At 58.7% G+C, this 57,671-nt stretch carries 57 protein-coding genes (2 of these 57 only partly in view); 29 read left to right on the top strand and 28 right to left on the bottom strand.

What is annotated here, in order from left to right:
• The 7 genes from IDL90_RS01525 to lnt all read left to right on the top strand — a co-directional run.
• Positions 1–551: the final stretch of an ABC transporter substrate-binding protein gene (locus IDL90_RS01525; protein ID WP_182140812.1), read on the top strand. The gene continues 553 nt to the left of window position 1, outside the view; only the last 551 of its 1,104 coding nucleotides appear in the window; the start codon falls outside the window, past its left edge; the stop codon is at positions 549–551.
• 68 nt (positions 552–619) lie between these two features.
• Entirely contained in the window at positions 620–883 is a 264-nt protein-coding gene (locus tag IDL90_RS01520) for a phosphoribosyl-ATP diphosphatase (protein WP_182140814.1), read from the top strand.
• A gap of 5 nt (positions 884–888) precedes the next feature.
• Positions 889–1,737: an ATP phosphoribosyltransferase gene (hisG, locus tag IDL90_RS01515; protein WP_182142686.1), complete on the top strand. Its 849-nt coding sequence runs from the start codon at positions 889–891 to the stop codon at positions 1,735–1,737.
• Between the two features lie 29 nt (positions 1,738–1,766).
• Entirely contained in the window at positions 1,767–2,753 is a 987-nt protein-coding gene (locus tag IDL90_RS01510; protein ID WP_187994102.1) for a YafY family protein, read from the top strand.
• Positions 2,746–3,741 carry a YafY family protein gene (locus IDL90_RS01505; protein WP_187994101.1) on the top strand — a complete coding sequence of 332 codons (996 nt, stop codon included), beginning with the start codon at positions 2,746–2,748 and terminating at the stop codon, positions 3,739–3,741. Before IDL90_RS01510 ends, IDL90_RS01505 begins: the two co-directional genes overlap by 8 nt.
• Positions 3,734–6,481, top strand: coding sequence for an RNA helicase (locus IDL90_RS01500; protein ID WP_187994100.1), 2,748 nt, complete (start codon positions 3,734–3,736; stop codon positions 6,479–6,481). The genes IDL90_RS01505 and IDL90_RS01500 overlap by 8 nt, the downstream gene beginning before the upstream one ends.
• Positions 6,478–8,073 (top strand): apolipoprotein N-acyltransferase, encoded by a 1,596-nt coding sequence (gene lnt, locus IDL90_RS01495; RefSeq protein WP_187994099.1) that lies wholly within the window; start codon positions 6,478–6,480, stop codon positions 8,071–8,073. Before IDL90_RS01500 ends, lnt begins: the two co-directional genes overlap by 4 nt.
• Here the strand turns inward: lnt and IDL90_RS01490 are convergent.
• From IDL90_RS01490 to IDL90_RS11650, 8 genes are all read right to left on the bottom strand, one after another.
• Positions 8,070–8,435 (bottom strand): RNA polymerase-binding protein RbpA, encoded by a 366-nt coding sequence (locus IDL90_RS01490; RefSeq protein ID WP_187994098.1) that lies wholly within the window; start codon positions 8,433–8,435, stop codon positions 8,070–8,072. The genes lnt and IDL90_RS01490 overlap by 4 nt on opposite strands.
• A 152-nt stretch (positions 8,436–8,587) precedes the next feature.
• Positions 8,588–8,875 carry an acylphosphatase gene (locus tag IDL90_RS01485; RefSeq protein ID WP_187994097.1) on the bottom strand — a complete coding sequence of 96 codons (288 nt, stop codon included), beginning with the start codon at positions 8,873–8,875 and terminating at the stop codon, positions 8,588–8,590.
• On the bottom strand, positions 8,875–9,390 hold the full coding sequence (locus tag IDL90_RS01480) for a MerR family transcriptional regulator (RefSeq protein ID WP_182142687.1): 516 nt from the start codon (positions 9,388–9,390) through the stop codon (positions 8,875–8,877). The genes IDL90_RS01485 and IDL90_RS01480 overlap by 1 nt, the downstream gene beginning before the upstream one ends.
• 199 nt (positions 9,391–9,589) lie before the next feature.
• The gene (locus IDL90_RS01475) at positions 9,590–10,261 is read right to left on the bottom strand and encodes a MerR family transcriptional regulator (RefSeq protein WP_182140826.1); all 672 of its coding nucleotides are present in this window, start codon (positions 10,259–10,261) and stop codon (positions 9,590–9,592) included.
• A gap of 101 nt (positions 10,262–10,362) precedes the next feature.
• Positions 10,363–10,794, bottom strand: coding sequence for an FHA domain-containing protein (locus IDL90_RS01470; protein WP_187994096.1), 432 nt, complete (start codon positions 10,792–10,794; stop codon positions 10,363–10,365).
• A gap of 105 nt (positions 10,795–10,899) precedes the next feature.
• On the bottom strand, positions 10,900–11,544 hold the full coding sequence (locus IDL90_RS01465) for a DUF881 domain-containing protein (protein ID WP_187994095.1): 645 nt from the start codon (positions 11,542–11,544) through the stop codon (positions 10,900–10,902).
• Between the two features lie 118 nt (positions 11,545–11,662).
• Positions 11,663–11,995, bottom strand: a complete 333-nt coding sequence (locus IDL90_RS01460; RefSeq protein ID WP_182140831.1) for a small basic family protein — start codon at positions 11,993–11,995, stop codon at positions 11,663–11,665.
• 10 nt (positions 11,996–12,005) lie between these two features.
• Entirely contained in the window at positions 12,006–12,833 is an 828-nt protein-coding gene (locus tag IDL90_RS11650) for a DUF881 domain-containing protein (RefSeq protein WP_187994094.1), read from the bottom strand.
• A 51-nt stretch (positions 12,834–12,884) separates the two neighbouring features.
• Between IDL90_RS11650 and IDL90_RS01450 the strand changes: the two genes are divergently transcribed.
• The 5 genes from IDL90_RS01450 to thrB all read left to right on the top strand — a co-directional run bounded on the left by IDL90_RS01450 (position 12,885) and on the right by thrB (position 19,068).
• Positions 12,885–14,474, top strand: a complete 1,590-nt coding sequence (locus IDL90_RS01450; RefSeq protein WP_187994093.1) for a Mur ligase family protein — start codon at positions 12,885–12,887, stop codon at positions 14,472–14,474.
• Positions 14,475–14,570: 96 nt separating this feature from the next.
• Positions 14,571–16,121 carry a ribosome biogenesis GTPase Der gene (gene der, locus IDL90_RS01445; RefSeq protein WP_187994092.1) on the top strand — a complete coding sequence of 517 codons (1,551 nt, stop codon included), beginning with the start codon at positions 14,571–14,573 and terminating at the stop codon, positions 16,119–16,121.
• 47 nt (positions 16,122–16,168) lie between these two features.
• Positions 16,169–16,957: an SGNH/GDSL hydrolase family protein gene (locus tag IDL90_RS01440; RefSeq protein WP_223175102.1), complete on the top strand. Its 789-nt coding sequence runs from the start codon at positions 16,169–16,171 to the stop codon at positions 16,955–16,957.
• A 123-nt stretch (positions 16,958–17,080) separates the two neighbouring features.
• Positions 17,081–18,136 carry a threonine synthase gene (gene thrC, locus IDL90_RS01435; protein WP_187994090.1) on the top strand — a complete coding sequence of 352 codons (1,056 nt, stop codon included), beginning with the start codon at positions 17,081–17,083 and terminating at the stop codon, positions 18,134–18,136.
• 11 nt (positions 18,137–18,147) lie between these two features.
• Complete coding sequence (thrB, locus tag IDL90_RS01430; RefSeq protein WP_182140838.1) at positions 18,148–19,068, top strand: homoserine kinase; 921 nt, start codon at positions 18,148–18,150, stop codon at positions 19,066–19,068.
• A 65-nt stretch (positions 19,069–19,133) separates the two neighbouring features.
• On the opposite strand, the gene IDL90_RS01425 is transcribed toward thrB, so the two are convergent.
• On the bottom strand, positions 19,134–20,207 hold the full coding sequence (locus IDL90_RS01425; RefSeq protein WP_182140839.1) for an aspartate-semialdehyde dehydrogenase: 1,074 nt from the start codon (positions 20,205–20,207) through the stop codon (positions 19,134–19,136).
• A gap of 169 nt (positions 20,208–20,376) precedes the next feature.
• On the opposite strand from IDL90_RS01425, the gene IDL90_RS01420 reads away from it, so the two are divergent.
• The 3 genes from IDL90_RS01420 (at position 20,377) to IDL90_RS01410 (ending at position 21,942) form a co-directional block, all read left to right on the top strand.
• Positions 20,377–20,790 carry a hypothetical protein gene (locus tag IDL90_RS01420; RefSeq protein ID WP_182140840.1) on the top strand — a complete coding sequence of 138 codons (414 nt, stop codon included), beginning with the start codon at positions 20,377–20,379 and terminating at the stop codon, positions 20,788–20,790.
• A 154-nt stretch (positions 20,791–20,944) separates the two neighbouring features.
• Positions 20,945–21,574, top strand: coding sequence for a hypothetical protein (locus IDL90_RS01415; RefSeq protein WP_187994089.1), 630 nt, complete (start codon positions 20,945–20,947; stop codon positions 21,572–21,574).
• The gene (locus IDL90_RS01410; protein WP_182140842.1) at positions 21,571–21,942 is read left to right on the top strand and encodes a GntR family transcriptional regulator; all 372 of its coding nucleotides are present in this window, start codon (positions 21,571–21,573) and stop codon (positions 21,940–21,942) included. Before IDL90_RS01415 ends, IDL90_RS01410 begins: the two co-directional genes overlap by 4 nt.
• Positions 21,943–22,014: 72 nt before the next feature.
• Here IDL90_RS01410 and tpx read toward each other — a convergent pair whose 3' ends face one another.
• Positions 22,015–22,521 (bottom strand): thiol peroxidase, encoded by a 507-nt coding sequence (tpx, locus tag IDL90_RS01405; protein ID WP_182140843.1) that lies wholly within the window; start codon positions 22,519–22,521, stop codon positions 22,015–22,017.
• A gap of 4 nt (positions 22,522–22,525) precedes the next feature.
• A complete protein-coding gene (locus IDL90_RS01400; RefSeq protein WP_187994088.1) occupies positions 22,526–24,457 on the bottom strand; it encodes a heavy metal translocating P-type ATPase in 1,932 nt (643 codons plus the stop codon).
• A gap of 185 nt (positions 24,458–24,642) precedes the next feature.
• Here IDL90_RS01400 and IDL90_RS01395 point away from each other — a divergent pair, with 185 nt between their 5' ends.
• Positions 24,643–25,239 (top strand): HdeD family acid-resistance protein, encoded by a 597-nt coding sequence (locus tag IDL90_RS01395; protein ID WP_187994087.1) that lies wholly within the window; start codon positions 24,643–24,645, stop codon positions 25,237–25,239.
• Between the two features lie 283 nt (positions 25,240–25,522).
• On the opposite strand, the gene IDL90_RS01390 is transcribed toward IDL90_RS01395, so the two are convergent.
• The 4 genes from IDL90_RS01390 to IDL90_RS01375 form a co-directional block, all read right to left on the bottom strand.
• Positions 25,523–27,220: an FAD-dependent oxidoreductase gene (locus tag IDL90_RS01390; RefSeq protein WP_187994086.1), complete on the bottom strand. Its 1,698-nt coding sequence runs from the start codon at positions 27,218–27,220 to the stop codon at positions 25,523–25,525.
• 118 nt (positions 27,221–27,338) lie between these two features.
• Positions 27,339–27,545, bottom strand: a complete 207-nt coding sequence (locus IDL90_RS01385) for a hypothetical protein (protein WP_223175101.1) — start codon at positions 27,543–27,545, stop codon at positions 27,339–27,341.
• A 5-nt stretch (positions 27,546–27,550) separates the two neighbouring features.
• Positions 27,551–29,005, bottom strand: a complete 1,455-nt coding sequence (locus IDL90_RS01380) for an NAD(P)/FAD-dependent oxidoreductase (protein WP_187994085.1) — start codon at positions 29,003–29,005, stop codon at positions 27,551–27,553.
• Positions 29,006–29,113: 108 nt separating this feature from the next.
• Positions 29,114–30,046, bottom strand: coding sequence for an aldo/keto reductase family oxidoreductase (locus IDL90_RS01375; protein ID WP_187994084.1), 933 nt, complete (start codon positions 30,044–30,046; stop codon positions 29,114–29,116).
• Between the two features lie 53 nt (positions 30,047–30,099).
• Between IDL90_RS01375 and IDL90_RS01370 the strand changes: the two genes are divergently transcribed.
• Positions 30,100–30,504, top strand: coding sequence for a hypothetical protein (locus IDL90_RS01370; protein WP_182140852.1), 405 nt, complete (start codon positions 30,100–30,102; stop codon positions 30,502–30,504).
• A 10-nt stretch (positions 30,505–30,514) separates the two neighbouring features.
• Here the strand turns inward: IDL90_RS01370 and IDL90_RS01365 are convergent, their stop codons facing one another.
• The 9 genes from IDL90_RS01365 to IDL90_RS01325 all read right to left on the bottom strand — a co-directional run bounded on the left by IDL90_RS01365 (position 30,515) and on the right by IDL90_RS01325 (position 40,308).
• Positions 30,515–31,825, bottom strand: a complete 1,311-nt coding sequence (locus tag IDL90_RS01365; protein ID WP_187994083.1) for a glutamate-5-semialdehyde dehydrogenase — start codon at positions 31,823–31,825, stop codon at positions 30,515–30,517.
• Between the two features lie 78 nt (positions 31,826–31,903).
• Entirely contained in the window at positions 31,904–33,076 is a 1,173-nt protein-coding gene (gene proB, locus IDL90_RS01360; RefSeq protein ID WP_187994082.1) for a glutamate 5-kinase, read from the bottom strand.
• 24 nt (positions 33,077–33,100) lie between these two features.
• On the bottom strand, positions 33,101–34,372 hold the full coding sequence (locus IDL90_RS01355; RefSeq protein WP_316930257.1) for an alpha-amylase family protein: 1,272 nt from the start codon (positions 34,370–34,372) through the stop codon (positions 33,101–33,103).
• Positions 34,373–34,410: 38 nt separating this feature from the next.
• Positions 34,411–35,541 carry a calcium:proton antiporter gene (locus IDL90_RS01350; RefSeq protein ID WP_182140858.1) on the bottom strand — a complete coding sequence of 377 codons (1,131 nt, stop codon included), beginning with the start codon at positions 35,539–35,541 and terminating at the stop codon, positions 34,411–34,413.
• The gene (locus IDL90_RS01345) at positions 35,531–36,046 is read right to left on the bottom strand and encodes a carbonic anhydrase (RefSeq protein ID WP_182140860.1); all 516 of its coding nucleotides are present in this window, start codon (positions 36,044–36,046) and stop codon (positions 35,531–35,533) included. Before IDL90_RS01345 ends, IDL90_RS01350 begins: the two co-directional genes overlap by 11 nt.
• Before the next feature lie 19 nt (positions 36,047–36,065).
• Positions 36,066–36,827, bottom strand: a complete 762-nt coding sequence (locus IDL90_RS01340; protein WP_182140862.1) for a succinate dehydrogenase/fumarate reductase iron-sulfur subunit — start codon at positions 36,825–36,827, stop codon at positions 36,066–36,068.
• Positions 36,824–38,836, bottom strand: coding sequence for a fumarate reductase/succinate dehydrogenase flavoprotein subunit (locus IDL90_RS01335; RefSeq protein ID WP_187994081.1), 2,013 nt, complete (start codon positions 38,834–38,836; stop codon positions 36,824–36,826). Before IDL90_RS01335 ends, IDL90_RS01340 begins: the two co-directional genes overlap by 4 nt.
• Entirely contained in the window at positions 38,833–39,597 is a 765-nt protein-coding gene (locus tag IDL90_RS01330) for a succinate dehydrogenase cytochrome b subunit (protein ID WP_220458712.1), read from the bottom strand. The genes IDL90_RS01335 and IDL90_RS01330 overlap by 4 nt, the downstream gene beginning before the upstream one ends.
• A gap of 18 nt (positions 39,598–39,615) precedes the next feature.
• Positions 39,616–40,308: a CoA pyrophosphatase gene (locus tag IDL90_RS01325; protein WP_182140865.1), complete on the bottom strand. Its 693-nt coding sequence runs from the start codon at positions 40,306–40,308 to the stop codon at positions 39,616–39,618.
• 57 nt (positions 40,309–40,365) lie between these two features.
• Between IDL90_RS01325 and IDL90_RS01320 the strand changes: the two genes are divergently transcribed.
• The gene (locus IDL90_RS01320) at positions 40,366–41,508 is read left to right on the top strand and encodes a glycerate kinase (RefSeq protein ID WP_187994080.1); all 1,143 of its coding nucleotides are present in this window, start codon (positions 40,366–40,368) and stop codon (positions 41,506–41,508) included.
• A gap of 1 nt (position 41,509) precedes the next feature.
• On the opposite strand, the gene IDL90_RS01315 is transcribed toward IDL90_RS01320, so the two are convergent.
• Genes IDL90_RS01315 through IDL90_RS01305 form a run of 3 tightly spaced genes read right to left on the bottom strand, consistent with a single transcriptional unit; the run spans position 41,510 to position 45,201 of the window.
• Positions 41,510–42,271, bottom strand: coding sequence for a GTP pyrophosphokinase family protein (locus IDL90_RS01315; protein WP_220458714.1), 762 nt, complete (start codon positions 42,269–42,271; stop codon positions 41,510–41,512).
• Between the two features lie 50 nt (positions 42,272–42,321).
• Positions 42,322–43,866: a UDP-glucose--hexose-1-phosphate uridylyltransferase gene (galT, locus tag IDL90_RS01310; protein WP_223175100.1), complete on the bottom strand. Its 1,545-nt coding sequence runs from the start codon at positions 43,864–43,866 to the stop codon at positions 42,322–42,324.
• A gap of 51 nt (positions 43,867–43,917) precedes the next feature.
• On the bottom strand, positions 43,918–45,201 hold the full coding sequence (locus IDL90_RS01305; protein ID WP_187994079.1) for a galactokinase family protein: 1,284 nt from the start codon (positions 45,199–45,201) through the stop codon (positions 43,918–43,920).
• A gap of 88 nt (positions 45,202–45,289) precedes the next feature.
• On the opposite strand from IDL90_RS01305, the gene pdxY reads away from it, so the two are divergent.
• The 9 genes from pdxY (at position 45,290) to IDL90_RS01260 (ending at position 53,708) form a co-directional block, all read left to right on the top strand.
• On the top strand, positions 45,290–46,141 hold the full coding sequence (gene pdxY / locus IDL90_RS01300) for a pyridoxal kinase PdxY (RefSeq protein WP_182140868.1): 852 nt from the start codon (positions 45,290–45,292) through the stop codon (positions 46,139–46,141).
• Between the two features lie 37 nt (positions 46,142–46,178).
• Positions 46,179–47,063, top strand: a complete 885-nt coding sequence (locus tag IDL90_RS01295) for an aldo/keto reductase (protein WP_262508940.1) — start codon at positions 46,179–46,181, stop codon at positions 47,061–47,063.
• A gap of 81 nt (positions 47,064–47,144) precedes the next feature.
• On the top strand, positions 47,145–48,458 hold the full coding sequence (locus IDL90_RS01290) for an aminopeptidase C (RefSeq protein ID WP_187994078.1): 1,314 nt from the start codon (positions 47,145–47,147) through the stop codon (positions 48,456–48,458).
• Between the two features lie 42 nt (positions 48,459–48,500).
• Positions 48,501–49,178, top strand: a complete 678-nt coding sequence (locus tag IDL90_RS01285) for a DUF5701 family protein (RefSeq protein WP_187994077.1) — start codon at positions 48,501–48,503, stop codon at positions 49,176–49,178.
• 75 nt (positions 49,179–49,253) lie between these two features.
• The gene (locus IDL90_RS01280) at positions 49,254–49,547 is read left to right on the top strand and encodes a DUF2218 domain-containing protein (RefSeq protein WP_187994076.1); all 294 of its coding nucleotides are present in this window, start codon (positions 49,254–49,256) and stop codon (positions 49,545–49,547) included.
• Positions 49,548–49,713: 166 nt separating this feature from the next.
• On the top strand, positions 49,714–50,745 hold the full coding sequence (locus tag IDL90_RS01275; protein WP_187994075.1) for an ABC transporter substrate-binding protein: 1,032 nt from the start codon (positions 49,714–49,716) through the stop codon (positions 50,743–50,745).
• A 32-nt stretch (positions 50,746–50,777) separates the two neighbouring features.
• On the top strand, positions 50,778–51,818 hold the full coding sequence (locus tag IDL90_RS01270) for an ABC transporter permease (RefSeq protein WP_187994074.1): 1,041 nt from the start codon (positions 50,778–50,780) through the stop codon (positions 51,816–51,818).
• Positions 51,808–52,950, top strand: a complete 1,143-nt coding sequence (locus IDL90_RS01265; RefSeq protein ID WP_262508939.1) for an iron chelate uptake ABC transporter family permease subunit — start codon at positions 51,808–51,810, stop codon at positions 52,948–52,950. The genes IDL90_RS01270 and IDL90_RS01265 overlap by 11 nt, the downstream gene beginning before the upstream one ends.
• Positions 52,947–53,708 (top strand): ATP-binding cassette domain-containing protein, encoded by a 762-nt coding sequence (locus IDL90_RS01260; protein WP_187994073.1) that lies wholly within the window; start codon positions 52,947–52,949, stop codon positions 53,706–53,708. Before IDL90_RS01265 ends, IDL90_RS01260 begins: the two co-directional genes overlap by 4 nt.
• Here IDL90_RS01260 and IDL90_RS01255 read toward each other — a convergent pair.
• Positions 53,696–54,376 carry a TetR/AcrR family transcriptional regulator gene (locus IDL90_RS01255; protein ID WP_187994072.1) on the bottom strand — a complete coding sequence of 227 codons (681 nt, stop codon included), beginning with the start codon at positions 54,374–54,376 and terminating at the stop codon, positions 53,696–53,698. The genes IDL90_RS01260 and IDL90_RS01255 overlap by 13 nt on opposite strands.
• Before the next feature lie 223 nt (positions 54,377–54,599).
• Here IDL90_RS01255 and IDL90_RS01250 point away from each other — a divergent pair, with 223 nt between their 5' ends.
• On the top strand, positions 54,600–55,457 hold the full coding sequence (locus IDL90_RS01250; RefSeq protein ID WP_187994071.1) for a phosphatase PAP2 family protein: 858 nt from the start codon (positions 54,600–54,602) through the stop codon (positions 55,455–55,457).
• Positions 55,454–57,671: the 5' portion of a glycoside hydrolase family 3 C-terminal domain-containing protein gene (locus IDL90_RS01245; protein ID WP_223175099.1), read on the top strand. 200 nt of this gene lie beyond the right edge of the window; 2,218 of the gene's 2,418 nt are visible here — the first part of the coding sequence; its start codon is at positions 55,454–55,456; the stop codon falls past the right edge of the window. The genes IDL90_RS01250 and IDL90_RS01245 overlap by 4 nt, the downstream gene beginning before the upstream one ends.

Below are 57,671 nucleotides of genomic sequence, written 5' to 3'. Positions count from 1 at the left end.
TAGCGGCTCTCCAGGATGCAAACATGACCACGGGGGACATAACAGTGGTCCCCATTGGCTATACGCAAGCAGCATCTTTGGCATCGGACCAAGTGGACGCGATAGTTGGATTCGTGAATTCAGATGTGGTCCAGTTGCAGGATTTGGGAGTCCCAATCACGGTTGTCCCTCTCACCGAAGACCCCACACCGCTGGTTGGGGCATCAATCGTCACGACCCGTAAGTGGCTTGACGCCAATCCGAAGTTGGCCGAGGGCGTAGTCGGAGCTATCACCGCGGGTGCAGACCGAGTTGTGGCAAATCCTCAGCACGCACTTGAGGTGACAGCCCTGTGGGATCCGGCTTTGGAAGACCCACAAACACGACGGGGAGCCAGCGCTGTCCTGGACGCAACCATTCCGCTCTGGCTTGATTCCGAGGGCGTCACATCCGGCTTACAGAACCTTGAGACATGGGCAGAAATGGGCACCTTCCTGTCAGGTGTCCTGGACGAAGAGATTCCCAAAGCCGAGGTCGAGGCAGCCGTGACTAACGACTTCGCGAAGAAGTGAGAGGCGAATTACTCTTCCCGGCGCGGACACATTCCACTGCTTCCGGACTGCCCGGTTAGGGTTTTCCCATGACCACTTTCGAAGATCTTTTTGCTGAACTAGAAGTCAAAGCCAAGGACCGCCCTGAGGGTTCCGGCACCGTCAAGGAGCTTGACGCGGGCGTGCATGCAATCGGTAAGAAGATAGTTGAGGAAGCTGCGGAAGTCTGGATGGCTGCTGAGTACGAATCAAAAGCAGACCTTGCCCTGGAAATCTCTCAGCTGCTTTACCATCTGCAGGTCATGATGGTTGCAAAAGAGGTTTCCCTCGACGATATCTACAAGTACCTGTGAGCAAAATGTTGCGAATTGCAGTTCCCAATAAGGGATCCCTCTCTGAGTCAGCTGTCAACCTCTTGGCCGAGGCCGGGTACAGGACCAGGCGCAGGGGCAGGGAACTCGTCCTTGCCGACGCCGCGAACGACGTGGAGATCTTCTTCCTCCGGCCTCGCGATATTGCGGTGTATGTGGGTCAGGGGCGAATCCAAGCGGGGATTACGGGTCGTGACCTTCTGCTAGATTCCGGCACTAAGGCAACTGAGATGCTGGGACTTGGCTTCGGTCGCTCACGCTTCCGATTTGCTGCTCCCATTGGCACCAAGAGTGAACTCGCTGATCTTCAAGGGGCACGAATCGCTGCTTCTTACGACCTTCTGGTGAGCGGTTACCTCGCATCCCATGGGATAAACGCCGATGTGATTCACCTTGACGGAGCAGTCGAATCATCAGTGCAGTTAGGCGTTGCCGACGCCATAGCTGACGTTGTGGAGACAGGCTCGACACTCAAAGCTGCCGGACTAGAAACATTCGGCCCAACAATTCTTCAGTCGGAAGCAATCCTCATTACCGCGCCCCAGCATCTTTCCGATCCAGCACTTCAAGTGTTGGAGCAGAGGCTGCGCGGTGTCATCGTCGCTCGCGATCACGTACTCATTGACTACAACATTCGCGGCGACCACCTAGAGGCGGCCACAGCGTTGGCACCGGGTCTGGAATCGCCAACCGTTTCTACTCTGGCTGAGGCGGATTGGAAGGCAGTTCGGGTCGTTGTGCGCCGGGCTGACATGAACCAGGTCATGGACTCTCTGCTGAATGTCGGCGCTGAGGGCATCATCGTCACCTCCCTGGTTGCCTCTCGACTACGCTAGGACAAGGCAAATAGAAACTTGGGGGCGCAGTGGTTCAAGCAAAAGTTCAGGCGCCCCTACGTATCCTGAATCTTGCGCTCAATCTTCTGAACACTCGTGAGGGCCTAGGCCGTGTCCAACTCATGACCGTGGTGAGGGGATACGGCGCAACGGACTCAGCCAGTGCCCAGCGCGTGTTTGAGAGGGATATTGAACACTTGCGACGGATGGGTTTGGCCGTCGATGTTCAAGACCGCTTTGACGCTGCTACCTACCGTATTTCAGCTTCATCGCTACCGGCACAAGGAACGATCTTGACGGACCGCGAGGTCGCGTTGCTCCTGCGGGCAGTGGATGCGTGGAGTGATGGAAGCGGCGAAATGGAAGCCCTGCGCAACAAGCTGCGCGGATTCTCAGAAACCGTACTCGCGCCCCAGCAGAGCAGCACACGCTTCAGCCTGGAATCGGCCAACGGCCTCGAAATTGTTCAAGGCGCAATTGAGCAGGCACGACCCGTTGCCTTTGACTATCTGTCCCAAAAGGGGGCATCCCAGCGCTGTGTTGCGCCCTGGAAAGTGATAGTTCGTGGTCGTGCGCTCTACTTATGGGGATTTGATCTGGACGCTTGGGGGCCAAGGCTCTTCAGATTCTCCCGACTACTCACGGTCCCTGCCTTTGCAGCTCCCCCTGACTCAACACCGTCACAAGGCCCACTTCAAGAAGTCGCTTTCGACCCGGATTTCTTCCTGATTCAGCCTGTGATGTTGGTGAGACAGGGAAGCTCGCTCAACGCGCATTCGGCCCCAGTCACCGAACCCAGTTCTACGGACAGTGGCACCACGGTGGCAACATCGCGACTGGGTGATAGCACCGTCTGGCAACGGCGTGTGGGGGAGAGGGAGGATGCGCACATATGGGAGGAGCGCCTGCTCCGAGAAGCACGTGATGTCCGCGTCCTTGAACCCTCTTGGCTTGCTGAGCTTATCGAGACTCGGCTGAGATCAGCGGCCGCCTGGAGGGACGAAGACCGTGCCTGAACCCAGTACGACCATCCTTGCCCGCCTGGTTTCGATGGTGCGCATCATCGATGCCCAGCCAGGCATTTCCGTCACCGAACTTGCGCAGTTCTTCGGCCGACCAGAGAAGCGCATACGGGCCGACATAGATCTTCTTGATAATGCCGGCATTGGGGATCTGCTCCCGGGAAGAACGTTTGAAATTGACTACGACCTCTACACCGAGCAGGGCCTCCTCACGCTGCGTTCACCACTGAATCTCTCCGCTCCTCTGCCGATTACGGAAAAAGAGTTTGCGCGCCTAGTTACCGCTCTCCAAGCAATGGCTCCAACCCTTACTGAATCTGAGCAACAGATACTGCCACAGACTCTGTCTACGCTCTTAGCAGCTCGTAGTCGCATGCAGGCGACCACCGCCGATGGGGATGCTCTCGCCAATCTCACACCCGCTATCTCGGAAGTAACAAGGGAGAAGGTTGCAGAGGTGCAAAGGGCTCTCACAGATTGCACCGCAATTGTTTTCGATTACGTCAATGGTGCGGGGAGGCACTCCCACCGAACTGTCTCCCCATCCGCCCTCGTCCTCGAAAGAGACGGCTGGGTGATGACAGGATACTGTCACACAGCAGAGTCAGAACGAACGTTTAGGCTCGACCGAACGACCAATCTCGCGGTTGTCCAAACGGCCTTTACACCGCCGGTTGACGCAACGTCTTCGGGCCAGGGAATGGAATCCGGGGAACCGGGCGAAGCTGTCATAGTCACCCTTGACCCAGGAGCCGCGTGGGCTCTTCGAGAGTCGCCGGCCACGATTGTAGAAGAAGGCCGCGCCGGAGCATTGACTGCTACATACCGGGTGTGGGATCCAACCTGGATGCGCACGGAGCTCCTGGCGCTAGCACCCTATGTGGAGGACGTCTCCCCACACCACTACCTAGAAGAGGCCGCCGTTTACGCGCGACAAGCACTCGAAGAGCCATTGCAAGGAGAGGACACCGGTAATGCCTGAACAAGAAGAGGTACTCAGCGCTGCGGACCGCATGGCGCAGTTCCGACGCCACATGGTTGTTCAGGAATCCGGCCTCGAGCAGTACCTGTCATCCCTGCATTTCTCCCCAGACCCATTCCAGGTTGAGGCATTAGAACACTTAGCCTTGGGTTCTTCCGTCCTCGTTTGTGCCCCTACCGGAGCAGGCAAGACCGTCGTCGGTGAGGGGGCAACATACCTTGCTAGGGCCCGCGGCAAGCAGGTCTACTACACGACGCCCATCAAGGCGCTCTCCAATCAGAAGCTGCGCGACTTTCGTGACCGCTTCGGCGACGACGAGGTCGGTCTACTCACCGGCGACACCGCCATCAACCCGGACGCGCCAATCATCGTCATGACAACCGAAGTGCTTCGCAACATGATCTACGCGGGCAAGGATCTTCGTGACCTGGGCGTGGTAGTCATGGATGAGGTTCACTACCTTTCAGACCGCTTCCGTGGCCCGGTGTGGGAAGAAATCCTCATTCAGCTACCCGAGCACGTCCTCATCGTGGCGCTGTCCGCCACACTGTCGAACGCGCGGGAATTTGGCCGTTGGGTCGAGGACGTGCGGGGCTCCTGCGAAGTTGTGATCTCTGATGACCGCCCCGTTCCCCTCTACCAGCACATGATGGTGGGGCCGCGCATATATGACCTCTACGCACGACCAAAACAGGCGGCCGCGGGGAAGGGGACACGCGCAATCAACCCCGACCTGCAAGCCGCAATAAGTCAGATCCAAGAACGAAGCCCCGGTCCCTACGGCGGACGAGGACGACCGTCGCGGCGCAGACGCGTTCCCGTTTCCCGGTACCGCATGCTCGAATCACTACAGCAAAAGAGGTTGCTACCGGCGATCGTCTTCGTTTTCTCTCGTGCGGGATGCGAGGACGCCGCAAATGACGCAGCAACCTTTGGACTGCAGCTAACCACCTCCAGTGAGCGCTTGGCGATCAGGGAAGAAGTTGAACAGACGCTCTCAAGCATCCCCATTGAAGACCATGGTGCCCTTAACCTGCACCAGTGGGGTCATACCCTGGAGGAGGGAGTTGCTGCCCACCACGCCGGGCTCTTACCACAGCAGAAGGAAGCGGTTGAGAGACTCTTCGGGCGAGGTCTCATCAAGGCCGTGTTTGCAACCGAAACACTGGCCCTCGGCATTAACATGCCCGCACGCACCGTAGTAATTGAGTCTTTGGAAAAGTGGGATGGAAGCGAGCACGTGCGCCTCACCCCGCGTGAGTACACCCAGCTAACAGGACGAGCGGGACGGCGAGGAATCGACATCGAGGGGCACGCCCTCGTCGTCGAGAGGGGTATTGTCACACCCGAGGAAGTTGTTGAGCTTTCTTCCGGGCGGTCCTACCCCCTGCACAGCGCCTTTCACCCCAACTACAACATGGCCGTCAATCTTCTGTCTCGACTTGATCTTGAAGACGCAATCGAAATCCTTGAGTCATCGTTTGCCCAGTTCCAAACGGACGCCTCAGTCGTCAAAGACGCCCAGAGACTACGGCGAGCTAACAATCGCCTTGATGAGGCAGCCGCAAAGCTTCACTGCGATCGCGGTGATGCGGCGGAGTATTTTGGGCTTCGTGAACAGGTGACGACGCTGCAGAAACGTGCGGCAAAGGCATCAAGGGACGGTCGTGCTCAGCAGCAGGGACGGATCCTCGCAGAGCTCAAGGTTGGCGATGTAGTGCGGTTCAAAAAGGGACGCAGACTTCGTAGCGCAGTCGTTGTACAGGCTCCAACATCAGGGTTTGCGACTCCGCTTGCACGAGTGGTTGGCGAGGACGGAAAACCTGGGTCTGTGGGCCCACGCGAGGCCGAGGGTGGCTTGGAAGTCCTGGGGCGCATGCCGGTTCCGGATAGGGGAGCGAAGCGTCCCAAAGACCGTGCGGAGCTTGCTGCAACATTGCGCAACGCAGACTTTACACGTGCCCACACACGCAGCCGAGGCCGCGATGATGCCAAGGTGTCAAAGATGCTCGATGAGGCTGCCGTCCTCGAAGAGCGAATCCGCAAGCATCCAGTTCACAGTTGCCCAGATCGGGAAAGTCATGCGGGCATCGGACATGAGTACGCGAGGCTTCTGCGGGAGCGAAATGCACTCGCAAAGAAGATCAACGACCGCAGCTCAGAGATTGTCGACGAATTCAAAGCGGTTTGCTCCGTGCTTCGTAGTCTCGGTTTCTTAGACGGTAACCATGTGACGCAACGCGGACAAAGATTGCGACGCATCTTTGGGGAGCGTGACCTGCTGGTAGCGCAGGTCATCGCCGAGAATGCCTGGGCTGGCTTGAAACCGGAGGAGCTGGCGGCAATCGTCAGTGCGCTCGTCTATGAGCCGCGCGGGGAGGACGGAGTATCAGCCGTTCCTTCAAGCTTCCCAACCGCAGGACTAGAGGCAGCTTGGTCTACCACCATGGACGTTTTCAATCAGGTTCACGGCGCGGAAGTTCGCGCAAATCATGAAGTCACAAAGCCACCTGCCGGACAGCTGCTCGATGCCATGTACCGCTGGTCAAAGGGTTCATCACTAGCAACAATCCTGGAAAAAACTGAGCTCTCTGGCGGAGACTTTGTCCGCTGGGTACGCCAAGTCTTAGACATGCTTGATCAGCTGCGCCGCCTCGAGGATCCTGAAATCAGAACCGCTGCCACCAAGGCACGCTCCAAACTTCTGCACGGAGTTGTGGCATGGACCGAGTTTTCGTGAGAGTACCGGCACAGTGGCGAAGCAGGTCTGCAACTGGGCGTACCTGGCTCGACCTGGTTCTTATCCTGGTTTCGGCCGCAGCAATGTGGGCCGCCTTTCCTTTCGCTAATCTGTGGTTTCTTGCGATCCCTTCAATCGCATTACTCGTGGCGTTGGTGGACCGTATTCATTTGGGACGCGCAGCCGGATACGCAGCAGTATGGGCAATGGCTTTCTTCATGCCGCATATTTCCTGGATGCAGATTGCAACTGACAATACGGTCATCGCCTGGGTCGCACTGGCCGGAGCGCAGGCATTCTTCATCTCCCTGTGGGGTCTGGCGCTGTCTGCAATGCGAACTTGGGCTTGGGCACAGAGCATTTGGGGGGAAGCGCTTGGCGGAGCCCTGCTCTGGGTCACTTTCGAAGAACTACGTTCCCGAGTTCCCTTCGGGGGTTTCCCCTGGGGCAAACTTGCATACACGCAGGTGGATAGTCCTTTGCTTGCATTTGCTCCGCTAGGTGGCGAGGTCCTAACTTCATTTGTTGCGGTTGTCATCGCGATCCTTCTGAGACGCGCTCTGGCTCTGCGGACAGCACCCAACAGAGAAGAGAGCTTCTTCGCCCGTCTTGCGGCGCTTGGTATCGCAGGTGTCCTCTTCATCGCACCGGCGCTATATTCCCTACCCAAAAGTCAGGAAAACGGGGAGATTGAACTAGCGCTAATCCAGGGCAACGTCGAAATTCCGATGGCAGAAACCTTCGCAACGCCGCGGAAGGTAACGGGCAACCACGCCCGCCAAACCCTGGCTATGTTGGATGAAGGTCATGAGGTCGACCTCATCCTCTGGGGGGAAAATGCGACTGATATCGACCCGCGTATTGACCCGGCGACGGCCGCCCTCGTCGAAGAGGTAGTGGACCGGGCCGGCACACCGGTCATGCTGGGTGTGATGGAGTACGCGGGGGAGCAGCGCTATAACTGGATGGCTGTCTGGGATCCAGACCGGGGGTTGCTAGAGGAAATGTACGGGAAGCAGCACCCCGTCCCGTGGGGAGAGTACGTTCCTCTCAGAGAGATCTCAGAGTTCCTTGCCACCGCGTCTGCACAGATCAGCGTAGATATGGTGTCCGTGGACAACCCCGCGTTCATGGAAGTGGAACTTGCCGACGGGAGGGTCATACCCCTTGCTGTGGGGATCTGCTTTGAAGTTGCCTATGAGCCGCTGATCGCCGAGGGCGTGGCAATGGGCGGCGAACTGATCGTTATCCCCACCAATAATGCTCACTTTCAGAATTCCGCAGAGTCAGACCAGCAGTTGCAGATGGCACGCTTCAGAGCAGCTGAGTTCTCACGGTCCACTGTCCAAGTATCGACAAATGGCGTCTCTGGAATGATCCGCCCCGACGGTTCGCTAGTTGCAGTCACCGGGACACAGGAGGCAGCACACCTGGTTGGGGAACTACCTCTCCGCACATCCATAACGCCGTTTACTTATGTGGCGTCTTTCATGCCGGTTCTCGTGATGGTCGGCGGATTGCTCTTGGCATCAACGAGCCTCGGCGCGTATTGCTACGCCCGAGGCCGTGATAAGAGGACGAAAGAGGATTAGGGTCTGCGATAGTCCGTATCGAAGATCAAGTCGCCGTTGCGGTACGCCTCGAGCTGTTCCTGGAGCAGTACGTCCAGTTCCTCAAGGCTGCGTCGTTCCAGCAACATATCCCAGTGAGTACGCTGCGGCTTGATGTTCTTTGATTCATCTTCTTCGGCTGCTTCGCCCACAAGTTCCGCAACTTCGCCGCAACGGCATTCCCAAGTTGCAGGGGGTTCTGCATCAAAGGCCATTGCAATCTTGAACTCGTGGCCATTGGAGCAGACGTATTTTGCCTCAAAGCGATCAGCGAAAACTACGCCATCTTCAGACTCCAATGATTTGGACCCTATTTGCATGCCTCGTAATGCGCGGTCAGCCACTGCGTCTCCTTGGGTGTACAGACAGAGCACGGCCAAAGGAGCACGTGCAGCAAACTATTTTACCCCTGAAGACTAGAGATTCCCACCTTGGACGCCGAGGGCGAACGAAACAGCAGGTAGCTACGATCCGATAATGTACATTATGTCAGATTCTAGTAGACGACTTTGAAGTCCCTCAGACCCTCTGGTGTCGAGCGTGAGGTTTCCAGTCTTGAAACGCGAGCTCCTGGGAATCCCCTACGAAGGGTTTGGAGGAACATGTCGACTCGGTGTTCCACACCTTCAACGTGAATCTTCACGCTACCGTCATACTCATTACGCACCCAGCCAGCCACACCTTGTTCGTCAGCGGCCCACATTGTGCGGTAACGAAATCCGACACCCTGCACATGACCGCGGACCACGACGTCCACTGCTTTCAGGTACTGGTCGCCAGACATTAGGACGCTGCTTGCTTCTCACGGCGACGGCGCGCCAGCTCATCCATCCCCACTACCGTGGAGTCGGCTTCGACCGGGAACTGCGCCAAGCTGCCTTCGACCTCACGCCACACGCGCCCAACGGCGATTCCAAACACGCCCTGGCCACCCTGGAGCAGGTCGACAATTTCATCCGGCGACGAGCACTCATACACGGAAGCACCGTCACTCATTAGCGTGATAGAAGCGAGGTCATCGATACCGCGTTCGGAAAGCTGTTGGACTGCGACACGGACCTGCTGCAATGAGATCCCCGTATCAAGTAGCTTCTTGACGACTTTGAGGACCAGGATGTCCTTGAAGGAGTACAGACGCTGGCTACCGGATCCCGCAGCGGCTCGAAGGCTTGGCTCCACGAGGCCGGTGCGCGCCCAGTAGTCAAGCTGGCGGTATGTAATTCCAGTGGCTTCGCAGGCCACGGGTCCACGATAACCAGCGGCTACATCCACCTGTGCAAGCGGGTCGCCAAATAGCATGGGCTGACGTGTCCGATCTGTCTTAGCAGAAACCTCTGGACTCACGGCATCTCCTTGCTGAGTTCTTACGAACAGGTCTATCTTCGGGTCATTGTTCTACAACCAACTGCCACCTACAACACCTAACGATAGCGCGGTTGTTCCAGTCTCACGCTTAACCTGAGGGTTAGGCTTGGGCGTGTCGCAGTAATTTTCGTGCCTACTCCCCCAGTGAGTCGACGGCAATTTGCAAGTAAGCAGTGTGGAGAGCACCGGCCAGCTCGCCCATTTCCTCAGCCTGAGCCCTGGCCCTCTCGATGTCGCCGGGGCGGTCGCGCCGGGAAGACGAAGAGATTGCAAAGTCGATAATGTCTGCACTTCGATCTGCGCTGCTGCGAATAGTTCGTAGGTTCCGTGCAGGAAGGCCAGCGGCTACCAAAGCAGTGATCAAGCGAACCACCTGTACTGTTCCACCGGCGAAATGGCCACCCAAGTCCGGGGCTATCAAGCCGAGTTTCACGTAGGACTCCAGAACCGCACGTGAACAACCAGTTAACTCCCCCAGTTCGCGCACTGTGATGGTGCGACCCCTCTCAGGGACCACGGCGACACCATCTGAAGATACCAGCCGCGCCCGTGGGGGTGCTTCGACGTCATGACCGTTGTCGAGGGCTTCAAGCTCCTCAAGGATCACCCTCAGTGGCGCGTAGGAATCTCTTTGCTTCGTGAGAATCAGTCTGATGCGTTCGACGTCCGCGGACGAGTACTTGCGGTATCCCGACGCAGTGCGATGAGGTGTGACTAGGCCCTTCTCTTCCAAGAACCGCACCTTGGAAACGGTTGTAGCTGGAAACTCCCGGTCCAGAATCTTCACGACCTGTCCGATCGTCATCACCGCGTCACGTGAGACGCCCCGCGGCCAAGGTTCTAGCGTCTGTGGCCGCTGGGAAGAAATCGTGTCCCTAGTCGACCCGGCGCTACGCGCAGCGCCCACTATCGTTGAGACGAAGGGTGGTATGTGAGCCGGTACTTGCCGACCTGGACTTCATCCCCCGCCGACAGCAATGCCTGATCAACCCTCTCACGGTTTACGTACGTGCCATTCAAGGCGCCAGAGTCCCGAACGTAGTGACGTCCGTCCTTGAAGAGAAACTGGCAGTGCTTACGCGAAACAGTTACGTCGTCGAGAAAGATATCCGACGAGGCCGAGCGCCCTGCGTTAGTCACCTCCTGATCCAAGAGGAACCTCGCCCCCGAGTTGGGTCCACGCTGAACGATTAGAAGCGCATTCCCCGGTGGGAGAGCATCTACAGCAGCCTGGTCCCGCGCTGAGAGTGGAACCTTCGGGACCTCAGACGTTTCCGACTCTTCAGGAGTACCAAAGAACGCAGTACTTGTTGGGTCAAAAGTTGCTTCGTCAGCCACTTTGTCCTCCTTGTTTCCACCTAAACCTTGTGGATCGTGAGACTATGGACCGATCCAAACTGAGACTATCCTAGTCTCTTTCACGCACTCTTTGTTGGTTGACCGTCAGTCAATTGCTGGTTTAGCCCAGACAGGTTCGAACGGTTCTGTAACCGCCTCAATCTGAAGCAACTCAGAAACCTCAGTGGTAACCATGGCCCCGTAGGCTTTAAACTGGGAGACAGCCCCTCCCCTGATCTCCAACGCGACAGACAGTGTCGAGCCATCTCCGATCGCTCGCCATTCGTAAGGTGGAGACACCGGTGTCCCACTGGCGACGATCGCACCCTGGGAGTCCGCTCCAAACCACGCGCGGACATTCAGTCTGACATCGTTAATGGAAATTGATTCGGCCCCGGCGTTCCTAAGTTCTGCCAGAGTCGTCACGAACACCGATACTGGGATCGTATCTGGCTGAGCCGACACCTTCATTACGATGCCCGGTCCTTCCACCGGAACCGTTCCGGCAGCGACCTCGGCCTGTGACGTAGCCAAGGCAGCTGCATCACGGGCAGCCTGGCTGGCATCAGCAGCCTCCTTAAGCTCAGTGAGCTGCCCCTGCAGAGCGCTTCTTTCATTGCGTAGCGCATCCTCGCGTTGCTCTAGGTCCCCTAGCAGAGCAACCAGCTGATCCTCGTTGAGACCGGCTAGAGGATCCGCTGCCTGCGTTCGCACTGTCGTTGTGATCGCTAAGCCGATCAGTAAGAACATTGCCAGCAGCAGAATGTGCAGCGGACGGGGCCTGGAGACAAAAGAGTTGATGAACCGCTGAGGGCTGAAACCTCGACGTTCATGAGAGTGGTGCCGACTTGGAGTGCTTGGTCCCATGTTAGGCCTTGAAAATCAAGCGACGGATGGATGCCGAGTTGCTGAAGATACGGATACCCAAGACGACGATCACTGCCGTAGTCATCGCGCCACCGACACCAAGCTGGACACCGAGGAACACTAGGAAACAGGCAATCAGGACGTTCCAGAAGAACGAGGCGATAAAGACTCGATCGGAAAAAACACCTTCCAACCAGGCACGAAAGGCTCCAAAAAGGGCGTCGAGTGCCGCCACCACCGCTACGGGCAGGAATGGCTGTAAGCCCAAAGGGATGACGGGCTCAAAGATCAGGCCGGCTACAACACCCAGTATCAATCCGATTGCTGCTATCACTTGGTTCCCCCTACTGCGATTCCATGGGAGTCGCCTGACTCGATCGTAGTGGTATTGCGCCAAGGGTAAGGCTCTCGGCTCGAGTCTCAGTCACCTGAGCGGAAGTGGCTTTCTCTATCTCAGCGACGCGCTCCGCTCCGCTGCCGCTCTGTAGTGCAGCCAACAGTTCGGTGGGATCTCCGATCGCCTCAATAACATAGGGCGATACAACCGGGTCGAGGTTCACAAGTATTGAAGACCCTGCCATCCGAACCGATGTGCTTGCGACAACCCTGTGCCCATTGATCGCCATTGCCTCCGCTCCCCCTGACCACAAAATGTTGACAACTGCCCTAAGGTCAGCGTCTCTGAAACGGCTTGCGCGTCCCGACAGTGAGGTTGCCTGCTCAGCGATAGAAACCACTACACCCGGACCTGCACTTCGAACACTTCCTGCGCTCACAGCAAGTCCAGAACCCAGCTCCATTGATTCACCCTCAAGCACCTCCGAAGCTCGCGCTTGAGCCTGTAGTCCCTGATTCTCTTCATCTAGAATCCGTACGCGTACTTGCGCATCGCGTACCTGTTGCGCAAGAAGCGCCCGTGGACTCGTCACATCATCATTGATGTTGCGCAGGTTGAGAGCCGGTACCGTCATCCCAAAGCCAAGTGCTGCAGTCAAGACTAGAGCCACGACTCTTCTTGCCAAGGAGCTCTTCGGAGCGTCGATTTCTGCAGCATCGTAGTATCCGGGGTCCAGCGAGAATCTCTCAATGTTCTTGAGAAGTAGCATCGAAGCCGCAGGGTCCCTGTGTGCCGCGTCAACGGCGGGCACGCCTGCGGGGTCATCGTGACTCACGGGGCACCTCCCAACGTCGGAACCGAGTCCTGCCTGACCTAGAATGGGGGCATGTCTTCACTATCTGAGATACGTCCCCAGACTACTGCTCTCCCGCTAGATATTGCACTAGAGGGCTGCGGTACGTGGCAAATGTGGACCGATGAGAATGGATTGGTCGACCCCTCTGACACCCTAAAGGCACTCCCGGTTACAGGAGTCTCAGTCAGTACGGATGACTTGGACGCCGACTGGGTGTTTGTAGGTGTCCCAGGAGCGCATCGCCACGGAGCATCTCTTTGGGAAGCGGCGCGACTTGGCGGTGCAAGCGTGATTGTCACTGATCAGGATGGAGCCGAACTGGCCCAAGATGCGGATCTACCAATCGTCGTCGTTTCTAACCCTCGTCACACGGCTGCCATGATGGCCGCAAACCTTCACGCACCCGCGCAGAAGGACCTGGTTATTGCAGGTGTGACCGGAACCAATGGCAAGACCACCACCACGTATTTTCTGCGTTCCGCCCTCGCCTCCGGCCTTGGACAAATGGGACTGTTCGGAACACTCGAAGTTAACACGGGTTCCCTGTCTGTCACGGCACACAGAACCACTCATGAGGCTCCTGTCGTTCATCGCGCCCTGGCCGCCACAGCGCAGGCAGGCTTGAGGGGAGCTGTCGTCGAGGTCTCGTCGCATGCTCTCTCCCTAGGAAGGGTCGATGGGGTCGACTTCGACCTTGCGATATTTACCAACCTGCAGCACGATCACCTGGACTTCTATGAGAACAGCATGGACCTCTACTTTGAGGCTAAGGCATCACTCTTTGAACCATCACGTGCCAGGGTCGGAGTCAGCGCGGTTGACGACGAATATGGGCGTCGCCTAGTTCGCCAGGCCCAGGTTCCCATGCACGCGGTCCAGGTCCTCACAGACGATGACCTTAGCGACTTGGCCGTCCCTCTTTGGAGAGTCACAGGTGTGACTCCGAACCGAGCGATCGGTGGGAACACGTTCACACTCACAGACCCAAGTGGAACCGAGTACCAAGCCGTCTGCCCAATTCCTGGTCTGGTCAATGTTCAGGACGCCGCTCTTGCCATCGTCGGCGCAGCGGTCCTTGGTGTTCCAATTCAAGTTGCAATCGATGGTGTCGCCAATGCACCAGCCGTTCCCGGAAGAATGCAGTGGGTGCCGAGTCTTCCAAATCAACCCCTGGTACTTGTGGACTTCGCGCATACCCCCGAAGCCCTTGAGCGGCTGCTACTAGACATGCGCCCGCTCTGCCACGGCGAGGTAATCCTCGTGTTTGGCACAGACGGTGACCGCGACCCGAGCAAAAGAGTCCCACTCGGTGAGGTAGCGGCTCAGAGTGGAGACCGACTGTGGGTTACCGATGAGAATCCACGCTGGGAAGATGCCCAGGCTATCCGCACTCAAATCCTCGAGGGGGTTCGCAAAACTCGTCCAAGCATGAAGGATGTGATCGAGGTGACGACATGTCGTCGAGACGCGATACGGGAGGCAATCTACAGCGCCAGAGAGGGGGATGTTGTCATCATCTCTGGCAAGGGACCGGAAACTTATCAGGACATTCGCGGGGTCAAGCATGCGTTTGAGGATGCAGCTGTGGCTTCCGAGGTGCTTGCCGCCTACGCCAAGTAGTGTGTTGATCAGAGACTTGCCAACATACAATCAGTAGAGATCAACAGAGCACGGGTTCATACCCCGCTCCCAACCGTCACTTTGCGAGGACGACCAATGGAACCGACACCCACCGACGACGGGTTTGACGACAGTGACCTTTTCGATGAGGAGTCTGCGGGGTCCCAGGGCACGGACTCTCCGACTGAGACAGAAGACGAGAACGCGGATCTTGAGCTTCAGCGCATGCAGGCCATGCGCGCCGACCTCGCCCAATACGACCTCGAGGCTGAGGACCTGGAGCTGCTCAGCCAGGGTGATGACTGGTCCCAGCCCGACCTCGAATACTCCTCACGTCCCGTTGTTGCCGTAATCGGGCGACCGAATGTCGGCAAGTCAACTCTTGTCAACCGTGTGCTGGGGCGCCGTGAAGCAGTTGTCCAAGACACGCCCGGTGTGACCCGCGACCGAGTTCTCTACGACGCGGAGTGGGCCGGGGTTGATTTCGTCCTCGTCGACACTGGCGGATGGGAGGTTGACGTCAAAGGCTTGGATCGCCAAATCGCGGAACAGGCCGAGGTCGCCATAGATTTGGCCGATGTCATCATCTTTGTTGTTGATGCTAACGTCGGCGCAACGTCGACTGATGAGCAGGTTGTTCCTCTGCTCCGTAAGTCTGGAAAGCCGGTTATCCTTGCTGCAAACAAGGCCGACTCCTCAACACAGGAGTCTGACGTTACGGCGCTGTGGTCCCTGGGCCTCGGTGAGCCCTACGCCATCTCGGCGCTGCATGGTCGCGGCGCTGGTGACATGTTGGACGCGGTTGTCCGCGCGATGCCAGACGAGTCCGCACACCCGACAAAACGACGTCCCTCCACCATCAGACGTATTGCCCTTGTTGGTCGACCCAACGTAGGCAAATCTTCACTTCTCAATGCTCTCGCGGGGCAGACTCGGGCAGTTGTCCACGACCTGGCTGGCACCACTCGCGACCCAATCGACGAGATCGTTGAAATTGAGGGACGCCAGTGGGAGTTCATCGATACTGCAGGCATAAAGCGCCGACTACACCGCACAAGCGGGGCCGACTACTATGCCTCCATCCGCACGCAGGCGGCTTTGGAACGCGCTGAGATTGCGCTGGTACTCGTCGACGCGTCAGTTCCGCTGACAGAGCAAGACGTCCGCGTCATACAGCAGGCAGTAGATGCCGGGCGTGGCATCGTCATCGTCAACAACAAGTGGGACCTGGTTGATGATGAGCAACGGGTTGCGTTGATGAAGCAGGAGGAGCGTGAACTGGTGCAGGTTGACTGGGCTCCCCGCATCAATCTGTCCGCGAAAACTACCTGGCATGTCAACAGGATTACGCGCGCCCTCGACACAGCCCTTGACGGTTGGGAGACGCGCGTCTCCACAGGACGCCTCAACGCCTTCTTTGGTCGCCTCACTTCTGCCCATCCCCATCCGCTACGCGGCGGCAAGCAACCGCGCATTCTCTTCGGGACGCAGGCTTCAACCGCTCCCCCACGCTTCGTCCTCTTTACAACCGGTTTCTTGGACCCTGCCTACAGACGTTTCATTCAGCGACGTTTGCGGGAGGAGTTTGGCTTTGAAGGCACGCCGATCCAACTGTCGGTTCGCGTGCGAGAACGCCGCCGCCGGTAGAGCAGAAGAAGCAGAAAGTAGTAAGTAGTCACGGGAAGTTGATTAAAGTGTTCAGCAGTTACATTGCTATTGGAGACAGTTTTACAGAAGGACTTGGGGACCCGCGGCCTGACGGCTCCCTTCGCGGGTGGGCTGACCGCGTGGCGGCCGGCTTGGCAAATGGTTACTCAGCTTCGCCGGACGGCAACAACCGCCCCTTCCGCTACGCAAACTTGGCGATTCGAGGACGAAAGCTCGGTCCGATCATTGCAGAACAGCTGCAGCCTGCCCTAGCGCAGAGTCCCGATGTCATGTCATTTAACGCCGGTGGCAACAACATGTTGCGGCCAAAGTTCGATCCGGCCGAGTCGATCGATCAAATCGTCGAAGCCGTCGAGGCGATCCGCGTGACCGGAACCCATGTCCTCCTCCTCGCGGGTCCAGACCCTGTCAACAACCTCCCCATGGGCCATGTCTTCTCCTCAAGAGGCGAGCAGTACACGGAGTTGGCCACAAATGCGGTTGCCGGCATGGATGGTGTCACCTTTGTCGACAACTTCAACGACTTGGCCTTCCGCGACTCAACATACTGGTCCGAGGACGGCCTGCACCTATCACCTTCAGGGCACCTTCGAGTGGCCGCGAACTGCCTGGACGCACTCGGGATTTCCTACCCGAATGATTGGGCCGATCCCCACTACCCGGTGCCGGACCCGAAAAACTACCGCACCCCGGCCTACTTCAACACATACATCACTCCGTGGATCGGACGTCGCCTCACGGGGCGTTCCTCCGGTGATGGCCGAATGGCTAAACGTCCTCTGCTGAGTGAGTTCCGCGCCGAATACGACCTGTGAGGCAACGCGGTCGTCCTCGTCCGCATGATGGCGACTGCGCGGGCGTCCGCCCTTATTTGGCACACTTGCCGCTAGCAAACTGTTTCCACACATCTACAACTTTTGGAGGGTATCTTGTCGGGAATGCCGCAGACCCAGGGACTGATCCATCGCTATGCACAGTGGTTGCCGATAGCGGAAGGCCAGCCAATCATCAGCCTCGGTGAGGGTTCGACGCCGCTGGTGTACTGCCGGGTGATTTCCGAGCGCGTCGGCAATGAAGTGTGGGTGAAGGTCGAGGGCGCGAACCCGACAGGTTCCTTCAAGGACCGCGGCATGACGGTGGCGGTGTCGATGGCTGCTGCTCGCGGAGCACAGGCTGTTGTCTGTGCTTCCACGGGAAACACTTCTGCATCGGCAGCTGCCTATGCAGTTCAAGCAGGAATGACCCCCGTTGTCCTCCTCCCCGCAGGCAAAATCGCCAAGGGCAAACTTGCTCAGTCGGTGGTGTACGGGGCGCGAATCGTGCAGATTGACGGCAACTTTGATGACTGCCTCGACGTGGCCCGCAAGCTGGATGCCAACTATCCGATCGCCCTTGTTAACTCGGTGAACCCGGATCGCATTGAGGGGCAGAAAACGGCTTCGTTCGAGATCGTTGATTCACTTGGTGACGCCCCCGATATTCATATGCTCCCCGTTGGCAATGCCGGGAACATTACCGCTTATTGGAAGGGCTATCGCGAATACTTCGAGGCCGGTAAGTCCACGCGACTGCCGCAGATGTGGGGCTTCCAGGCGGCTGGCTCAGCGCCGTTTGTTGTCGGTCACCCGATCGCGGACCCCGAAACCGTTGCGACGGCAATTCGCATTGGTAACCCGGCCTCGTGGGATCAAGCAGTTGCGGCGCGTGATGACTCAGGCGGTCGAATCGAGGCTGTTACAGATGAAGAGATCCTTGCTGCGCAGGCACTCCTGGCGGCGAGCGAGGGTGTGTTTGTCGAACCGGCCTCGGCCGCGGGCATCGCGGGTCTTCTGAAGTCCAGCGAGGCGGGCACGCTTCCGACAGGTAAGACCATCACCATCACGGTGACTGGTAACGGTCTAAAAGATATTGACACAGCCATGCTGGGACGCGACATTGTCGCCGAGGTGCTGCCTGCGGATGTGGACCTAGTCGCGACCAGTCTGGGTCTCTAGAAGCAATGACAATGCTCATCCCCGTGGGACGTAGCGCAACGGTTCGTACACCGGCAACCACCGCGAACCTGGGGCCCGGTTTTGACGCACTGGGTTTGGCTCTCGACTGGGTTGATCAAGCTTCCGTGGCTGTCATTGAAGACGGATACACTTTTTCGCTGTCGGGAGCCGGTGCGGCTGCGCTTCCCCGGGATGCGAGCCATCTCGTCCTCAAAACGATCCTGCGCGGCATCGAGGATCTGGGAGTGGAAGTTCCAGGTCTGTCGTTTACGGCTCACAACACCATTCCGCTCGCGAGGGGGCTTGGCTCGTCGTCCGCTGCCATTTCTGCGGGGCTAGCGCTGGCCTGGGGGCTGGTTTACCCGGATCGACCCCTTGACCGCTCCTGGGCCTTTGGCGTTGCTGTCGACATAGAGGGCCACCCCGACAACGTTGGACCAGCCATATTTGGTGGGCTCACAATCGGCTGGCTCCGCCAGGGTACGTGGCAGATCGCCCAGGCCACGGTCCGGGAGGATATTCGTATCACGGCCCTGGTGCCATCAACCGTGCTTGAGACTGAGAAGGCACGCGCCGCGATGCCTGCCAGTATTCCGCTTGAGGATGCCATCGCGAACTCAGCACACACCGCTCTGCTTATGCATGCTTTTGCGTCGGCGCCAGAGCTACTGCTTGATGGCACATCCGACCGGCTCCACCAGGAGTATCGCCGCGGCCTCTATCCGGTTTCGCTGGCACTGGTAGAGCACCTACGCGGCCAGGGTCTGGCAGCCTGCATCTCAGGTGCGGGCCCCACGGTCGTTGTCTTCCACAGCAGTGACCAAGGCGCCCTTGTTGACCTAACGCTTGAAGCGGCGGCTGGCGATCCTCGCTTTGCCGGATTTACCAGTCACTCACTGCGCATTGGCGACGGGGTGCAGGTCGTCTCCTGATGTTTGGGTTGAAGTCTTGGGCGGCTGCGCGCAAATGCAGCCGCCCAAGATGGAGCCCGACAGGCTTAGAAGCCGTGTTCCTTGGCAATAAGCTCAGCCACTTCCACAGCGTTTAGCGCGGCACCCTTGCGGAGGTTGTCTGAGGAGACGAAGAACACCAACCCACGGTCCCCTCCTACAGACTGGTCGCGGCGCACGCGTCCTACGAAGGTGCCATCTTTGCCGGCTGCTTCGAGCGGATTGGGAAGGTCAACCAGATTGACACCGTCCATCATTGTCAGTGCGGCGTTAGCCTGATCGACAGAGATGGGCTTGGCAAACTCCGCATGAATGGTTAGCGAGTGCCCAGAGAAAACAGGGACGCGCACGCAGGTCGCACTAACCGCAAGGTCTGGAAGTCCAAGAATGCGACGCGACTCATCCCGCAACTTCTGCTCTTCGTCGGTCTCTCCGCTGCCGTCATCTACGAAGTTGCCCGCCTGCGCGACCACGTTGAAAGCAATTGGAGCGGCGTACACCTTTGGTTCACCGTGTTGCACAGCACTACCATCGCGAGCAAGTCCTTCGATTGGAGCATCACCTTCCACAACGGCTCGCACCTGGGAGCCCAGTTCAGCAACACCCGCAAGGCCACTTCCGGATACGGCTTGGAAGGTGGTGGCACGCAGAGCACGCAGCCCCGCAACCTCATCCAGTGCCTTGAGCGCGGGCATCGTGGCCATCGTGGTGCAGTTTGGATTGGCGATTATGCCCAGCGGGCGGTTGAGTGCATCCTTCGGGTTGACCTCAGAAACGACAAGCGGAACCAGAGGATCTTTGCGCCACGCAGATGAGTTGTCGATTACCACTGCTCCGGCTTGAGCAAACAGGGGGGCGTAGGCCTTAGAAGCGGCACCACCCGCACTGAAGATGGCAACTTGAATACCCTCAAGATCCTTGGGCGCGGCAACCGTGACGTCCTCGACGGTAATCTCATGTCCCTTCCACGTCACCGTCTTTCCGGCAGAACGTGGTGAAGAGAAGAGACGAAGGTTCGCAACCGGGTAATCACGCTCATCGAGCAGGTCGAGCATCACGCCACCGACCTGGCCGGTTGCACCAACAACAGCGACATTAAGTCCGCTACCCTGGGGGGCCATATCTTGTCCTTTCGGAGACTACTAGCAATGAACAGCGTACGAGGACGTGCGAAGTTGTCCATCAAACGACCAGACTTCGGACCGTTGCTCTCGTTTGGCTCAAGGACCCTTGGTGAACTTGGCGCTCTGAGTACAAGTAGACTCCTAACGTCACAGTATTGGAGGAACAGTGCAGATCAACATTCCCCGCGAGTTTAGGCTGGATGCGGTACCCGCCACCATGACGCTGTCCGACGAGGATCTGGATGCCCTACTTGGGGACTTCCCAGCGGAACTTACATCAACTGATCGGACCGCAACTTTTCGGTTCGAAAGTCCGCGAGCCGCGGCAGACTTTGTGGATTCTCTGGACGGACAAATCCCCTACTCGGCCCGCGAAATGACAGAGGAGGACGGAGAAGTCTTTGAGACACCCGGCCTCGGAAGCGTTGCGCGTGACATTGTCGGCAAGTCTTCGTCGCATTTGGGGGGCGCAGACAAGACCGCACGTGCTTGGGGCATTGCAGCCTTCTCGGTTGCAGTCTCCGGGACGGTCATTGCACTAACTGCTCTGGCAATTGGGATCATTTCACTTGTGATGTAGCAGGCCAACTCTCACGATTGTCGTCAAGACCGAGGATCCGAGCCACGGCGCGAGGCGTCGCATACAAATCCTCTATGGCACCGCAGCACTGGTCGGCATTGCTTTCGCGGCGCTTGCCGCCTATGCGTTTCCAACCATCTACGTCAACTCGACCGTGGTACCGGGCCTGCTTGCGGCTCTCGGTCCTCTACTTGCCGGGATCCTCTTTGTTGATGTGGCAGCCCTTGGTGAGTCCTTTTGGCCCCGACCGAAAGGCCAGAAGCGCGGCGCATACCTGACCCGACGACCCGCCCTCGCCAACGCCGACGCAGCTGCCCGGATTGCAACGATTGTCTGGGCCGTTCTACTGGTGCTGTCACTGATCCTCTTCGGATCGATTGCTACCAAGGGAGGTGACGCGAGCGGGAGGGCGATCGCGCACGTCGCCGCAGATCCCGCTGTCAATGGTCAGAGTGGCCCGTTCCCAGGATGGCCCTACGGAATCCCCATGCTCGTCCTAGCGGCGGTCCTGATCGCGTTGGCGCTTGCGGTACTCCACGTGATTGCGCGCCGCCCCGCAGTTAGTGGGAGCACACCGCAAAGTGACGCTCAACTGCGGCGTATATCCGCAACGAACCTCTTGAAAGGGACTCAAGCATCGCTCGCAGTCAGCCTTGCCGGAGTGCTACTGATTGCCGGGCAATCCAGTGCCAATGCGGGTTACTGGTGGGGACCAGTCTGCATCGCATTGTCAGTGGCGGTCTTGATTGCAGCGGTGGTCATCCTAGTGTGGCGATCACGATGAGCGCGCAAATCAGCATCGACATCACTTCGGCTGTTCCACCGTTTGAACAGGTGCGTTCCCAGTTGGCAGCCCTGATTTCCGCCGGCGTCCTCACTCCTGGCACCCGGCTCCCCACAGTTCGGGACTTGGCCGCGGATCTCGGGATCGCCGTTGGAACCGTGACCAGGGCATACCGGGAACTGGAGAGTTTGGGATTGGTGACATCCCGGCGACGGACAGGAACAGTTGTTGCCGAGGGCGCTCCGGATCTCTCCGAGGCGCTGAGAGACTCAGTCAGTCAGTTGATCGCTGCTGCTAACGCCTCACAAATGCCGGATGACGAAGTGCTTGCAATCGTGCAGGGCGCGTTACTACGAAGAAACCGGTAACGGGCTCGGTGGGGCGGCCCGCTCGGGATATCCGCTCGAGTCGGCCCAGTCTGGGCCGACTCCTAGGCTTCGCTAGTAGACCTGTTCCAGTGCTTCCATAACCAGTTCGTAGTCAGGTTCGTCGTGTATTTCTGGAACCTGCTGCGTGTAAGACACCGTCCCGTCCGGTTCAACGATGACAACTGCCCTGGACAGGAGTCCAGCTAGCGGCCCTGTCGTCATTGTTACCCCGTAGTCCTCACCAAATGTGGAGCGGAATGCCGATGCTGTCACGGCATTGTCAATCCCATCCGCCCCGCAGAAGCGGGCCAGAGCGAAGGGAAGATCCTTCGATGCACAGACAACCACGGTGTTTGGAAGCTCTGCTGCTATTTTGTTGAACCGACGTACCGACATGGCACAGACACCGGTGTCTACTGAGGGGAAGATGTTGAGAACAATGCGTTTACCAGCAAAATCCTCATCATTGACTTCACTCAAGTCATTAGCGACAAGTGAGAAATGTGGGGCTTTGGTCCCCTTTTCTGGGAGGGAGCCGATCGTTTGGACTTCATTTCCTTCAAGTGTAATTGTGCTCATAGTCCTATCGTCCCACTTTGCTCAAGACTCTGCCAGTGGCATTGTCCTGCTGCCCGGCCTGCGCAAGGTATTTTTGCTTGCTGGGCAACTTGCCAGATAGTGCCCGTAGCGCGTAGAGGATTGCAGCTAGGTCAACAATCTCCTGGGTCAGTGCCCCAACCATGGCTGGAATGGCTCCTGTCGCTGCCACCAGCATCAGTCCAACACTGAGGATAATGCCGATCCAGATCGCAGTGAGCGCAACCCGCATAGTCTGCTTTGCGATGGTATGAGCATCTGCAACCTTCCATACGCTATCTGGCACGATCACGGCATCTGCGGCTTCGCCAGCCGCCGTCGCCCCACGAGCGCCCATTGCTATGCCAACATCCGCAGAGGCAAGAGCTGGAGCGTCGTTCACACCATCACCGACCATGAGTGCTGGCCGAGGTTGGAGATCGTGGACAAGAGCAACCTTCTGCTCGGGTCGCAAGGAGTAGCGAACATCAGCTATTCCCGCTTGGGCGCCGATTTCTCTAGCCGTACTCTCGCCATCGCCTGTCAGCATCTCAATGGTCTCAACACCCTGATCGCGAAGGTAGGCAACCAGCGCAGGAGCGTCAGGTCGCATTTGGTCCGCGAGGACGATGACTCCGGCAGGCTCTCCATTGATGGTCATGTACGAAGCAACCTCACCCGGTTCTAGCTTCACGCCATCTTCAATGCTGTAAGACGGGTCCGTTCCGAGCACGAAGTGCCTGCTGCCAATAACTACCCGGCGCTGACCAAAGGTTGCGCTGACACCCGATCCTGCGGTCTCTTCGGCTGTCTCAGCCGCCAAGAGTCCGAGGCCGCGGCCCTTTGCAGCAGCCACAATGCCCACTGCAAGCACATGGGCCGAGTACTGTTCAGCAGATGCTGCCAACTTCAGAACTTCAGACTCGTCAAAACCCGGATAGGTATCAACTCGGACGACCTCGGGCCGTCCTCCAGTGATCGTGCCCGTCTTGTCAAAGGCAGCGCTGCGAATGTTAGACAGGCTTTCGATTACTGCGCCACCCTTGAAAATCACGCCGTTCTTGGCACTGCGTGACAGGCCACCCATGAATGCCACCGGTGCCGCAATCAAGAGCGGGCACGGAGTTGCGAGGACGAGAACCTCAGCGAACCTGACCGCGTCACCGGAAATGAACCATGCTGTCCCGGCAATTATCAAGGCCAGAGCAGTGAAAGGTACAGCGAAACGGTCGGCGATTCGGACCACCGGTGCCTTCTGCTTTTCCGCATCAGCAACCAGTGCGACGATCTGCTGGTACTGAGAGTTCTCAGTAGTACGTAGAGCCTCAAGGCGGACGGCCTCGTCACCGTTGAGAGATCCAGAGGGGACCTCACCGCCTGCACGAATGCTCACAGGCAACGACTCGCCCGTGATGGCTGACTCGTCAAATGACCCCCGTTTGCTTAGCAACTTTGCGTCAACCGGGACGACTTCACCGGGTCGCACAAGCAAGTGATCACCCACGCGAACCTGAGCAGCTGGGACGTCTTCAATCGCTTCGTCTTTATCTCCTTGGCGTGAGGAGAACCTGTGGGCCGTTTGGGGGGCCTGCTCAAGAAGTGCGGTGAGCGCACTCTTTGCGCGGTTGCTTGCGTAATCCTCCAGGGCTTCTCCCCCGGTCAGCATGAGCACAATAATTATCGATGCCCCATACTCGCCGACAGCCAGAGTTGCCACCATGGCCATCACTGCGAGCACATCCAGCCCGAAGTTCCCAGCCATCATGTCGCGGATCATATCCACTACCGTCCAAAGAACCACCCCGCCCACATAGATGGTGGCCAACACCTGAGCGACCGTCGTGTAGCCAAGGAGTGCGGTCACGAGGACGATCAGCCCAATAAGAATGGTCGCCCCCACCAGAGGGTAGCGGCGCGCTGCATCTCTAATCTTTCTCATGCGGATAGCATTGCCAGTTTTCGGCGGGATTTCAAGGAAGGTAAGGGTTGCCAACCTTAGGAAGACAGCCAGCGACACGGCAGCTTCTACGGGCCCAGAACTGCCTCAAGGCCCTATGATTACAGTGTTCAGGCGGGAGGCTCCGTATCGGTGAGTCCTGACCTACTTATATAGAGGAGACCATTGTGGAGGACAAGACATCTGCAAGTGAGAAGCTGCGCGTAACAATAACCACCTACCGTTGGGGTTTCGGCATTGCGGGCTTGGTAGCAATCGCTATGGGCATCTTTGTCTTGGTGTGGCCGAATGAAATGGTGAAGATCGCTGCCCTGCTAGTAGGGATCTACGCAGTACTTTCCGGACTGATCTACATCTTCACGGCCATTCGAGCTAAGGAGCTCAAATCACTTGCGCGGATTACCCGCGTGGTTGCGGGCATCGCCTTCATCACGGCCGGTATTGTCATGCTTAGCTTCCTCAGTGCCTCAGCAGGGGTCCTCGCAAACGTCCTCGGCGTCATCCTGGGCATCTTGTGGATGGTCGAGGGCGTCTCTGCACTGATGCTCTTGCGTGGTCGCGTGGATCAGAATGCGCTGGCAACGGCCTATGCAATAGTTGCGCTTGTAATCGGGGTCTTGCTGCTACTCACCCCGGTTTGGGGAACCGCGTTCTTGCGCTGGATGATCGGTTTTGGTCTTGTCCTCCTGGGCATTGCCCAGGTTTACCGGGCCGCGATGGCAGCGCGTGACATCAAGGTCAATATTGAGGTCAAGGAAGGCTAACGACCGCAAAAGTCGAAGAGGCGCCAGCTCCAAGTGGAGCTGGCGCCTCTCTTTTACTTACGACCGAAGCTGAAGAAGCCGCCCTTTGAAGATTCGGACTTCGGGTGCCCGTCGCACCACTGTCCCTTGGGAACGCTGGCCTTAACTGCGGCCACATGCTGCCCACAGCCACTCCATGTTGTCTTACCGCAGGTCTTGCACTTAACTGGTGAACACATAGTTTTTCAATCCTTTGTTGTTACTCTGCTACTTTGTTGAAGTTGTTGAAGTACTGCATCGAGCCCTACTTGATGATCTCAACCTCGGGAATAACGCCCCCGGCAATCGCATCGCGAATGGTCAGCATGCCCCCTGACAGATTGCGAACATCATCAAATCCTTCTTGGACGAGGATCCGTTCCGCGAGGAAGGACCGCACACCCGACTGGCAGTGGACCCGGACTGGGCGACCCCCTGCCGCCTCTCGCACCTCGTCAAGGCGTGCCCGCAACTCGGTGTGAGGAATGTTGAGAGCCCCTTCCAGATGCCCTGAAGCAAACTCGCTTACACTGCGAACATCCAAGACCAGGCTGGTCTCTAGAGCCTCGGGGATCTCGCTCGCGTACCACAGCTTTGTAACCCCATCCATAACATTCTGACCGTAGTAGCCAATCATGTTGACGGGATCCTTTGCACTGCCGTAAGGGGGCGAGTAAGACAAGTCCAAGTCAATGAGGTCATCAACCTTCAGTCCGCCCCTCATCGCGGTCGCCAGCACGTCGATTCTCTTCTCGACGCCATTGCCTCCAACTGCCTGAGCCCCGAGGATGGTGCCGTCCTCCTTGGAGAAATGCACGACCATGTGAATCTGGGTCGCACCCGGAAAGTAGGCCGCATGGTCGTTGGGGTGAGTGTAAACCGTGTGGTAGTCGATTCCCGAAGCGTCGAGGGCGCGACGGTTCGCTCCGGTCATGGCTGCGGTAAGTTCACCGACTCGAACGACTGCAGTGCCCAGCGGCGCAGCAAACTGCCGCGCTTGCACTTCAGTCGTGCCTGCGCCCCGCGCAATGTCATCAGCGATGAGGCGACCTGCCCTGTTGGCAGGTCCGGCCAAAGGTACCGGGCGCAGCGCACCCGTGAGAGGATCCGGCGAAGCAACGGCGTCGCCTCCCGCCCAAATGCCAGGGAGGTTGGTCCGACCGTTACGGTCAACCACCAGTGCACCGCGTTCAGTTGTCAGGCCCGCAGCCTCGAACACCGTGGTAGCCGGGCGAACACCGATGGAGAGAACAACCAGGTCTGCTGGCAGGCGGCGACCATCCGCCAAGACAACGTCCACGGCATCTCCGGATGGTTCGATACTTGCTGCTGCCACGCCGGTCACTGTCTCAATGCCCAGGCGGTTTAGCTCTGAGGTCACCCGTGCCGCAACTTCCGGCTCAGTCGGTGGAAGTACGTGGGGCGCCAACTCAACGATCGTGGTTTTCACGCCTTGATGAGCCAGAGCCTCGGCAGCTTCCAACCCGATAAACCCAGCACCCAGAACAACGGCTTGCTTAACGCTGCCCTCTAGGACACGTTTGCGCATCTCTAAGGCATCGGGAACAGTACGCATGTGCCAAACCTGTTCCGAGTCGAACCCGGGTAGGTCGGGACGCAGTGCAACCGCACCCGGAGCAAGGATCAGGTTGTCGTAATGCAGGACGTCCTCGCCGTCCCCGCTGCGAACCATGACGGTCTTTACCTCAGCATCCACGCCGACCACTTCGTGACCGGTGCGTACGTCCAGATTGAGAGCGGCCCTCAGCTTCTCCGGAGTCTGCACCAACAGCGCGGCGTCATCCTCTATCTCTCCGCCCACGTAATATGGCAAACCGCAGTTCGCGTAAGAAACGTAGGGGCCCTTCTCAAGGACAATAATCTCTGCGGTTTCATCGAGGCGGCGCAGGCGCGCGGCCGCACTCATCCCTGTTGCTACTCCCCCAACGACAACTGTGCGCATGCGGGTGGTCCTCCTCTTGTTTGATTCCAACGTCGATTACTATACCCCATGGGGTATCAAGAGCGGGGTGTGTGGATTATCTCCACACACCCCATTTAACTCCTGTTAGCCACCTGCGCTAGTCGTGCGAATGGCCTTTCAGGACCATACGCATGATCGTCAGATCAAACCCAACAAACTTCACAAACTGCGGGATCAAAGACTTCCTTGCCCGCAAGGTTGCGTCGGTTGGTAGGGGTGCAGCTGCAAGGTCTGCAACTGGTCCCCCAACGTACTTGTCAGTAGTAGTCGACTCCGACATTGTTTCCGCCTTCTCACTTGTCATCTCAATCACTCCGGAATCAAGAACCAGAAGGGGTTAGCCTTCGCCTTGTAGATGAATAGGTAGTGCAACATCAGCTTCACCCAGTGCCCGGACAATCCAATGTCGCCGCGGGTGTCTTTGATGTCGCGGCCCGTCGGGTACTTCACGTAGTCAGGTACGACCGGCATCATTGTCATCGCAGCCGCAGAACCCTGGGTCGTTCCCGTACCTGCGGACGCTACACACGCGGCCCCCATGTTTGCCATGGAAGCAGATACTGCAGTCGCATTGGGGTCCTTGATTCGTTTAGCGATGGTCTGAGCCACAGCCTTGCCCATGACGCCCGAAGGCATTCCCGTCCTCGGCGGAGCAGGTGCGATCATGGTCCCGTTTGGAGTAGTCCGAGGGCGCGAGATCTGGTGGGGTGGAGCAAACGCAATACCGACTGCAAACACGTTGGGGAACAACGGGGCTTCATAGGTCTTGGGCCAGTCCGCGGCTCGCCACTCCTCGTAAGGCTTCGGCGTGTAGTCGGCGTCAACCTTCATAAACCCGGACGGGGCGAACATCTTTTCAGAGATATCCGTACCGTCAGCATCGAAAGCCTTGAGTGGGACCCCACCGAACGGGGGAAGCAGCATCGCGAAATCGAACGATAGCTTGTGCTTCTCACCATCGAGCGTCTCATACGTAATGACGCCATCGGCGATCTGCTCGACCGCAGTTCCAAGGATGGCCTCGACGTTGCGCTCCCTGAACAGCGACCCAGTCCACAGTTCAGAAGAGGTCTCAAAACCTCGGTCGACGAAGGTCATGCCATCGACGCCAAAGTCGCCGAGTTCCGCCTCATTTGTGAGGAAGACGAGCCGAACCATGTCGCGAACTCCGGCTTTACGAAGTCGATCGTCGACGTTGAAAACATACTCGAAGGCAGCGCCCTCACAGGTGCATGTGCCATGACCCGTGCCGACCACTGCAACCTGCTTCTGACCCGCTCTGGCACGCTCAATCAGCGCGTCCAACTCCCTTGCCGCATGTACAGCGTGGTCGGCGGTGCACACCGAAACAGTCTCACCCTGATCCGGACCCAGCCCCGGCGTCGCTTCAAAGCGCAGCTTGGGGCCTGTTGCGTTGATCAGATAGTCGTAAGGGATGCGCGCCCTGCGTCCTTCTTGCTCGGGCAGCGTGCTCTCAACCTCAACGAATCCACTATCGACGCCATCACCACCGTTCGGCCAAATCTGGGTGGCCTTCGCTTGCACCAGGTTGATGCCCTTTTTCTTGTATATCGGGGCAAGTGGAAACAAGACCTTCTGCTGAGGCATTGTTCCAACACCAACCCAGATGTTTGATGGAATCCAGTTCCAGTCCCGATTTGGCGTAACAACCGTCACGCTGTGTTCTTTGCCAAGCATGCGACGCAAATGCAAGGCTGCTGTGTGCCCTGAAACGCCGGCGCCCAACACCACTATGTTGGCCATGCGCATTCTCTCCCTTGATGATGTACGCGTGAACGAGGACGTCGCTCATTCGATGACGTCCTCGTCTCAAGCATACGCCCCCCGGGTATTTTGGAGCGGGATTACGACTTAGGGAACAATATGATCGGCAGCCCGGAACAGTTCATACCATTCCTTGCGCGTTAACTCCACGGTCCCATCAGCTACGGCGCGAAGACGATCCGGCGTGGTGGTACCAAGCACCACCTGCATCTTTGCGGGATGGCGGGTAATCCACGACGCAACGATGGCCTCCTCGGCAACCCCATAACTCTTTGCTAGACGCGCAATCACCTTGTTGAGGGGCGCAAACTGGGGGTTACCCAGGAAGGTGCCATCAAAGAAGCGTGCTTGGAATGGCGACCAGGCCTGGACCGTGATCTGGTTTGCGCGACAGTAGTCCAGCACCCCACCTCCGTCGATGACAACAGATTGGGATTCCCTGGCCATGTTTGAAGCAATCCCTTGAGCAACGATTGGACAGTTTGTCAGAGAAAGCTGCAACTGGTTGATTGCCAAAGGTTGCTTGACCGCCGTCTTCAAGACATCAATCTGGCGCGGAGTGTGATTGGAAACCCCAAAATGGCGGACTTTCCCAGAGCGATGCAAGTCGTCAAAGGCCCGCGCAACCTCTTCAGGTTCGACGAGGGCGTCTGGGCGGTGCAACAGAAGGAAGTCAATGTAGTCGGTTCCCAGCGCCTCAAGAGACCCGTCAACCTGCTTCATAATGTGGTCATAGGACAGGTCGTAGTAGCCCTCTCCGCGAATGATTCCGCACTTGGTCTGCAGAATAATCTCGTCACGTTCAAGGCTCGATAGTTGAAGGGCATCAGCAAACTTACGTTCACACTGGTGCCAGTCATTGCCGTAGATGTCCGCGTGGTCAAAGTAGTTGACTCCACCGGCGCGTGCCGCATCATAGAGGGCTCGGATCGCCTCGTTGCTCTTATCTGCAATTCGCATCTGACCCGAAATGACCCTGGGCGCAACAACATCTGTCTGGGGCAGGATGTAAGTCTTCATTGAACTTCCCTTTCGTTCGGTACGACGCGCGCCGACCTGGGTAAACTTGCGCCATGACTAAATCATACGAAGCTACCCCTCCCAACATCCAGAGAGTTAACGAGTTTTGGGCAGGTGCGGCAGATGAAATAGAGGTTCACTCGGACAGCGCCCTCTTTGGAGAACAGACTGAAGCGGGCCTGATGCCTCCAGCGTTCCAGTTTTCCGATGATAAAGCGGAGGCCACGCGCGTCGCTCAAGAGGTCCTCGCTGGCAAGAAGACCACCTTTACGACGCCACTGAACGACTTCACCGATCAGGGTGCGCCGCTGCCCGCCCCCGGTGACATGTCAATCATCTGCGATGGAAACGGCGAACCTGTAGCCCTGGTCTCAGATACGGATGTCAAGACCGAATGGGCCGAAGATGACCCCTCAAACAAAGTGGTCATTGAAACCTTCGAGGTCATCTACTCCTAAACCCCGGCCCTCACTGCCGAATATGGCCATCTCCCACCACAATCCATTTCGTGGTGGTGAGTTCGGCCAGACCCATCGGCCCGCGGGCATGCAGCTTTTGGGTAGAGATGCCGATTTCTGCCCCAAGTCCAAACTCTCCCCCGTCCGTGAATCTGGTTGAGGCATTCACATTCACAACGGCGGAATCGACCTCGGCCGTAAAGCGTTCGCTAGACAGAAGCGACGTCGTGCAGATGGCGTCGGTATGTCCCGACGACCACAGGCGAATGTGTTCGAGGGCGGAATCCAGGTCCGGCACCACCCGTACCGCGACATCCATCGATAGATACTCGGTTGCCCAATCCTCGTCCGTTGCCGTCAGGACATCAACACCGCTGGGAGCGAGAGCCTGCGTGTGCGCGTCGCCGTGAATCGTCACGCCCCCCTCCGCGAGCGCGACAAGTAGCCGCGGAAGGAAACTCGGCGCCACGACCTCGTTCACTAAAATCGTCTCAGTCGCATTGCACACCGAAATCCGGTGCGTCTTTGAGTTGATTGCGATCGCTAGGGCTTGGTCTTCATCTACTTGCGCGTCAACGTAGACGTGGCAGTTTCCCACCCCGGTTTCAATCACCGGCACTGATGCTTCACGCACCACTGTCTGAATCAGGTTCGCGCCACCGCGAGGCACTAGGACATCAACCAAACCGCGCGCTCTCATCAGGGCGACCGCACCGGCGCGCCCATACCTGTCGATAGACTGCACCAAGTCCGCTGGTAGCCCCTGTTGCACGAGGGCGGCAGCGATTACGTCGACGAGGGCGGTGTTGCTCTCCAATGCTGCACTACCGCCGCGGAGGATGACCGCGTTCCCACTCTTCAGGGCGATACCCGCAGCATCCACTGTCACGTTGGGACGGGCTTCGTAGATCATTCCAACGACACCCATCGGCACCCGCAGCTGGCGCAGGCGGATCCCATTCGGCAAAGTTGAGCCGCGGACGACCTCGCCCACGGGATCGGGCAGAGTCGCGAGGTCGCGCAGAGCGCCCGCAATTCCGCGCAGACGGCCCTCATCCAGCGCGAGTCGATCCAGCAGGCCCTCATCCAAGCCCGCTTCCCTCTCTCGGTCAACATCTGCCTGGTTTGCCGTAAGGATCCTCTGCTGGTTCACGAGCAGCGCATCCGCGACGGCCTCGAGGGCGCGGTTCTTTGTGTCGGTTGATGCGGTCGCTAGAGAGCGGGCAGCAACCTTTGCTCGCCGGGCAATGTCCAGGACTCCGGCTTCTGCGGATGACGACTCGTGGGCAGTAGAGAAGGTCTCACTCGTGGGGAAAGTCATACCGACAACCTAGACCGGCGGGCCCTCGTCTGCCAACGGCGCCACTTTGTGGACGACGAGCAGGACGGGGTGACGCGCCTAACGCACCCGCCGGTGACGCGCCATTACCACCAGCTCATCGCGGTGAACCACCTCGTGCGCGTACCTCTCCCCCAGCGTCTCCTCGACACCCGTCATGGACAAGCCCGCAATCTGGGGGATCCGCGGTGAAGAGAAGCCAGCCAGGCCCCGTGCGACAATTGCACCATCCGGGGCCACAATTTCCACCGCATCACCCGCGATGAACTCCCCCTTTGATCCGACCACACCCGCAGGAAGCAACGAGGCATTACGATCGGCCACCGCCCTGGCGGCGCCCTCGTCCACCAGAATCTGACCCCGAATATCAGCTGCATATGCGAGCCAGAGCTGGCGAGCCGGAAGCCGACTGGCCGTCGCCTCAAACCACGTTCCCACCTCTTCCCCAGCCAGCGCCGCATCCGCATTCTGGGCCGAGGTCAGCAACACCGGGACACCCGACGACATCGACATGGCCGCTGCCTGGATCTTTGTGATCATCCCGCCCGTTCCAAAAGCGGTTCCCCGCGTGCCAACATCGAGCCTCTCCGCTTCTGAGAAACTCCGGATGGATCGGACCCGCGCAGCGTCGGGCAGCCGAGGATTCTTGTCATAAAGCGCATCCACATCCGTGAGAAGAACGAGGGCGTCTGCGTGCACCAAGTGAGCCGTCAGCGCGGCAAGTTTGTCATTGTCCCCAAAGCGGATCTCATCAGTTGCGACCGTGTCATTCTCATTGACAATAGGAATCACCCCCAGAGACAAGAGTGTGTCGAGGGCGCGGCGCGCATTCTTATAGTTGGTGCGCCGCAAGACGTCCTCGGCCGTGAGGAGGACCTGGCCAACAATGTAGCCAAGTTCAGCGAACTGCCTGGTGTATTCGGCAATCAACAGACCCTGCCCAACGCTTGCAGCCGCTTGAGCACCGGACAACGTGCGCGGCTTGCACTTCAATCCCAGGGGACCCATAGCGGCCGCCTGGGCACCCGATGAAACCAGCACAACTTCCTGGCCTCGACCTCGGGCGGCGGCAATCGTCTTAGTCAGGCGGCCCACGGCGCCAAGATCAAGGTGACCGTCAGGGCGCGTCAGAGAGGATGAGCCAACCTTGATAACTAGTCGCTGCGCTCCGGGGATATCCGAGCGCGACAGGGTAGCCGCGCGGGGCGTTCCACCATTTTCTGCTGCTTCCATCTTGTGTCTCTGCCTCCTGCACCCCTAGATGGTGGGCTTGCCCCAAAGGATGACCCCGTCCTGGTCGCGAATCACGACACTTCCAGCGCCTTCTAGGCTGATAGCGGTTTCGATGTGTCGCCTTCCGTCCTCGGATATGGTCCGGTAGACGTATCGTGTGTGCTCAACAAGCACGGGCTCAGTGGTGGCGCGGACCAGCCACGGGTTGCGACGCCTCAGCGCAATCAACGCTTTGTGCGACTCAAGTGTTGCTTTGCCGAAGCCAAGTAGGCCTTCTGGCGTCTCGGGCATCCTCGGACGGATTGCGTCATCCCCCGCAACATTCTCTTCCTTGATACCAGTGAAGCCCTGCTCATCCCCGTAGTAAACCGATGGTATTCCCCCAACGGTCATGAGGATCGCGAACGCAATCACGGCCCCATTCGCGCCAAGAGTGGAAGCAATTCTGGTCACGTCATGGTTGCCAACGAATGTGTTGGGAACAAAGTGCTCCAAGAAGTCGTTGTGTCTCTTCAACCCCCAGTCGAGCTCGAAGAAGTTCTCATCCAGGATGCTGGACCAGATCGCCTTCCACAGTTCGTACTGCGTAACAGAATCAACTGTCGACTCTTCAACAAACTCGACATAGTCGCCGTGGATGACTTCACCCAGGAACCAGGCGTCCGGGTATGCCTCACGCGCCGCCGGGAGGATCTTCGCCCAAAACCACGGGGCCACCGAGTAAGCAGCGTCCAGCCGCCACCCGTCGATGCCCTTACCCAACCAGTGGTTAATCACCTCAGACACGTAGGTTTGCGCCGCCGGGCTCGCATGGTTGAGACGCACCAGTGAACCGTGGCCTTCAAAAACGCGCGGTTGCGGACCACCGCTTGCATCCCAGTCAATGTCGAAGAGGTCGGCGTCGGGCGAGTCGGGCCCTTCAGCCAGTGCAGCGAGAACCTGGGGATTCTGGGACCCCACATGGCTGAACACCCCATCGAGAAGAACCCGCAGTCCACGCTTCTTGCATTCCGCAAGAAGTAGGTCGAAGTCCTCTTCAGTTCCCAGTCGAGGATCGATTGTGAACTGATCAAGGGTGTCGTAACCATGAGAGGAAGAAAGGAAGAGAGGACCGAACAGGATGCCTGAAACACCCAACTGTGTGGCGTAATCAAGCCAGTCGATTACTTGGAGCAGACGGTGGCTCTCGCCCTCGTCGCCACCCTGATCGCGAATTGGGGCGCCGACGAATCCCAGGGGATAAAGATGCCACCAGATTGTGTTGTCAACCCAGTTCACATTAGCCTCGCTTCTCACGACTCCGCTTTGACATTTGTACCGAGCTTAGCCCTGACCTAGGCGATGAATACCGATCCGGCGAAGCCTGCAAAAAGAACCAGGTGTGCCACCCCTAATGGCACGGTCGTCCGCCGCCGGGTATACGTGACCCACAGCAGGATCAGCGTTGCCAGAAGCAACGCAACATCCAACCCACGCAAGCCAAATACGACAACGTTGCCTGTCACCACCCCGATGACGAGGACGGATGGCACGGTCAAACCAACGGTGGAAACAAAAGCGCCAAGGCAGAGGTTGACAACCCGCTGCATCTCATTGTTGAGCGCCGCCCGCAGGGTGGTCAGCGTTTCTGGTGTGAAGACAATGGCCGCGATCACCACGCCCCCGAGGGCGATAGGCAGATGCAACTCACTGACCCCGAAGTCGATGAGGGTTGCCAGGTGTTCCGCCAACATGGCGATGGCTACCAGGAGCGCGACAAGGATCAGGAACCTCGCGGCAAGTGAGTCAACTGGTGACGCTTTCGCTGGAGAGGTTTTCTCGTCAGTGCGACCGTGTCCCTTAAGAGCCACCCCACCCGTATGTGGAGCTCGAAAAAGATTCCGTCCTCGGCCAATTTGGAAGACCAGGAACACCGCGTAGCCCACGCCCACAACATTCGCCAGGATGAGGGCCGCAGCCGTTGGGAATGAGCCAGTGTAAGGGCGGAAAACGACGGGGCCGAGGAAGGTTGCCAGTGCGAGCGTGGTGATCAAGACCAGATAGATGCGGGTGCCGCCAGGATTGAACCGCTGGGGGCCGTTGCGGCGGGCCCCGATGACAATCGCGACACCGACAACCAGGTTGAGGATGATCATCATTACCGAGTAGATGGAGTCACGTGCGATCGTGGGCGCGGGACTGGGCCCAAGCATGACAGCCGCAATCAGGACCACTTCGATCACCACGACTGAGAGCGTGAGAATCAGAGACCCGTACGGCTCCCCCAGCCGCTTGGCCAGTGCGTTGGCTTCGGCGAGGACGCCAAAGGAGGCGAAGATAATCACCCCGAGGAGAGCGATAAAACCAACGATGACGAGGCCGACCGGGGTTGAAGTTGGATCGACATGGAACAGTTGGAACAGGCCCACTGCCAGCCACGCGGTGAGGAGCCGAAGCAGGCGAAAGACCCCGCGGTCAGTCCGCATCTGTCACCGGTAAAAGTGCCCCCGTCTTGGGGTCCAGTAGGAAACCGCGCACTGTGACATCTGCGGAAAGTAGCGGATAGTTCCGGATGATCTCTACATCCGCCCGAACGGTCGCCTCCGGGTCACCAATGGTAAGCCAATCAACCATCGACGCGGGGGCTTCCAGCGCGAGGTTCTCGCGAGCAAGCACCTCGACGATTCCCGCCTGAGTCGTCCCCGACATTCCGCAATCAAGATGCTGAACTACAAAGATTTCGTCAGTGCCCAGTAGTCGGGTGGAAGCCACTAGAGATCGCAGTGCATCATCTGATGCCCGCCCTCCCGCATTGCGGATGTAGTGAGCCTCAGGAACTGACAATCCCAGAGCTCGATCAGGCTCCAGTCTGCAATCCATGCAGGTTAGTACCGCGATCTTGCGAGTCGGTCGGTGCGGCAAATCTTCCGGGTATGGATACGCTTCGACGTATTCAGCGTTCGCAGCGAGTACTTTCTCAAGTTCAGACATGATGTCAATCTACCGCCGACTAGCCCCGCTGGGGAAAAAGGCGACGGAGCATGCCTGAGCGCAACCGTTCGTGATTCACTGCCGCGACCGCCGACAGGGGGATTGAAGCCGGGCAGACGATCGCGCATTCGCCGTAGTTGGAACAGGGGCCAAAGTTCTGATCCGCCACTTCGACCATGCGCTTGGCCCTGCGGGCACGCTCCTCAGCGGGGAGCGGCAGGAGAGACAGGTGCATCAGCTTCGACCCGACAAACAGGTTGGCTGACCCATTAGGACAGGCCGCCACACACGCACCACACCCGATACATGCCGCGAAGTCCAGAGCGTTCTCTACAGTTGTGTGGTCCACCGGCACCGCTTCGGCGTCCGGGGCAGTGCCCGTGTCGATGCTGACGTAGCCACCGGCTTCAATCACCGCGTCTAGTGCGCGCCGATCAACCATGAGATCCCGAATGACAGGATATGCCGCTGAGCCGAGGGGAGAAATGCGTACCGTCTGCCCATCTTGGAAGGAGCGCAGGCGCTGGTGGCAGGCGGGCGTGTTCTCTTCTGGGCCGTGAGGAAATCCATTTACCGTGATCCCACAGGCACCGCAGATACCTTCTCGACAGTCCGACTCAAACGTGACGGCGTCCCGACCCGCAGAGACCAAACGTTCGTTGAGCCGGTCAAGGACCTCAAGGATGGACATCGATTCGTCGAGGTCGTCCACCGTGAAACGTTCCCAGCGTGGGTTGGCATCAGCATTGTCCTGGCGAAGGACCTCCAACTTGAGTTTCATGCGTAGCTCCTTGTGGCAAGTGGGACCGCAGTGAAGGTGAGCGGTTCGCAATGGCGGATGAAGGACAGTCGCCCCGATGAGTCCCGGGCGCTCTGCCACGCTGAGGCAAACGCCCAGTTCCTGTCATCTCGCTTTGCTTCGCCATCAACCTGGTACTCGCTGCGGAAGTGGGCCCCGGCTGATTCGCGGCGGTCTAAGGCGTCAACGATCATTAGCTCAGCCAAATCCAAGAAGTCGGCGACCCTACCTGCTTTTTCGAGGGTTTGGTTGATGTTTTCTCCCGATCCGGGCACGGAAACTTCCCTCCAGAACCTCTCCCGGAGCTCAATCACTTCGCGCCTTGCCTCAGTCAGCGATGCTTCAGAACGCTCAACCCCGCAACCCCTATAGAGAATGTCGCCCAGTTCGCGGTGGAAGGCTCCTGGGCTGACGTCTCCGCCAACTTCAAGGAGTCTGCTCACCCTGGTTGAGACATCGCGAACCGTCGCGAGCACCGCTGGGTCGTCCTCGTCGATCAGAGTTTCCCCCAAATGCGGCGCCAAGTAGTTGGGAACGGAGAACGGCAGGGTGAACCAGCCGTCAACACACGCACTGAGCAGCGAATTTGCCCCCAGTCGGTTTGCGCCGTGATAGCTCCAGCCTGCTTCCCCACCCACAAAGAGGCCGGGAATGTTGCTCATCAGGTCATAGTCCGTCCACAGGCCCCCCATCGTGAAGTGAGCTCCCGGGGCAATGCGCATGGGGACGGTGTATGGGTCCTCTCCCGTTGCGTGCTGGTACATGGTGAAGAGGTTCCCGTAGCGTTCACCAATCGTCTTAGCGCCCACTTTCGAGATTGCGTCTGAGAAATCGAGGTACACCGAGTTCTTCAGCGGACCCACGCCCTTACCGAGGTTGATCTGCTCAGTTGCCGCCCTCGACGAAATGTCGCGCGGAGCCAGGTTTCCAAATGCCGGATACTTTCGCTCTAGGTAGTAGTCCCGCTCCGACTCTGGGATCTCACCCGGCGCGCGGGAATCGCCCGCAACCTTTGGGACCCAGATCCTTCCGTCATTACGAAGAGATTCGCTCATCAGAATCGTTTTGGACTGCCACGGGGAGTTAACGGGCAGTGCGGTGGGGTGGAACTGCACGAAACTGGGGTGTGACATCCACGCCCCACGCATGTGAGCCCTCCACGCTGCCGTGGCATTTGAGTTCAACGCTAGCGTTGAGTAGTAGTAGACGGACCCGTATCCGCCGGTCGCCAAGATAACGGCGTGAGCAGGAATTGCGCGTACCTCACCGGTCACCAAGTCGCGGACAACCACCCCGCGCGCCTCACCATCCTTGACGATGAGGTCGAGCATCTCGGTTCTGGTGTGCAGCGTGACCCGGCCGCGATCAACCTGCCGCAATAGTGCTTGAGCTGCAGCGATCTGCAACTGCTGACCCGACTGACCCCGCGTGTAGTACGTCCTGGAAACCTGCACCCCACCAAAGGAACGCGTCGCAAGCGTCCCTCCATACTCCCTGGCAAACGGCGCTCCAATAGCGTTCATGTGGTCGATGACGCGTACCGACTCCTCACCAAGGCGAAATGCCTCTGCTTCGCGCCCTCGAAAGTCTCCGCCCTTGACGGTATCTTTCACGAACCGACCTAGCGAGTCTCCGTCGACCTTGCGTGCTCGGGCGGCGTTTATGCCTCCCTGTGCAGCAACTGAGTGGGCCCGTCGCGGAGCATCATGGTACGTGACTGCCTCAACGTTGTAGCCGAGTTCGCCAAGGGTCGCGCAAGCGCCCGCTCCGGCCAGTCCTGTCCCAACTACAACGACGGTGAACTTACTGCGGTTGAGCGGACTAACAAGGCGGTACTGGTCTTTGCGGCGCGCCCACGCGGTCTCTGGGTCTCCGTCCGGAACTCCGGAATCCACCGTAGACCCAACTTGGACACGTGGCGCCGACGAGGGCGGAGCCACAAAAGGCCGGGTCGTTTTGCCGCGCTTTTGCCAAGAAATCCCAAAACTCATGACAACCACCCCATCTGCACCGCCACCGGAATAAAGCCATTGCCCGCCAAAATCACCAGCGCGCACAAGCCGCCCACCCAAACCAGCACCTGCCGCAAGCGGTAACCCATTGCTCCGAGGTCTTGCCCAGCGGTTTGCACCCCGTGGAACACGTGCGCAGAAAGCAACACCATCACAAGAAGGTAGATGGCAGCCATCCAAGGTCTCTGAAACGAGGCAACCAGGTTCGCGTAGGCGTAGGAGGCCGATTCGGTGTGCCCCGCAAACTCCACGGGTGCGACGGGAGAGGCTCCAAGGGTGAGGTCAAGAACGTGCATGATCAGGAAGGCGAGAATCGCTACGCCCGTGTATGGCATCAACTGCGCAGAAACTGACTTCACGGTGCCCCGGCCGCCGCGTGCTCGGTCCCGCAGATTGATGCGTGCGCTCTTGCCGCCCGCTCTGCGTCCTCGCAGCCACACGATGGTAGCCGCCCAGACATGAAGCAAGAGTGCCACCACAAGGATGATCCTCATGGCCCAGAGTATGAATCCCTCGGGAAAGAGCGGGTAGAACGCGTGGCGAAGCCAGTGGGCGTAGGTGTTGAAGGAATCGGGGCCAATGAAGACTTTGAGGTTGCCGTAGAGGTGGATCAGCACGAACGCCACCCAGATCAGGCCGGTCACTGCCATCGTCACTTTTAGCGCCCAGTTGCCGGGAGGTCGCCATCCGCCGTGCACCTTCTCAAGGTCGGTGCTTGCTGAGTCTGTCTTCGTCGCCATCTCGCCCCCTCTACCCAACTATATGGAAGAGGTCACGCTTTTGACGCGACTTCGGTCCCACGGAATCGTCCACCCCAGCTCATCGAATAGTCGGGAAAGGATCATTGCCGTGAAACCCCAGACAATGTGGCCCCCGAACTGGGGTCCGAGGACGAACATGGGACCCGTAAACCGCGTGCCGGAATGGTTCAGTATGGAGACACCCCGTCGCACTGGGTCCAGAAGCTCACCGACTGGCACCCGAAACACGTCAGCCGTTTCTGTCCCATCTGGTACCAGCGGTGAGGCTTTGTGCCACCAGGCTAGGACCGGGGTCACCAGGTTGCCGCTGTTTGGAATCAGTGCGGTCGTGAGGGGCCCCAGGTCGGTGACTCCCGCCGGTTCCAAGCCGGTTTCTTCTGCTGCTTCCCTTACCGCGGTGGCAAATGGGCTGCAGTCACCGGGCTCGACCCCTCCCCCGGGAAAGGCAATCTGCCCGGGGTGGTGGCTGAGCGTGGTGGAGCGGCGAAGCAGGAGGACGTCCAACTCCGGTGGTACCGCGCCGAGAGGCGTGGCTGCGGGAACCGCATCAAGGCTCCCAAAGAGAAGTAGCACGGCCGACTTGCGAACTGCGAGTCCCCCTCCATCAACCGGCATATCGAAATCGAAGGACTCAGCATTGTCAGCCAAGCGTCGGAGGTCGGAAAGCGCATCCTCCACTGATCTAGACATGGGTCCAGCCTATGTCGGGTCACCTCAGATGTGGGCATGGACTGCCACAATCGACATGTGAAGGTCGTAATCGCACCCGACTCGTTCAAAGAGTCCATGTCTGCAGCCATGGCTGCAGAGGCCATGAGGCGGGGCCTTCTGACGGCTGTCCCCCATGCTCATGTAATCGTCTGCCCGATGGCCGACGGTGGGGAAGGGTCCTTGCAGACCGTACTCAACGCCCCTGCTAGCCGGTTCGCTCCCGTTCAGATGTGCGTCCAAGGCGCCCTCGGGCAACCAAAAACTACGCGGTATGCCTGGGATGGCGTTCAACGTAACGCCTTTATCGAGTCTGCGGAAGCAATCGGGCTACAAACCGTCCCTCCTTCAGAGAGGAACATCTGGAGACAGTCATCGTTCGGGGTCGGCGAACTCGTCCGCGATGCACTGGATCGGGGCGCCCGGAAAATCACCGTGGGGCTCGGTGGTAGTTCCACAAACGACGGTGGCGTCGGCGCACTGGCTGCCCTCGGTATGCGACTTATGGACGAGGACGGAAATGCAGTCGAGGCCACCCCACAGGGATTGAAGAGCCTTGCCCGGGTTGACCTAGGGCAGCTGGATCCACGCATCTTCGAGTGTGAACTCGAGGTCGCAGTGGATGTCGACAATCCCCTGTTCGGACCTCGGGGCGCGACAGCGGTTTTTGGTCCTCAAAAAGGGGCTACACCCGATGATATTCCTCAACTCGAAGTGGTTCTCGAACGCCTGGTGGGCGCCGTCCATTCCGCCTCCGGAGCGGACGGCACTTCCAACACTCACATACGGCCCGGTGCCGGCGCTGCCGGAGGGTTGGGGTGGGCCTTCATGGAGGTCCTCGGCGCCACACCGAAGTCTGGAGTCGACCTGATCTCTCAGATCGTGGGACTTCCTGATGCGCTGTCTGGCGCAGACCTCCTCCTCACCGGTGAAGGCAGTTTCGATGCCCAAACCCTGGGTGGAAAAACAGTCATGGGCGTTGTCCAGCAGGCGGCACAACGCGGCATTCCAACCGTGGTGTTTGCTGGACGTGTCAACAGTCAAAAATCCGACATCTTGGATGGAATCAAGGACATTGTGGAAATCAGCCCACGCGATCTTCCCTTAGAGGTCGCTCTTCAGAATGGGCCCACCAACCTCGAAAAGGCGGTAGCAGCCTATTTCACGCAGACGAAGCACTGAGTCAACTTGAGCGGCGGGCCTGTTCCCACAGTTGCTGGAGTACTTCCTCATTGAGAACCGGGGTCGCGGGCTCTTCAACGAAGCTTGAGTTGCCGTGCACCTGGCGGTGGAGCTGCTCCATACGATGATCCAAGATCTCTGCCGCAGCAGCCGCTTCTGTCAGCTCTTCGACAATGTGGTCTGGCACTTCACCGTCATACTTGTAAAAAATCTTGTGCTCCAACGCGGCCCAGAAATCCATAGCAATGGTTCTGATCTGGATCTCCACCGGCACCCGTACCGGACCCGTAGAAAGGAAAACGGGGATCTCAATAATCGCGTGGAGACTCTTGTATCCATTGGGCTTAGGGTTGGCGATATAGTCCTTGAGCTCAAGGATTGTAATGTCATCCTGAGAACTGAGTGCCTGCAGCACCCGATATGTGTCTGCTTTGAAACTGCAGGTGATGCGTATCCCCGCAATGTCCCGCACATTCTCCCGAATCGCCTGAACCGAAGGGGCAATCCCCCGACGGTTCATTTTCGAAAGAATGGATTCTGCAGACTTAACCCTGGAGGTGACGTGCTCAATCGGGTTGTACTTCTGCAAGTGCAGGAACTCTTCCCGAAGGATCGTCACCTTGGTGAGGACCTCATCAATACCGAACTGGTACTCCATCATCATGCGCGTGAAGTCGTCACGCATTTGCCTTGCAAAGTTCGCCATCTCGATGCTGGGCTGCGGCATGGTGACGATTTGTTGTGACTCGGAGGACGTACTCATAGTGGAAGTCTAGGCGCCAGCAGTCACGGTCACCGCGTTCCGCAAACCGTTCAGCTTGAGGCTGACAGGGTTGAATCTTCTCCATTCACGTAGGAAATAAACCGCTGGAAAGCGGCACTTCCCTCAGGGTCATTCTTGTACACGCCCGCATGTTCGAGGACGGTTGCAAAAGCCTTCCCCACCTCGTCCTCGACCACTTGCTGGGCATTTTCGGCAGTGACCCGATCTGCAAACCCTTCAGCCCACTCCGCATGTTTTTCAGTTAGTTCGCTGTCATGCAGGTTCGCGCCGGAAACTAGACCGTCCGCAACCGCGGCCAGCTCATCCTTGAGGCGGGCGGGAAGCACGGCCAATCCCATAACTTCAATCAGGCCGATGTTCTCTTTCTTGAGGTGGTGCAGTTCAGCGTGGGGATGGTAGAGACCAAGTGGGTGCTCTTCGGTGGTGAGATTGTTGCGGAGGACCAGATCCAGTTCAAACCGTGCGCCGCGTCTGCGCGCAATCGGCGTGATTGTGGAATGGGGTTCCCCGTCCGTGACCGCAAGAACCATGGCGTCCTCGTCCGTGTAACCGCGCCACTTCGTGAGGATCTTGTCGGCCAGGTCAATCAGTCGATGTGGATCGTCAGCGGTGAGGCGCAGGACCGACATGGGCCACTCGACAATGCCGGCGTCCACGTCCTCGTACCCGGTGAACTCGACTGCCTCACGCAGGGGTGCACGCTCCATTGCGAACTCGAATCGGCCTCCCTGGAAGTGGTCGTGAGAGAGAATTGACCCGCCGACAATTGGTAAGTCCGCATTCGACCCAACAAAGTAGTGCGGGAACTGACCAACGAAGTCTAGAAGTTTCCCGAATGCTGCCCGATCGATCTTCATCGGTGTGTGCTCTTCATTGAAGACGATGCAGTGCTCGTTGTAGTATACGTATGGCGAGTACTGGATGTACCAGGGCGCACTGTTGATTGTCACCGGAACCAAACGATGGTTCTGCCGGGCTGGGTGATTGAGTCTTCCCGCGTACCCTTCGTTCTCTGCGCACAGCAGGCACAGCGGGTATTCGGCTGCGGGCATGTTGCGTGCCGCCGCGATGGCTCTGGGGTCCTTCTCAGGCTTCGCCAGGTTAATCGTCAGGTCGATTGTCCCGTAGTCGGTGGCGCTCTGCCAGGCAACATCTTTCGCCATGCGATCGCGGCGAATGTAGTTGGTGTCCTGACTGAGGGCGTAGTACCAATCGGTCGCGGACTGGGGGTCGACCTCGGCAAGTTCGCGGAACCGGCGGCGAACTTCGCGTGGCGGCGGAGTTAGTCGGCCCATGAGTGCAGTGTCGAAGAGGTCGCGGTACACCACGGAGTCCTGCCCAACGACTCCGCGGGCAACCGCATCGTCAGTCAAGGCATCGAGGATTTGCGCCACGTCCAGAGCCCGAATCCGCTCACCTTCATCGGCCGCCACGTAAGTGTCCCGCTGCAGTTCTTCTAGGACTCCGTTGCGAGCCCACACCCGGTCCGAGGCTTCAATCAAGCCCCGCTGCTGTGCGTAATCCAACAGGGCATCAATGTATCTGCTGACCGTTTGTGTTTGGGCGTCGGCCACGAGCACTTCTCTTCCCTATGAGTTCAATTCTTACGACAGCGCGAAAGGCTGCTAGCTCGCAATAACTCCGCCACCAACTGGGCGAATGCGCAGGATATGACACATGTTCGGTCCCAACACCGCTTCGATATTGGCTTTGAAATCTGCTGCTTCATTCTCTGGGACGTATGCCTGCACGGTCCCGGCAAAGCCACCGCCATGGACACGCACTGCACCCCGACCAGCAAGTAGCTTTTCGGCGAGGGCGATCGTCAAACCCACCGCCTGTCCCTCCGGTGCAGATATGGAATAGATGTTCTGCAGGTTCGTCGCAGAGGACACGCCGGATTCAGTGACCAGGTCTAGGAAATCATCGAAGTGACCCCCTGCTAATGCGCTGGCCTGAACGGGAACGCGGGCATTGTCCTGGAAGAAATGGATTGCTCGCAGTAGCGCCCGATCATTTGTGGCGGCGCGGACACCGGCCAAATCCGCCCAAAACATCTCTTCGTCAACGTCCCTGAGGTAGTCCTGGCCGAAGTAGTTCGCGACCGCACCCATGTCGTGGGTGATCGCGGAATAGTCATCAGTAAGATCCGCGTGGTCTGCACCCGAATCGATAATGCACAGGACGTGACCGGAATCGGCCATGGCAAAACCGACCTCGTCAACGAGCGGATGTGCCGGGTCACCGAAGTCAATGCTGACAACCCCACCAATCGAGCATGCCATCTGGTCCATGAGACCCGAGGGCTTCCCAAAGTAGACGTTCTCTGCATACTGGCCGATCTGGGCCAGCTCTATTGAAGACAGTGCGTCATCGCAGAATAACGTGTTGAGAATGTTGCCAATCAGCACCTCATACGCGGCCGAGGACGAAAGGCCGGAACCAGCCAAAACCTGGGAATCAACGACAGCATTGAAACCACCCAGGGTGTATCCGCGCTGCGCAATCGCACTGGCCACCCCGCGGACCAGGGAGGGGAACTTCCCGACCTCGGCCTCCTTTTGAGCCAGGTCGCTCACATCCAGGACCAGGTCACCGAAGCCTTCCTGGTGGATGCGGATTTCGTTGGTGTCATTTGGGCCCGCGCATGCAACCATGTCCATGTTCACCGATGCGGCCAGAACCCGGCCGTGCTGGTGGTCCGTGTGGTTCCCACCCATCTCGGTTCGCCCCGCTGCGGTAAATAGTGTCGCTGGATTGCCCGGAAAGACGTCCTCGTACACCTCCACCAAGTGGATCAGCCGCTCCGTTGCGGCATCAAGCTCAGAGTCACTTGAACCGTAAAGATCAGCCAAGACTTCGTTAAGATTTCCATCGCGCAGACGCGTCAGCAGCTCGTTAGAGTCCATGATGCAATCCTACCGCGGGGGCGCCGGTGACATTCATCAGTTGGAAGCAGATTGCCTGCATCTAGGACTTAGGTGCAACATTGTCTTTATGAGAATCCTTTCGATCCAGTCCGCAGTCTCCTACGGCCACGTCGGCAACTCTGCCGCCGTCTTCCCTCTTCAGCGCATGGGACATGAGGTGATGCCGGTTTATACGGTCATGTTCTCCAATCACACGGGGTACGGGGATTGGAAGGGCCCGATGATGACGGGGCAGAACGTCCGCGACATTGTTGCGGGCATCGACACCAGAGGTGGGCTCGGTGACACCGAACTAGTACTTTCCGGATACCAGGGTGGCAACGACATCGGGGACGCCATCCTCGATTCGGTCAAGTTGGTGAAGGAGCGCAACCCGAATGCGCTCTACGCTTGCGACCCGGTACTGGGAAGTGCCATCAAGGGCTGCTTCGTCTCACCCGAGGTGCAGGCCCTGGTTCGCGACAGGGTGGTGCCCCAAGCGGACATCATCACCCCTAACCAGTTTGAGTTGGGCTTCCTCACCGGGACAGAACCACGCACACTCGAAGAGACCCTGGAATCAGTTGATCTGGTTCGCGCTAAGGGTCCTTCAACCGTCCTCGTCACTTCGGTTGACCGTCCTGACGCACCTGCCGGAACCATCGAAATGCTAGCGGTCAATGACGAGGGCGCCTGGCTGGTGCAAACACCCCGCCTCGACTTCCACCCTTCAGGTTCCGGGGACGTCACCGCCGCACTGTTTGCATCAGCACTGGTTGAAACTGGTTCCGCGCCACAGGCTCTTGCCCGCACAGCGGCCTCCATCTTCGATCTGCTTGAGGCGACCTATGATGCTGGCTCCTCAGAGCTGCTACTGATTGAAGCCCAGGAAGCCTTTGTCAACCCCAAGCGCAGCTTCGAAGTAACTCAGGTACGCTAGCCCAAACCAAGCCGGAGCTGCTCGGAGGCCCGGAGGAATGGAGTGCACCATGGCGGGTGGGACAACACAGACCGTAACTTCGCACGGAGGGCTAGCCCTACCCAAGATCGGACTTGGCACCTACACACTCAACGGGATTGCCGGGGCCGAAGCGATCGAAGCTGCAATTGACATGGGGTATCGCCTTATTGACTCCGCATTCAACTATGAGAACGAGGGCGCGACTGGTGCTGCAATCAGGGCATCGTCAGTCCCCCGCGACCAACTGATCTACACATCCAAACTGCCCGGACGTCACCACCGCTACGACGATGCCGTCCTCGCCATTGAAGAATCTCTGCTGAGGACGGGCCTTGACTACATCGACCTCTACCTGATCCACTGGCCCCTTCCCAAAGTGGATCGGTACGTGGAGGCGTGGCAGGCACTGATAGACGCCCGCGACCGTGGCCTCGTCAAGTGGATCGGCGTATCCAACTTCCTGCCAGAGCACATTGAGCGCCTTGAAGCAGAAACAGGCGTTGTGCCGGAAGTCAACCAAATACAGTGCCACCCATACTTCCCCGATTCAACCCAGGTCGCCTATGACCGGAGCAAGAGAATCATCACTGAAGCCTGGACGCCACTGGGCAAGGGAAAGGCCCTGCTGGAAGAGCCGACGATTGTTGACATCGCGGAGGCCCATGACGCCACGCCAGCGCAGGTTGTGCTCGCCTGGCACATGAGCCGGGGTGCGGTGCCAATCCCCAAGTCGTCGTCGCTGGAACGCTTGGCCTCCAACCTCGAGTCAGTGAACCTGGATCTCAGTGAACCCGAGGTCGCGGCTATTACTGCGCTCGGGGAAGGCCCTGAAGGCGAAGGTCGCAGCCCGCGTGCCGGTCGCGTCCTCGACCTGGATCCGGCAACCCACGAAGAGTTCTAGACTGCAGTTGACCATCGCACCCCTTCTGCTAGTGCCGGGAACACAGCAGGGTCTTGAGTGATTTATGTAGGAGAGTCATCTATGTCAACGTCAGCACTGCCCGCAACCTTCACCACTTCGCGCGCGGAAGCCTTCCGCGGTGACCCCGTCGCGCGCATCGTGCAAAACGCGGTCAGTGCGCAAGGGGCGGATGAAGTCTCGCTCGATCGGGACATCATCAACCGCCTCGATGACTCCACATCGGAGCGCCTGGACACCTGGGCTGTCACCTCTCAAAAGAAGTCTGGGCGGTGCTGGAACTTCTCTGGGCTCAACGTTCTTCGGGCAAAAATCATCAACGAGCTTGGCCTGGAGGACTTTGCTTTCAGCCAGAACTTCGTTGCCTTCCACGACAAACTTGAGAAAGCCAATCACACCCTTGCAAAGGCCATCGAGACCGCTGATCTGCCCCTGCAGAATGAGAAGGTCCGCCGCATCCTGGATAACGCCGGGGACGATGGCGGCTACTGGTTCCAGTTCGTCGACCTAGTCACTAAGTACGGTCTGGTCCCCGTGTGGGCGATGCCGGACACAGAATCGGCTGGAAACACAGACCAGATGAACCGAGCCCTGTCAGCAGTACTGCGCAAGGCTGTGGGTCGAATTCGCAACGCTGTTCCCGAGGACCGCGATGCCATTCGCACCGCCACTCTTGAAGACGTGTGGCGGATTCTTGCCATCCACCTCGGCACACCGCCCTCGTCCTTCACCTGGCAGTACCGCGACAAAGAGAAGAACTTCCACGCTGAGGGCGTAGTGACCCCACTTGAGTTCGCCCAGCGCTACCTCCCTGAGGATTTTGCGGACTACGTTGTGCTTGCGCACGACCCTCGCGAAGAGCACCCGGTTGGTGAAGCATACGTTGTCGACAACCTTCCGTTCATGGAAGGCGGGAGCCCCTACGTTCACATTTCAGTGTCACTGGACGAAATGAAGCGGGCCGCGATCGCCTCCATTCGCGACGGGGAACCGGTGTGGTTCGCCTGCGATGTTGCTCAGCAGTTCGCCAGAAAAGAGGGCATCTGGTCAGCTCATCTACACGACTATGACTCCCTTTACGGCGTCGACTATTCCATGCCGAAGGCCGACAGAATGCGGATGCGGGACACCAACGCCACCCACATTATGGTTTTTGTCGGCGTCGACTTGGACGAGGACGGGAATGCCAAGCGCTGGCGTGTGGAGAACAGCTGGGGTGACGAAGTCGGTAAGAAGGGCTTCTTCACGATGAATGACGACTGGTTTGATGAGTACGTTTTCCAGGTTGCGGTCTCGCCAACCCGTCTCTCACCCGGAGTCATCGATGCCCTTGACCGTGAGTGGATCGTCCTGCCGGAATGGGATGCATTGATGTAGGACCCCTATCGCGGCGGGGCGAGCCGTGGCACAATCCGTCAGATGAGCACCTTGTACCCAAACGCGCTTCCTTCCGTAACCGAGCAGGCGCAGCGGTTGATCCACCTCGGAGTTCCCACTCTCTTGGAGGTTGGCGAGGACGATCTTCGCTCTGCAGCCGCAGCGCTGGAGCCCCTAGCAGTCGGCCCATGCCTGCTGGTTCCAAGCCGGATTCCGTGCACGTATGCCGACCTCATGGCCCTTGTAGAGCTTGATGGTAAGTCCGGGTTCGTCGTCGAGGACTTTACCGACGCGTCCTCGTTTGAAGTGTTCGACACCGCGGAGCCGACAGACACGCAGTTGCCGCAGGGTTGGTACCTCTTGGAAGACCCGCGGCGTGGCGACGAGTTCTCCAACGCCTCCCCCGCCGAGGCATTGCAGCAGATCGTCGCTGACCAACGTATCCCCTTCACGATGATCGAGGGCATCTTTTGGGCGCTGCAGTGCCCGCCCACCAATGCCGGGCCCGGGTTGCTTGAACGAAACCACTGCTTCATGACGATTGGTTCACGCAAAAGGAAGAAGGCTGGCTTCGACGCACGCACCCCGGCCCTGTGGATCAGCAACGGCACCGGCCGGGACACCGCTGCCAATAAGAACGCAGCAAAACTGGGCTGGTGCTGGTGGAACAACCTGCACACTTGGCTGGGCATAGCCCACGCTGCGCGGAGGACGGCGTAGCCCCACAACATCACAGTCCGCCCTCTTGGTTTTCAGGTTAGGCTAACCTAACCCTTCACAAACCCGAGGACTACCATGACCATCACCTCCACCGGCACCTGCGCCACCTCCCGAGCAGCTCGCTACAGCAAGCAGCTGGTTTCACACATGTCCCGCCGCCATGGTGGCGAGTGGGACAGTGAGGCCGACCGTGGGTACATCCTTTTCCCCATCACCAGGGCTAACCTAAAGTGCGCCGACGACATGATGACGATCACAGTTGAAGCAGAGGACGAAGAGACCGCAACGTTCCTTGAAGACGTCATCGAACGACATTTGGTCAAGTTTGGCGCCAAAGACAACCTGACCATGGAGTGGACGCGGAGCTAGAACACCACCTACGACGTGCTGATTTACCCAACATATTTACGCAACACCAGTTGCACGTAAATGAATCGGCTCGATATGCTCAACCGGTGAGGTTAGGCACACCTAACTTCACATAAGCCGGAGGCACGTTCTGTCCCACCGGTAAGACGTTTCAAGGAGATTCCGCATGACGCTCACTAAGCGCCACTCAACTTTCGCTATGGCCGGTGTTGCGACCCTCGCCCTCGTCCTTTCCGGATGTTCATCAGCAGGAGGCAACCAGTCCGCCGAAGAACAGCAGAGCGAACAGGTTGACCAAGCCGTAGAGGACACCGCTTCCGCCGAGTGCGCATACCCCGTCACGGTGACCGATATGGCCGGCAACGAAGTGACCATAGAGAGCGCCGACTCCGTTGCAGTAACCGACAACCGCACCTTCGCGGTCCTCAACGAGTGGGGCGTGCAGCCGACCGCCGCACCGCGCACCCTCATGTCACCGCACAACAGCTGGGCCGAGGACGAAACCATCCTCGACACTGGAAGCCACGCCGAACCGAACTTCGACCAGGTCATTGCTGCCGAGCCCACCGTCATCATCAACGGCTACCGCTACCGCGACCACGCGGAAAAGATGCAGGAAGCAGCGCCGGACGCCGCCCTCGTCGCAATGGACAATGCTGACCTGAGCCCCGACGAGTACGCCATTGCTCAGGTGACGCTGCTTGGGGAGGTCTTCTGCAAGCAGGACGAGGCCGCCGCCCTCATCGACCAGTTCCACACCGCTGTCGAGGACGCCAAAGCCGCCTACGACCCAGCAATGACAGTCATGGGTCTGGTGACAAACGCCAACGAAATCCGCTACTCCAACCCGGCTGATGGCCGCGGAGCAAGCATCTTCTTCAACCTCTTGGATCTGACCCCGGCGCTTGACGCTGAGGGTTCCACCAACCACCAGGGTGACGACATCTCCATCGAAGCAATCGCGGAGTCCAACCCCGACTTCTTCCTAGTCCTCGACCGTGACGCCGCAGTTACCTCCGACGGGGAGACCACACCGGCGCTGGAGCTAATCAATGGCTCCACCGCCCTCGCTGGTGTTTCCGCGGTACAGAACCAGGCCATCTACGTCATGCCAGCCGACTACTACCTCACCGAAGACATCTACGCATACATCGATGTCTTGGGCGGACTGCAGCAGGCATTCACAGAACACAAGTAGCAAACAACCACCAGCAGACTGGGTTCCCTCAGATGGCAACAATCGCCGAGTCACCTACCCGTGTCACCAATGTGACCGCCGGGCGGGTGACTCGGCGCTCTTCTGCGCAGCAATCACCGCTTCGGCGCTACGGTCCAGCGCTTCTCGCAACGGTCTTCACTGTGGCGCTTCTTGGCCTCTCTGTCTTTACCGGGGTGGCAGATATTACCGACACCGCCGGTGGCGGCAGTGACTTCCTGTGGATCACACGCATTCCCCGCACGGTCGCCCTCGTGCTTTCCGGAGCTTCCATGGCGATGGCAGGACTGGTCATGCAACTACTAACGCAGAACCGTTTTGTCGAGCCCACCACGGTTGGCACCACAGAGTGGGCGGGGCTTGGGCTTCTGCTGGTTTACGTCTTCTTCCCAATGTCAGGGCTCCTGACCAAAATGGGTGCAGCCATCGTTTTCGGCTTCGTTGGCACCATGATCTTCTTTGCGTTCCTGCAGAAGGTGAAGCTCAAATCGTCGCTGATCGTGCCGATTGTAGGAATGATGTTTGGGGCGGTTGTCAGCGCCATTTCCACCTTAATTGCCATCCGTTTCAACCTGCTGCAGACCCTTGGCGCATGGTTCGCCGGACGGTTTACCGGTATCGAGGTGGGCCGCTACGAGCCGCTGTGGATCGTCCTGATCGTCTGTGCACTGGTCGTCGTGCTGGCAGATAGATTCACGTGCGCCGGCCTCGGAAAAGACGTAGCAACCAACGTGGGGCTGAACTACGAACGGGTTGTCCTGCTCGGTGTCGGGCTCGTGTCCATAACCACCGGTGTTGTCACCGTCGTTGTGGGGATGCTGCCCTTCCTGGGGTTGATCGTTCCCAACCTGGTGTCGATGGTCCGCGGCGACAACCTGCGCACCAATATCCCCTGGGTCTTCCTGACAGGCATCTGGGTCGTCACCATCTGCGACCTGATCGGAAGGACCATCATCGCGCCGTTTGAAGTTCCCGTCTCGCTGGTCCTGGGAGCCGTCGGTTCGGTTGTGTTCGTCGTCATGCTGCTGCGGACGAGGAGGACGAATGTCGGCTGAAACCCTAGTTCGCCCCGCCGATACGCAAGCCATAGAGCCACTTCCGTCCGAGGACGTCCAGCCCGGTACCACGACCGTTGTCATGAACCGGCTATCTCCCCCCGCCCCTGACTCGGACGTTGCGCCAAGGACGAGGTCGGTCGGGCCCTACACCAGCGCTCATCATCGCACCCGCTACCTCGTAATCCTTGGCAGCCTGATCGTCGCGGCTCTGGTTCTCTCCGTACTGATCCTTACCTGGGGGAATGATTTTGAGTTCCTCAGTGACAAGTGGTGGCGCGTCTCCAAGATGCGTATCAGTGCGGTTGTCGTCATTCTGACCGTGACCTTCGCGCAAGCCATGGCGACAGTGACATTCCAAACGGTGACTAACAACAGGATCATTACCCCGTCGATCATGGGGTTCGAATCTCTTTTCGTCCTCATCCAAACCGGCCTCGTCTACTTCCTGGGAACCCGCGGACTATCGGGGCTTGGAACGACGGGTCAGTTCCTGCTTCAATCCGCCGTGATGGTGGGGTTCGCGGTCCTCCTCTATTCCTGGCTCCTTTCGGGCAGGTTCGGCAATTTACATATCATGCTGCTGGTTGGCATTGTCATTGGCACAGGGCTGGGGTCACTGTCGACGTTCATGCAGCGCATGCTGGATCCCAACGAGTTCGACGTACTTCGGGCGCGACTCTTCGCAAACATTGGCACCGCAAAGGTGGAGCTACTCCCCTACGCCGTGCCGATCTGCCTGGCTGCTGGCCTGGGCATTTGGCTGCTGGGGCGCCGCCTCAATGTCCTCGCCCTCGGTCCCCAAATTGCCACGAACCTGGGGCTCAATCACCGTCGCCAAACCATGCTGATGCTGACGTTGGTGGCAGTCTTGATGGCAATGTCGACCTCCCTGGTTGGGCCCATGACATTCCTGGGTTTCCTCATGGCGACCCTGGCCTACTCGATCACCGACACCCACGATCACCGGCGGATTCTGCCGGTCGCGTGGCTGTTGGGCGTTGTGATTCTTGGGGCCGCCTACTTCCTCCTCAAGCATGTGTTCCCCATGGTTGATGCGGTGATGATCATCGTGGAACTGATCGGCGGGGCCGTCTTCTTGGCTGTCATCTTGAAACGAGGTCTTCTGTGATTGTTCTTGACTCCGTGGTGAAGCGCTACTCAAAAGACGTTCAAATCGGACCTGTTTCCCTCCAGCTGCCTCCGGGCGGGATCATCGCCCTCGTCGGCCCCAATGGAGCGGGCAAGTCCACCCTGCTGACGATGATGGGTCGGCTGATGCCTGTGACGTCGGGATCAATCACGATCGGTGGGCTCGACGTGTTCCGGGCGCCCTCGAAAGACGTGGCACGTAAGGTGTCGATCCTGCGCCAGGAGAATCACTTTGTCACCAGGCTCACGGTCCGTCAGCTGGTGGGCTTTGGCCGCTACCCACACAGCGGAGGTCGGCTGACTCAAGTGGACGAGGACGCCATCTCGCAGGCCATTGACTTCCTTGACATGACGGATTTGGAGCAGAGGTTCCTGGACCAACTCTCTGGAGGGCAGCGGCAACGCGCCTATGTCGCAATGGTGCTAGCGCAAGATACCGAGTACCTACTGCTCGATGAACCCCTCAATAATCTCGATGCGCGGCACTCCGTCGAAATGATGACTCAGTTGCGGCGTGCGGCGGATGAACTGGGCCGAACCATCATCATCGTCCTTCACGACATCAACTTCGCGGCAGCCTACAGCGACTACATCGTCGCGATGGACGAGGGCGCGATTGCCGTAGCCGGCACCCCGGAGGAAATTATCACCGACGAGGTGCTAACTACAGTGTTCCGCACACCCGTCACCGTGCTTGATGGTCCCAGCGGCAAGTTCGCGGTCTATCACCGGTCATGACCAGATGGGGCGGGGTCTGAGGCGAGGCCGCCGAAAAGAACCTGGGCGATCCGGGCGAGGAGTTCCGGGGGATCAACATCCCCCGGATTCAGGGCATCATAGGTCTGCAGCCCATCCCACACGCTGATGAAGAGAGCCGCTCTTTCGTGAGCGGTGAAGGCCGGGGCAACGTCACCGGAGCCGGACCCAGACTCTTGCGCAAAGCCCTGCCAGAAGTCCATGGCCAGCTTCTGGCGCCACTGCAGGTACTGTCGCGCTGGATGGCCCTCTTGCCCTGCTTCAGCGACCATGATTGAGAACAGTCTGGTCAGATCCGCATCCTCGGCATTAGACGTCGCGAGAGTCCGCACCCCTTCCGCGAGCGTGTCCGCGGTGATCTCGGGCCCGATACCGGAACCTGCTACCTGCCTTCCCCCGCTGACATCCCGCCAACCCAGGACCGCAACCAGTAGCTCATCCTTGGACTTAAAGTGGTGGAGAAGCGTCGAATGATCGATACCCACCGAACGCGCGATCGACCTCATCGATGTTCCTTGGAAGCCGCCGGTTGCAAACGCGCTAGCCGCATGCTCGATAATGGCCAACTTGGTTTTCTGGCCACGAACACTGCCCGAGTCCAGTTCCGCCAGGACCCGCTCGATTAGTGAGTCCACATCTGTTTGCTCCATTTTGCCAACCTTACAGAACCGTAACCAAGACAACAAAAACTTTCCACCACTTGGTGGGGTTGACTGCTACTCTACTGTTACTTGCTCAGCAACCGACGACTCAATGGGGAATCAATTGCACAACGAAACTGAACAAGGGAAGCCAACCCCAGTCCTCTGGCATCCTGGAAACCGTCTTATCTCGCCAAGAAACGCCCTGGTGCTTTCCGGAGTATTGCTTGGCATGCTCATCATCGGAAGCATCTGGGATCTGCAGATTTCCCAGGCGCTGTACAACCCGCGGAATCCGCTTGGCATCTTTGGCGCCGCCTATGGGGAGCTGCCGGCGGGTATGGCCCTGCTTGTCGCGGGAACGCTGCTCATTGTCTTCCGTAGCAGAGAGCGCCTTGGGGTCCGCGTGGGGCAGGTCGTGGGTGGAGGGCTCCTCTACATAGTCGGTGCAGGGATGGTTCTCTACCTCCCCACGCGCTACCTGTCGTGGCCGATTCTTGTTGTGGTCCTGACCGGCGTCGTCATTGTGGCCGCCACAAGTTGGGGAGTCGTCGTGCTTGCCCGCGGAGCAAGTCGGCGTCTGGCAATCCGCGTCGCCCTCGCACTTTTCATCGTCGTCCTAACTGAACTCATCTTGATCAACATCATCAAAATCGGCTGGGAACGCCCTCGAATGCGTTTTATCTCTGAGACTGACGCGGTTGGGTTCTCTCCCTGGTGGAGTCCGGGAACACCCGAGCGTGACGCACTTGTTGCGGGCGGAGTGGAAGCCGAGGAGTTCAAGTCATTCCCCTCTGGGCACACCGCAAACGCCACCTTGGCAATCATGACGACAGCACTCATTCCGTTGCGGGCATCGCTTGAAAAGTGGTCGAACCTCCTCTTCTGGGGCGGCGCCGTCTGGGGTATCTACGTGGGCTTCTCCCGCATCATCGTGGGCGCGCACTTCGTTTCCGACACCGTCGTCGGATTCACCGTCACGTTTGTCATCATCCTTATCGCATACCGACTGATCTTCCCACCGTCGCTAAGCGAAACTGAAGAGTATGGGAACCTCGACCGCGAGCAATCGAAGGGAACACAGCAGTGAAAGACGCACACCGCAAACTGATTGACCAAATGACTCTGGAAGAGAAGGCCTCGCTGATGTCGGGGGCGAACTTCTGGAACTCCAAGGGAATCGACCGTCTCGGTATTCCCTCCATGATGCTTACTGACGGCCCGCACGGTCTGCGCAAGCAGGGCGGCTCCGCCGACCACCTCGGGTTGAACCAGTCCCTTCCCGCCACTTGCTTCCCGACTGCCGCAACGCTTGCCAACTCATGGGATCCGCACCTGGGGTATGAGGTTGGGCAGGCTCTTGGCGTTGAAGCGAAGGCCGAGGGCGTCAGCGTTCTGCTTGGCCCCGGCCTCAACATCAAGCGCAATCCGTTGGCGGGACGCAACTTCGAGTACTTCTCAGAAGATCCTCTTCTGGCTGGCAAAATGGCCGCCGCACTAATCCGCGGCATCCAGTCCGAGGGCGTTGGGGCCAGCATGAAACACTACGCTGTCAACAGCCAAGAGAAGCACCGCATGAGCATTGACGAGGTGGTTGATGAGCGGGCTCTGCACGAAACATACCTGGAAGGCTTCAGGATCGCCGTGCAAGAGGGCAACCCGTACACGGTCATGTCCTCTTATAACAAGGTCAATGGCGACTACACCAATGAGAACCAGCCGCTGATGGAGATTCTTCGCAACGAGTGGGGATTTGACGGATTGGTGGTGACAGACTGGGGCGGTAACAACGACCGCGTGGCTGGGCTGCTGGCGGGCAATGCTCTGGAGATGCCGTCAACCGGCGGGATCACCGATGCGGAGATCGTGGTTGCAGTTCAAGACGGCTCATTAGATGAATCCGTCCTCGACGCCCGAGTCGCGGAAGTCCTGGAGCTGATTGATCGGACAGCCGCGACGAACCCTGCTCTAGCGGACCTTTCGGACGTGAATCCAGATTTTGACGCTCATCACGACCTGGCAGTTCGAGCAGCCGAGGAAGGGGTGGTTCTACTGAAGAACGGCCCCACGCAAAATCCGACGCTTCCACTCCGCCGGGGCAGCTCCGTGGCGGTGATTGGTGATTTCGCGGACGACCTGCGTATCCAAGGCGCCGGGTCATCGCGGGTGAATCCAACCCGGACTGAGAGCCCTCTGGATGCACTCTCTGCCGCTGGCCTTAACGTGGCGGGATTTGCCCAGGGTTTCAAACGCCACGGAGGGCGCTCGGATGCGCTCCGCAAGCAGGCGGTTGAGCTGGCATCTCGGGCCGAAGCGACCATTGTCTTCATCGGGTTGGACGAGTTCCTTGAGGCCGAGGCCGCTGACCGCCCTCACATGCGGATTCCCCGCGAGCAACTGCGCCTTCTTCACGACTTGCTGGCTGCCGGACACAAGCCGGTTGTCATCCTTGTCGGCGGCTCCCCCATGGAGTTGCCGTTTGCCGATCACGTTGAGGCAATCCTCGCGGGCTACCTCCCGGGACAGGGCGGCGCCACCGCAATCGCCAACGTGCTTGTCGGGGCTACCAACCCCAGTGGGAAGTTGGCGGAAACCTACCCTGTGGTCTACGAGGACGTGCCCTCCTCACCGGCATACGGGAACACGGAGGCAGCCTCGTACCACGATGACAGCATCTACATCGGCTACCGCTACTTCGACAAAATCGGTGGGCGGGTGCGGTTCCCGTTCGGTCACGGACTTTCATACACCACGTTCGAATACTCGAACTTGCAGGTTGATGCCGAGGGCGTGTCCGTGACGGTCACCAACACGGGGACCCGCCCCGGCACCGAGGTCGTTCAGGTCTACATCGGCCCTCCCGAGACCACCGATTTCGTTGCACCACAGCAGCTGGCGGGATTTGCCCGCGTCACGCTCGAGGCCGGGGAGTCGGCCTCGGTGAGGATTGACTTCAGCGAGCACGCCTTCAGTGTCTTTGATGTGAACACGGGAAAGTGGCGCCAGCGTAAAGGCCGCTACACGGCGCTTGTCGGCGCATCCTCTCGGGACATCCGCCTCGAAGGCACCGTGAACGTGGATGGAGAAGAGTTCGACCTCAACTACGATCGGGACGTCCTCCCCCGCTATTTCTCGGGTGAAGTCAAAGGCATCGGCACATCCGAGTTCGCACACCTTTTGGGAAGGACTCCGCCGCCAGAGTTCTGGGATCGGTCGCTGCCGATCACACGCGACTCAATCTTGGCGCAGCTCGTCGGTCGCGGCGGTATCGCCGGTTTGTGTGGCGGCGCCATTACGGGCATCG

Origin of the sequence: Schaalia sp. JY-X159 (assembly GCF_014525425.1) — a bacterium.
Classification (GTDB): Bacteria; Actinomycetota; Actinomycetes; order Actinomycetales; family Actinomycetaceae; genus Scrofimicrobium.
This window is presented reverse-complemented; position numbering and strand designations above follow the sequence as displayed.

Bases quoted from the DNA above. Each gene is read 5' to 3' on its own strand.
- IDL90_RS01520 (WP_182140814.1), top strand. From the start codon at position 620: ATGACCACTTTCGAAGATCTTTTTGCTGAACTAGAAGTCAAAGCCAAG.
- hisG (WP_182142686.1), top strand. From the start codon at position 889: ATGTTGCGAATTGCAGTTCCCAATAAGGGATCCCTCTCTGAGTCAGCT.
- IDL90_RS01500 (WP_187994100.1), top strand. From the start codon at position 3,734: ATGCCTGAACAAGAAGAGGTACTCAGCGCTGCGGACCGCATGGCGCAG.
- IDL90_RS01485 (WP_187994097.1), bottom strand. From the start codon at position 8,875: ATGTCTGGCGACCAGTACCTGAAAGCAGTGGACGTCGTGGTCCGCGGT.
- IDL90_RS01480 (WP_182142687.1), bottom strand. From the start codon at position 9,390: ATGCTATTTGGCGACCCGCTTGCACAGGTGGATGTAGCCGCTGGTTAT.
- IDL90_RS01475 (WP_182140826.1), bottom strand. From the start codon at position 10,261: ATGACGATCGGACAGGTCGTGAAGATTCTGGACCGGGAGTTTCCAGCT.
- IDL90_RS01465 (WP_187994095.1), bottom strand. From the start codon at position 11,544: ATGTTCTTACTGATCGGCTTAGCGATCACAACGACAGTGCGAACGCAG.
- IDL90_RS01450 (WP_187994093.1), top strand. From the start codon at position 12,885: ATGTCTTCACTATCTGAGATACGTCCCCAGACTACTGCTCTCCCGCTA.
- der (WP_187994092.1), top strand. From the start codon at position 14,571: ATGGAACCGACACCCACCGACGACGGGTTTGACGACAGTGACCTTTTC.
- thrC (WP_187994090.1), top strand. From the start codon at position 17,081: ATGCCGCAGACCCAGGGACTGATCCATCGCTATGCACAGTGGTTGCCG.
- thrB (WP_182140838.1), top strand. From the start codon at position 18,148: ATGCTCATCCCCGTGGGACGTAGCGCAACGGTTCGTACACCGGCAACC.
- IDL90_RS01425 (WP_182140839.1), bottom strand. From the start codon at position 20,207: ATGGCCCCCCAGGGTAGCGGACTTAATGTCGCTGTTGTTGGTGCAACC.
- IDL90_RS01410 (WP_182140842.1), top strand. From the start codon at position 21,571: ATGAGCGCGCAAATCAGCATCGACATCACTTCGGCTGTTCCACCGTTT.
- tpx (WP_182140843.1), bottom strand. From the start codon at position 22,521: ATGAGCACAATTACACTTGAAGGAAATGAAGTCCAAACGATCGGCTCC.
- IDL90_RS01400 (WP_187994088.1), bottom strand. From the start codon at position 24,457: ATGAGAAAGATTAGAGATGCAGCGCGCCGCTACCCTCTGGTGGGGGCG.
- IDL90_RS01390 (WP_187994086.1), bottom strand. From the start codon at position 27,220: ATGCGCACAGTTGTCGTTGGGGGAGTAGCAACAGGGATGAGTGCGGCC.
- IDL90_RS01385 (WP_223175101.1), bottom strand. From the start codon at position 27,545: ATGACAAGTGAGAAGGCGGAAACAATGTCGGAGTCGACTACTACTGAC.
- IDL90_RS01380 (WP_187994085.1), bottom strand. From the start codon at position 29,005: ATGGCCAACATAGTGGTGTTGGGCGCCGGCGTTTCAGGGCACACAGCA.
- IDL90_RS01375 (WP_187994084.1), bottom strand. From the start codon at position 30,046: ATGAAGACTTACATCCTGCCCCAGACAGATGTTGTTGCGCCCAGGGTC.
- IDL90_RS01370 (WP_182140852.1), top strand. From the start codon at position 30,100: ATGACTAAATCATACGAAGCTACCCCTCCCAACATCCAGAGAGTTAAC.
- IDL90_RS01365 (WP_187994083.1), bottom strand. From the start codon at position 31,825: ATGACTTTCCCCACGAGTGAGACCTTCTCTACTGCCCACGAGTCGTCA.
- proB (WP_187994082.1), bottom strand. From the start codon at position 33,076: ATGGAAGCAGCAGAAAATGGTGGAACGCCCCGCGCGGCTACCCTGTCG.
- IDL90_RS01350 (WP_182140858.1), bottom strand. From the start codon at position 35,541: ATGCGGACTGACCGCGGGGTCTTTCGCCTGCTTCGGCTCCTCACCGCG.
- IDL90_RS01345 (WP_182140860.1), bottom strand. From the start codon at position 36,046: ATGTCTGAACTTGAGAAAGTACTCGCTGCGAACGCTGAATACGTCGAA.
- IDL90_RS01340 (WP_182140862.1), bottom strand. From the start codon at position 36,827: ATGAAACTCAAGTTGGAGGTCCTTCGCCAGGACAATGCTGATGCCAAC.
- IDL90_RS01335 (WP_187994081.1), bottom strand. From the start codon at position 38,836: ATGAGTTTTGGGATTTCTTGGCAAAAGCGCGGCAAAACGACCCGGCCT.
- IDL90_RS01330 (WP_220458712.1), bottom strand. From the start codon at position 39,597: ATGGCGACGAAGACAGACTCAGCAAGCACCGACCTTGAGAAGGTGCAC.
- IDL90_RS01325 (WP_182140865.1), bottom strand. From the start codon at position 40,308: ATGTCTAGATCAGTGGAGGATGCGCTTTCCGACCTCCGACGCTTGGCT.
- IDL90_RS01315 (WP_220458714.1), bottom strand. From the start codon at position 42,271: ATGAGTACGTCCTCCGAGTCACAACAAATCGTCACCATGCCGCAGCCC.
- IDL90_RS01305 (WP_187994079.1), bottom strand. From the start codon at position 45,201: ATGGACTCTAACGAGCTGCTGACGCGTCTGCGCGATGGAAATCTTAAC.
- pdxY (WP_182140868.1), top strand. From the start codon at position 45,290: ATGAGAATCCTTTCGATCCAGTCCGCAGTCTCCTACGGCCACGTCGGC.
- IDL90_RS01295 (WP_262508940.1), top strand. From the start codon at position 46,179: ATGGAGTGCACCATGGCGGGTGGGACAACACAGACCGTAACTTCGCAC.
- IDL90_RS01290 (WP_187994078.1), top strand. From the start codon at position 47,145: ATGTCAACGTCAGCACTGCCCGCAACCTTCACCACTTCGCGCGCGGAA.
- IDL90_RS01285 (WP_187994077.1), top strand. From the start codon at position 48,501: ATGAGCACCTTGTACCCAAACGCGCTTCCTTCCGTAACCGAGCAGGCG.
- IDL90_RS01280 (WP_187994076.1), top strand. From the start codon at position 49,254: ATGACCATCACCTCCACCGGCACCTGCGCCACCTCCCGAGCAGCTCGC.
- IDL90_RS01275 (WP_187994075.1), top strand. From the start codon at position 49,714: ATGACGCTCACTAAGCGCCACTCAACTTTCGCTATGGCCGGTGTTGCG.
- IDL90_RS01270 (WP_187994074.1), top strand. From the start codon at position 50,778: ATGGCAACAATCGCCGAGTCACCTACCCGTGTCACCAATGTGACCGCC.
- IDL90_RS01265 (WP_262508939.1), top strand. From the start codon at position 51,808: ATGTCGGCTGAAACCCTAGTTCGCCCCGCCGATACGCAAGCCATAGAG.
- IDL90_RS01255 (WP_187994072.1), bottom strand. From the start codon at position 54,376: ATGGAGCAAACAGATGTGGACTCACTAATCGAGCGGGTCCTGGCGGAA.
- IDL90_RS01250 (WP_187994071.1), top strand. From the start codon at position 54,600: ATGCTCATCATCGGAAGCATCTGGGATCTGCAGATTTCCCAGGCGCTG.